The 43,945-nt window shown below is 62.5% G+C and carries 38 protein-coding genes and 1 pseudogene; 11 read left to right on the forward strand and 28 right to left on the reverse strand.

The window, feature by feature from the left end; genetic code table 11:
- Nucleotides 1-364 (forward strand): annotated as a pseudogene (locus tag A3AG_RS31255) (DDE-type integrase/transposase/recombinase); the annotation flags it as partial.
- Nucleotides 365-484: 120 nt separating this feature from the next.
- Here the strand turns inward: A3AG_RS31255 and A3AG_RS34470 are convergent.
- From A3AG_RS34470 to istB, 5 genes are all read right to left on the reverse strand, one after another.
- On the reverse strand, nt 485-1,105 hold the full coding sequence (locus A3AG_RS34470; RefSeq protein ID WP_240619779.1) for a tyrosine-type recombinase/integrase: 621 nt from the start codon (nt 1,103-1,105) through the stop codon (nt 485-487).
- Nucleotides 1,106-1,187: 82 nt separating this feature from the next.
- On the reverse strand, nt 1,188-1,493 hold the full coding sequence (locus A3AG_RS34475; RefSeq protein ID WP_116344303.1) for a site-specific integrase: 306 nt from the start codon (nt 1,491-1,493) through the stop codon (nt 1,188-1,190).
- Nucleotides 1,490-2,839: a tyrosine-type recombinase/integrase gene (locus A3AG_RS0102515; RefSeq protein WP_012354819.1), complete on the reverse strand. Its 1,350-nt coding sequence runs from the start codon at nt 2,837-2,839 to the stop codon at nt 1,490-1,492. The genes A3AG_RS34475 and A3AG_RS0102515 overlap by 4 nt, the downstream gene beginning before the upstream one ends.
- 15 nt (nt 2,840-2,854) lie before the next feature.
- The gene (locus tag A3AG_RS0102520; RefSeq protein ID WP_232348032.1) at nt 2,855-3,223 is read right to left on the reverse strand and encodes a tyrosine-type recombinase/integrase; all 369 of its coding nucleotides are present in this window, start codon (nt 3,221-3,223) and stop codon (nt 2,855-2,857) included.
- A gap of 64 nt (nt 3,224-3,287) precedes the next feature.
- Nucleotides 3,288-4,055: an IS21-like element helper ATPase IstB gene (gene istB, locus A3AG_RS0102525; RefSeq protein WP_012354821.1), complete on the reverse strand. Its 768-nt coding sequence runs from the start codon at nt 4,053-4,055 to the stop codon at nt 3,288-3,290.
- Nucleotides 4,056-4,520: 465 nt separating this feature from the next.
- On the opposite strand from istB, the gene A3AG_RS33100 reads away from it, so the two are divergent.
- Entirely contained in the window at nt 4,521-4,781 is a 261-nt protein-coding gene (locus tag A3AG_RS33100; protein ID WP_256461669.1) for a helix-turn-helix domain-containing protein, read from the forward strand.
- A gap of 32 nt (nt 4,782-4,813) precedes the next feature.
- Here the strand turns inward: A3AG_RS33100 and A3AG_RS33105 are convergent, their stop codons facing one another.
- From A3AG_RS33105 to A3AG_RS0102555, 5 genes are all read right to left on the reverse strand, one after another.
- Nucleotides 4,814-5,119 carry a GSU2403 family nucleotidyltransferase fold protein gene (locus tag A3AG_RS33105; protein ID WP_232348034.1) on the reverse strand — a complete coding sequence of 102 codons (306 nt, stop codon included), beginning with the start codon at nt 5,117-5,119 and terminating at the stop codon, nt 4,814-4,816.
- Nucleotides 5,120-5,477: 358 nt separating this feature from the next.
- On the reverse strand, nt 5,478-7,040 hold the full coding sequence (locus A3AG_RS0102540; RefSeq protein ID WP_012354823.1) for a Fic family protein: 1,563 nt from the start codon (nt 7,038-7,040) through the stop codon (nt 5,478-5,480).
- A gap of 264 nt (nt 7,041-7,304) precedes the next feature.
- Nucleotides 7,305-8,555: a tyrosine-type recombinase/integrase gene (locus A3AG_RS0102545; RefSeq protein WP_012354824.1), complete on the reverse strand. Its 1,251-nt coding sequence runs from the start codon at nt 8,553-8,555 to the stop codon at nt 7,305-7,307.
- Between the two features lie 100 nt (nt 8,556-8,655).
- Nucleotides 8,656-9,033, reverse strand: coding sequence for a type II toxin-antitoxin system VapC family toxin (locus A3AG_RS0102550; RefSeq protein WP_012354825.1), 378 nt, complete (start codon nt 9,031-9,033; stop codon nt 8,656-8,658).
- On the reverse strand, nt 9,033-9,269 hold the full coding sequence (locus A3AG_RS0102555; RefSeq protein WP_012354826.1) for a type II toxin-antitoxin system Phd/YefM family antitoxin: 237 nt from the start codon (nt 9,267-9,269) through the stop codon (nt 9,033-9,035). Before A3AG_RS0102555 ends, A3AG_RS0102550 begins: the two co-directional genes overlap by 1 nt.
- 185 nt (nt 9,270-9,454) lie before the next feature.
- On the opposite strand from A3AG_RS0102555, the gene A3AG_RS0102560 reads away from it, so the two are divergent.
- Entirely contained in the window at nt 9,455-10,522 is a 1,068-nt protein-coding gene (locus A3AG_RS0102560) for a DNA-binding protein (protein ID WP_012354827.1), read from the forward strand.
- A 302-nt stretch (nt 10,523-10,824) separates the two neighbouring features.
- On the opposite strand, the gene A3AG_RS0102565 is transcribed toward A3AG_RS0102560, so the two are convergent.
- From A3AG_RS0102565 to A3AG_RS0102585, 5 genes are all read right to left on the reverse strand, one after another.
- Nucleotides 10,825-11,547: an MgtC/SapB family protein gene (locus A3AG_RS0102565; protein ID WP_012354828.1), complete on the reverse strand. Its 723-nt coding sequence runs from the start codon at nt 11,545-11,547 to the stop codon at nt 10,825-10,827.
- A gap of 64 nt (nt 11,548-11,611) precedes the next feature.
- Entirely contained in the window at nt 11,612-12,910 is a 1,299-nt protein-coding gene (locus A3AG_RS0102570; protein WP_012354829.1) for an ABC transporter ATP-binding protein, read from the reverse strand.
- Nucleotides 12,911-12,923: 13 nt separating this feature from the next.
- Nucleotides 12,924-14,660 (reverse strand): ABC transporter permease, encoded by a 1,737-nt coding sequence (locus A3AG_RS0102575; RefSeq protein WP_012354830.1) that lies wholly within the window; start codon nt 14,658-14,660, stop codon nt 12,924-12,926.
- A gap of 206 nt (nt 14,661-14,866) precedes the next feature.
- On the reverse strand, nt 14,867-16,303 hold the full coding sequence (locus tag A3AG_RS0102580; RefSeq protein ID WP_081479558.1) for a carbohydrate porin: 1,437 nt from the start codon (nt 16,301-16,303) through the stop codon (nt 14,867-14,869).
- Nucleotides 16,304-16,852: 549 nt separating this feature from the next.
- Nucleotides 16,853-18,025 (reverse strand): tyrosine-type recombinase/integrase, encoded by a 1,173-nt coding sequence (locus tag A3AG_RS0102585; protein WP_012354833.1) that lies wholly within the window; start codon nt 18,023-18,025, stop codon nt 16,853-16,855.
- 164 nt (nt 18,026-18,189) lie between these two features.
- On the opposite strand from A3AG_RS0102585, the gene A3AG_RS0102590 reads away from it, so the two are divergent.
- The 4 genes from A3AG_RS0102590 to A3AG_RS0102605 all read left to right on the forward strand — a co-directional run bounded on the left by A3AG_RS0102590 (nt 18,190) and on the right by A3AG_RS0102605 (nt 23,200).
- Nucleotides 18,190-19,137 (forward strand): DNA-binding protein, encoded by a 948-nt coding sequence (locus A3AG_RS0102590; RefSeq protein ID WP_012354834.1) that lies wholly within the window; start codon nt 18,190-18,192, stop codon nt 19,135-19,137.
- Nucleotides 19,138-19,275: 138 nt separating this feature from the next.
- Nucleotides 19,276-19,710, forward strand: coding sequence for a hypothetical protein (locus A3AG_RS0102595; protein ID WP_012354835.1), 435 nt, complete (start codon nt 19,276-19,278; stop codon nt 19,708-19,710).
- Between the two features lie 51 nt (nt 19,711-19,761).
- Nucleotides 19,762-22,743, forward strand: coding sequence for a Tn3 family transposase (locus A3AG_RS0102600; protein WP_012354836.1), 2,982 nt, complete (start codon nt 19,762-19,764; stop codon nt 22,741-22,743).
- A gap of 229 nt (nt 22,744-22,972) precedes the next feature.
- Nucleotides 22,973-23,200, forward strand: coding sequence for a hypothetical protein (locus tag A3AG_RS0102605; protein WP_012354837.1), 228 nt, complete (start codon nt 22,973-22,975; stop codon nt 23,198-23,200).
- Between the two features lie 713 nt (nt 23,201-23,913).
- On the opposite strand, the gene A3AG_RS0102610 is transcribed toward A3AG_RS0102605, so the two are convergent.
- The 4 genes from A3AG_RS0102610 to czcI all read right to left on the reverse strand — a co-directional run bounded on the left by A3AG_RS0102610 (nt 23,914) and on the right by czcI (nt 30,377).
- Nucleotides 23,914-27,081 (reverse strand): efflux RND transporter permease subunit, encoded by a 3,168-nt coding sequence (locus A3AG_RS0102610; RefSeq protein ID WP_012354839.1) that lies wholly within the window; start codon nt 27,079-27,081, stop codon nt 23,914-23,916.
- 14 nt (nt 27,082-27,095) lie between these two features.
- Complete coding sequence (locus A3AG_RS0102615; protein ID WP_012354840.1) at nt 27,096-28,676, reverse strand: efflux RND transporter periplasmic adaptor subunit; 1,581 nt, start codon at nt 28,674-28,676, stop codon at nt 27,096-27,098.
- A gap of 15 nt (nt 28,677-28,691) precedes the next feature.
- Nucleotides 28,692-29,948, reverse strand: a complete 1,257-nt coding sequence (locus A3AG_RS0102620) for a TolC family protein (RefSeq protein ID WP_012354841.1) — start codon at nt 29,946-29,948, stop codon at nt 28,692-28,694.
- 72 nt (nt 29,949-30,020) lie between these two features.
- Nucleotides 30,021-30,377 (reverse strand): cation efflux protein, CzcI family, encoded by a 357-nt coding sequence (gene czcI, locus A3AG_RS34750; protein WP_012354842.1) that lies wholly within the window; start codon nt 30,375-30,377, stop codon nt 30,021-30,023.
- A 438-nt stretch (nt 30,378-30,815) separates the two neighbouring features.
- On the opposite strand from czcI, the gene A3AG_RS0102630 reads away from it, so the two are divergent.
- Complete coding sequence (locus A3AG_RS0102630) at nt 30,816-31,808, forward strand: cation diffusion facilitator family transporter (RefSeq protein ID WP_012354843.1); 993 nt, start codon at nt 30,816-30,818, stop codon at nt 31,806-31,808.
- Between the two features lie 223 nt (nt 31,809-32,031).
- On the opposite strand, the gene A3AG_RS0102635 is transcribed toward A3AG_RS0102630, so the two are convergent.
- From A3AG_RS0102635 to A3AG_RS0102670, 8 genes are read right to left on the reverse strand one after another with little or no spacing between them, the layout of a single operon-like run.
- Nucleotides 32,032-33,225 (reverse strand): MFS transporter, encoded by a 1,194-nt coding sequence (locus tag A3AG_RS0102635; protein ID WP_012354844.1) that lies wholly within the window; start codon nt 33,223-33,225, stop codon nt 32,032-32,034.
- A gap of 17 nt (nt 33,226-33,242) precedes the next feature.
- Nucleotides 33,243-34,007 carry an arsenical resistance protein ArsH gene (arsH, locus tag A3AG_RS0102640; protein ID WP_012354845.1) on the reverse strand — a complete coding sequence of 255 codons (765 nt, stop codon included), beginning with the start codon at nt 34,005-34,007 and terminating at the stop codon, nt 33,243-33,245.
- Entirely contained in the window at nt 34,004-34,426 is a 423-nt protein-coding gene (gene arsC / locus A3AG_RS0102645; protein ID WP_012354846.1) for an arsenate reductase (glutaredoxin), read from the reverse strand. Before arsC ends, arsH begins: the two co-directional genes overlap by 4 nt.
- 9 nt (nt 34,427-34,435) lie before the next feature.
- The gene (gene arsB, locus A3AG_RS0102650) at nt 34,436-35,512 is read right to left on the reverse strand and encodes an ACR3 family arsenite efflux transporter (protein WP_012354847.1); all 1,077 of its coding nucleotides are present in this window, start codon (nt 35,510-35,512) and stop codon (nt 34,436-34,438) included.
- Between the two features lie 2 nt (nt 35,513-35,514).
- Nucleotides 35,515-36,009, reverse strand: a complete 495-nt coding sequence (locus A3AG_RS0102655) for an arsenate reductase ArsC (RefSeq protein WP_012354848.1) — start codon at nt 36,007-36,009, stop codon at nt 35,515-35,517.
- Nucleotides 36,010-36,040: 31 nt separating this feature from the next.
- On the reverse strand, nt 36,041-36,535 hold the full coding sequence (locus A3AG_RS0102660; protein WP_012354849.1) for an arsenate reductase ArsC: 495 nt from the start codon (nt 36,533-36,535) through the stop codon (nt 36,041-36,043).
- Nucleotides 36,536-36,544: 9 nt separating this feature from the next.
- Entirely contained in the window at nt 36,545-37,027 is a 483-nt protein-coding gene (locus tag A3AG_RS0102665; RefSeq protein WP_012354850.1) for an ArsI/CadI family heavy metal resistance metalloenzyme, read from the reverse strand.
- Nucleotides 37,024-37,353 (reverse strand): ArsR/SmtB family transcription factor, encoded by a 330-nt coding sequence (locus A3AG_RS0102670; protein ID WP_012354851.1) that lies wholly within the window; start codon nt 37,351-37,353, stop codon nt 37,024-37,026. The genes A3AG_RS0102665 and A3AG_RS0102670 overlap by 4 nt, the downstream gene beginning before the upstream one ends.
- A 138-nt stretch (nt 37,354-37,491) precedes the next feature.
- On the opposite strand from A3AG_RS0102670, the gene A3AG_RS0102675 reads away from it, so the two are divergent.
- Complete coding sequence (locus A3AG_RS0102675) at nt 37,492-37,860, forward strand: DUF2188 domain-containing protein (protein WP_116311654.1); 369 nt, start codon at nt 37,492-37,494, stop codon at nt 37,858-37,860.
- Nucleotides 37,861-38,097: 237 nt separating this feature from the next.
- Complete coding sequence (locus A3AG_RS0102680) at nt 38,098-41,022, forward strand: Tn3 family transposase (RefSeq protein WP_012354506.1); 2,925 nt, start codon at nt 38,098-38,100, stop codon at nt 41,020-41,022.
- A gap of 32 nt (nt 41,023-41,054) precedes the next feature.
- Here the strand turns inward: A3AG_RS0102680 and A3AG_RS31265 are convergent, their stop codons facing one another.
- Nucleotides 41,055-42,257, reverse strand: coding sequence for a site-specific integrase (locus A3AG_RS31265; RefSeq protein ID WP_240619770.1), 1,203 nt, complete (start codon nt 42,255-42,257; stop codon nt 41,055-41,057).
- Between the two features lie 572 nt (nt 42,258-42,829).
- Here A3AG_RS31265 and A3AG_RS0102690 point away from each other — a divergent pair.
- Complete coding sequence (locus A3AG_RS0102690) at nt 42,830-43,822, forward strand: DNA-binding protein (protein WP_012354504.1); 993 nt, start codon at nt 42,830-42,832, stop codon at nt 43,820-43,822.
- The last annotated feature ends 123 nt before the right edge of the window (nt 43,823-43,945 follow it).

The raw sequence follows: 43,945 nt of genomic DNA on the forward strand, positions 1-43,945 counted from the left end.
GCCGCACCACGGCTATTTGCTGGAGCGCATCGAAGCGGCACGCCCGCGCTGGATTCCGGCGACCGTGCTGCTACGCGAGTTGCGCGAACGCGGCTACGACGGTGGCGTCAGCCAGCTCGAGGTGTTTCTGGCGCCGCATAAGNGCGCCGAGCCCGAGCCGCTGGTGCGCTTCGAGACGGCCCCTGGCAAGCAAATGCAGGCCGACTTCACAGTCATTCGGCGCGGGCGCGAGCCACTGCTGGCACTGGTGGCGACGCTGGGCTACAGCCGCGCGAGCTTCGTGCGTTTCACGGCCGGCGAGGACACCGCCACGCTATGCGCCTGTCTGGAAGAGGCGCTGGCTTTCTTCGGCGGCGTGCCTGAATAATCGGCAGCTGCCGATTACTCAGGTAATCAGCAGCAGCGAGAAATCCGAAGGAACTCGCCCCGTCCTTTGCTCCTCCATACCCAACAGCGACAGTTCCTTCAGATTTGGTAGGCCAGCTCAAAGCGATTCCAGCCAAGTGAGCAAGTCCTCGTTGCGGCGCCATGGTGGTGGCTTGTCGATCTTCGAATGCGGCTGCAGCCGCTGCAGGGCTTCGCGTTTGGTGTCCAAATTTGCTTGGGCGTAGTGATTGGTGGTGTCGAGGCTCGCGTGCCCCAACCAACTCCGGATCACGGTGACATCGACGCCAGCGGCGACCAGGTGGACCGCAGCCGCGTGCCGAAAAGTGTGCGGCGAGATCTTATTCGATGCCAACGTCGGCACAACCGCAGCGGCGCTACGCACGTACTGCGTGAGCTTGAAGCGGACTCCCGAGGGTCCCAGAGGCATGCCATATCGATTGACAAACAACCTTTCGTTGCTAGCGCACGGTTGCCGCTGCAGCAATGCCTTTAGCAACTCGACGATCTCTGGCCACAGCGGGCAGATGCGTTCCCTGCGGCCCTTCCCGAGCAGTCGCACGCAGTTCGGTGGGTCGAATCGGATGTCGGCAGGACAAAGATTGAGCACCTCTTGTATCCGCGCACCCGTGTTATAAAGGAGCCATAGCAGCACGTGATCACGTTGTCCTTCCAGCTGGGTGCGATCCGGCTGCGCCCGGATTGCCTCGATCTTGTGCATGTGGAGCTCCTGGCGCACCGGCATCGGCGCCTTCTTAGTCGGAATTCGCAGCACCTCGGAACACTGCTCGATGGCTGTGGGGTCACGCTCGGCGACGAAACTGAAGAAGCTGCGCAACGCAGCGAGACGACAGTTTGCGCGTGCCGATAGAGACCTTGCGCTCGCGCTCGCTGTGCTGCAAGAACGCAGCGACCTCGGTTGCGTTTAGCGCTTGCAGCGTGAGATCGGCGACACGACAACGTCGGCGCTCAGCGACAAAACGCAGGAACAGTCGCCAGGCGTCTCGGTAGGAACGTATCGTGTGGGCGGAGACGTTGCGCTGTTCTGCCAGCCGCTCATAGAAGAAGGTCCGCAGCAGTCGCGGGAAAGGATCGGTCGGCTTCATCATGATGCTCTCCCGGGGATGTGCACCTGATGCAGCACCAGATGTCGAAACCGCTCGCTGGCGAGCTGCAGCAGTTCCTGCGTCACGGTCAAGTAGACGAGCGTGGAGTTGATGTCCTTGTGGCCTAGGTAGGTTGCCAGGTACGGCAGCCGCGCCTGAGGATTGATTCCTTGGCGATACCAGGAAAGCATCCGATAGACGACGAAAACGTGCCGAAGATCATGGATTCGAGGCCCGCAGCGTCCCTGTTCGGGCTTGAGCCCGGCGCGTCTCAACACGGCCACCAGCAACTTCTCGATCATCACCCGCGAGTAGCGACCGGCAGCCTGCTGATGCCAGAACAAGCCGCTGTCGCCGTCCTGCGGTGCTCCGGCGCGTCGTCTCGCGTCGAGATACTCGCGCAGCGCTGCCACCACACTGTCAGACAGGGGCAGGCTTCTGGATTTGAAGAGCTTCGTCTCGCGAACTTCCAGCATGCCCGTGCTGAGGTCGAAGTTCCCAAGATCCAGCCGCGCGAGTTCACCAAGACGCAGTCCGGCGCAGCAGGCGAGTACGAGCATTGTGTACAGCGCAAGTGGCCGGAGCGGAGCGCGAGGAGATGGGAAGGCGCGCGCGGTGTCGAACAACAACTGCAGCTCTTGCGGGGTATAGATGTACGGACGCCGACGTTCCCATTCGATGCGGTGCTTCAGTCGACGATCCGGCGGCGGCAGTGCGACGCTCGGATCGACACGTCGCCATGCGCGCAACAGGGCGCGTCCCGCCTGTTGGCACTCCCAGGCGTGATTCAGCGTCCGGCCCTGTGCGGCCCACTGCTGCAACAGTACCGCCGGCGGTCGCCCGGGGAGTTCCGGGCGACCTTGCAGGAACCGGTCGAAACGCAGGAGCCAGCCCGACTGTGTCTCATAACGGTAGCCTACCGCGCGCATGAGCTCCACATGCTCGCGCAGCATCTCGCCGAGAAAGCTGGCGAACCGAGCCGGCGGGCGCAGAGACTCGAGCGCCTGCAGAGGTTCGGCTGCGAGCAGCGCACGCGCGATTGGCGTGCCGTATCGTTGACCATAGCAGGAGCGCAGCTCCGCCAGTGGGTTGTGCGAAATCATGCCCTCCGAGTGGAGATAATCTAGGAAGCGATCAACGATGCACGCCCGGTGCAGCACCATGTGGACAGGCGAGTGCCGCGCGCGCTCCAGCAGCCATCCCTGCATCGTAGAGGTGCTGACTGCGGCATCGCCACGTTGCCGCACGAAACGCTGGAACCCGCGCAAAACACAACGGTAGACCTTGGCCGTATCGCGACTGCGCAGCCCCAGGTGATGTACGTGACGCTCGATCGCGTCGCACTTCATCTTCGAGCCACGTATTCATTGCGCCCCGTCGGTCAGGAGTTCGCTGATCTCCAGGGAGACGTCGCGCAGTTCATCGACAGCGAGCTTCAGGTACGGCAACACGGAACTTGATGAGCGGTGCCCCAGCACGTCCTCAATCAGCTTGGGCGGCACCCCGCCGCGCAATAGGCTGATGGCACGCGCGTGCCGGAAGGCATGCGGTCCGCGCTTGCCATTGGTTTGCACGCCTGCAGCATCGAGCCGCCTGCGCAGTGAGGTGTACAGGCTTGAGCCGTTGGTGCGTATTCCGGTGAATGTGACCGACGATTCCGGCATCGTGACCACTGATTCCGTTTTATCGTGACCGCTGTGGCCCCGCAGTTTCCGGCTGATTGTGACCGGCAATTCCGGCGTCGTGACCGGTGATGGGTTGAGGGTGTTGCGCGGGGACGGATTCTACTCTGCCAAGCTAAGCAGTGTGGCTGCCGCTGGATGTCGTGCTCGTTTTTTGAGCAGACTTTCTGAGCGAATCGCCCGCCAGCGTGATGCGGTGAATACGGTGCATCAGACGATCGAGGATCGCATCGGCGATGGTGGAATCGCCGATCCAGCCATGCCAGTGCTCGACGGGTAGTTGGCTGGTAATGAGTAGCCCACGGCTGCTGCCGCGATCGTCAATGAGTTCAAGCAGGTCATTGCGCGTGACCGCGTCCAGCGGCGCCACCGCCCAGTCGTCCAGTACGATCAGGTCGGTTTTGGCCATCTGCAGCAGCCATTTGCCGAAGCCACCGCTGCCATGCAGAATACGTAACTCTTCTGCCAGCCTGGGCACGCGCAGATAAGCGACGGAATGCCCGCGGCGGCAGGCGTACTGCGCCAGCGCGCAGGCCAGCCAGGTCTTGCCGACGCCGGTCGGGCCACCGATCAGGACAGTATGTCCGGTTGTGATCCAGTCGGACAGCGCGAGACTGGTGACCTGTTTCCGATCAATGCCGCGGCCTGGACGGGCGTCAAGATCCTCGATGGTGGCGTGGGGGTACTTGAGGCGGGCACGCTGCAAGAGACGGGCAAGCTTGCGGTCATTGCGCCAGAGCAGTTCGCGGTCGATCAGCAGCGCCAGGCGTTCCTCGAAGGCGAGCGCGCTGGCGCCGGGCTGGGCAAGCTGTTCTTCCAGGGCGGCGGCAAAGCCGTCGAGCTTGAGTGAGCGCAGTTGCGCGAGCGTGGTGTGGGTCATCATGAGATTGGGTTCCGGTTGTGAGCGCCAGGCAAGCAAGATCGACTGTGGCGGCTGCCCAGCGGTGTGCGAGGGCCATTGAGGTGAATCGCGGGAGTTAGTGCTGCCTGGCAGACAGCGTTACTGGTAGTAGCTGGGGCCGCGCAGGTGTGCGTGGTCGGGACTGACCCACTCGGCAGGAGGGGCCGTGGTCAGCCTATCGCGACCGGTTTCGAGCACGTTCTTGTCATGACCCCAGGAAGCCGCGAAAAATCAAAAATGCAATTAACTACCAGACAGCTACCCACAACAGCATTGTCAGCTTCCAAGGCGAAGGCAACACCGAAGCGGTGCTCCTATTGCGCGTGGACGGCGATGGTAAAATTTCATTTTCGTGAAATTTTATTTCGCCCTATGCCGAGGCCTCTTCCTGATCCAACGCCACCATCACGCGCGACCATCCGCAGCATTGACTAACTTGGTGACCGGATACGGGCAACGCGGGCAGGGGAAGGTATGCCCATTGACCAGGCCGCCACTCATTGTGGCGTTTCCGTTGGCATGCTGTCCAAGCTGGAGAACGGCAAGGGCGTCAATCTGGCGCACGCGCTGCGCGTGATGGACGGACTGGGTTTGACGATGCTCGTCGTGCCGAGGGCGCATGCGGCGTTGCTCGAACAGGCAGCGGCTCATGCGGCCAAGATGGACAAAAATGCAGCCAGGGAGCGGAAAGCCGGGGTTGAAGAGTAGACAACAGCATGTGGCAGGCAACGCGCGGCTTGCTAAACACCCAGCCGGCGGTGGGCGAGCTCTTCCACGATCGATGCCTGGAGCCTGTCGCGAGATACCTTGAGCGGATCGCGCTCTGGGGTGGATGCCATCCAGCGCTCGAAGTCGACGAATGCGGCTGGACTGATCGTCGTCATCCGCGCCATTCTTCCGGTCACGGAAACGATGGGCGCAGAGAATGGAGGCGACCCCAACAGGACATTTGGGCGTCGCACCTGGATTGCCCAGAGGTCATCTTCATAATCTCGCAGAGCATGCCGCCGCGAACTTCTGTGGCCTTGCGGCGCGCGGATTACCACGCTTCGAACATCGTCTTCGCGTCAAGTTACTGGCGCAGCGCATTTTTATCCAACTCGATCCGACGATCCAAGGGGTTTCAGTATAAAAGTGCAATATGCAAATTTCATACTGAAACCCATGCATCATGCAGGCCTTGAGCATCCACCGCAGGGGGCAACTGAGTCGCGCGATGGTGTCATTGCGGATGAGACATTGCAGCCACGCTGCAGGCAGGTTCCTGCTGCAACCTTCATTGAACCCGCGTGGCGGTGCACGCCTTCGGGCTGGTTGATATCCCGGCGCATCCTCTTCGCTGTGCAGGGAGCCGTTCGTCGTGGAGATCGACGAATGCCCAAAGTTATCCCGCACGTAACGCAGTCATCTTGAGGATCCGCTATCGAAAGTCTTGAAAGCAGTCTTCAGACTATCAACCAGATCTGCCACGATCTGGTCATTCTCGAGAATGGGGAACTCCTTTCGGAGCTTGTTGGAGACTGCACCCTGATTGTCCCTGATCGAGCGGATGATCCGATCGATATCGGCATCAGGACCGTCGATGATGTCCTTCACCATCCGCCGAGCGGTTGTCCACTCCTGCAGAATCCCCGCCTCTGTCCTCATCTCCTGCCGGATGGTTTTGTCGATGATGTCGGCCATATATTCGACCTGCACAGTTAGGTCGGGGTAACGCCATGCCGGTAGTGCAGCGTCATATCCGGCAAACTCAAAGTTCGATTGAATGCCATCCGGATACAACGTGCGGGAGGGCGCAAATTCGCAAAGGTTGCCGTACCTGCGCATTAATGGTTTCGAGAAGCATTCAAGGATATGGTCGTAGCGTGCGATGTTCTGCGGTTTCTCCGTGATGACAGCCGAGATCGGCAGGATGAAGGGTCGCGGCACGGCACCATCTCGTCGCAGGACGTCGTTAATGATGAACCGGTGGATACGGCCATTTCCGTCGGCCAGCGGGTGGATGAAAACGAATGCGAACGCGGCCGCGCCGGCCCGAATTACCGAGGATTGCCCGGCGGTGCGCTCCAGAAAGACCTCAAGTCCGTGCAGCAGGTCCCGCAGCCTATCCCAATGCGGAGCGACATAGTGGACGATCTGTTCAAACCGATGCGTTTCGCCAACGAACACCGGCGAGGCCCGCAGCCCGAAACGGGAAATAGTGCTGCGCTCGCTAACGATTTCTCGCTGCAGCTCGGCTAGCGTATCCGGGGACAGTAGCGCGGGGTATTCACCGATCCGCCGTTCCATGACTGCCGCAAATCGGCGAATTCGGTCCAGTTGGTCCTGCTCGTGCTCGATCGCAAACGACGACTTGGATTCCTTGATCGTCAGCCAGACGGCGCTGCGCATCAGGACATTGTCCCCGAACTCGGCATTCAGCTCGTCGAGCCGGGCGGCGCAGTCGTAGTCCTGTGCCGCCTTGACTTCGGGTGTCCGTCGAATCAGGGGGCAGAAATCTCGATTGCCGGGAAGGTTGTCGCGCACGCGCCAACGTTGATTTCGAGTGGGTATCGTCGCGGCAAAGTAAGCCTCAGAGTCAATCGCGTCGACGTAGTTGCCCCCGGTCACGGCCCCGACGCCGGCGATCTGGCGGCCGGTTAGCCATTCATACAGAAATCCAACTCGTCTGGCATACTGGCCGGTGCGCTCGCTGTTCAGCCAGGCAGCCAACTCTCCCTGGGGAAGTACATCAAAGAGCCGTGCCAGGAACTCGAGATGGACTCCTTCCTGTCGGATCGCATAAGTCAGGTGGGCCTGCAGCGTTGGCTCCTGGCGAGAACCGGCGGGATAGATCTCCAGCGTCTTACCCTCGGTGACCACGGAACGCCGAGCGGCGCCAATCTCGCTGGTAATCTGAAATTCCTGTACCGGGGTTATCTGATAGTGCTCTGCGAGCCACTTGTACCCTATCCATTCCGTGCTCAACGTGAACTCCGTCGTTTAATTTGGCCTGCGGATGTTTAAAAATTCCGCTATTTCTTGATTATCGTTTAAACGACACTTCGTTGTTGACGTCGAACGCTTTTGGAAACGCATGCTTGGCGGAAGCAAGCGCTTTCGCTTGAGCAAGCGGCGGCGCATGCGGTCAAGATTCTGGTGTGAAAAGGGCAGGCCGCGATCGGGTCGGGTGTCAATCTCAGTTGCCCGCACGATCGACGCAAAGAGCCATTCGCCGGGCGGGGGGGCGCCTTAGGTCTTGCTGGTCCAGCCGATGCGATGCCGCACTTGCGTGGCCTCGTGCCGCGCATCGTCCTCGCTGTGCAGGTAGCCGCTGGTCGTCGAGATCGACGCATGCCCGAAGTTGTCCCGCACGTAACGCAGATCCACCTGCCGGTCGGTCATGTGGGAGCCGGCGGTGTGGCGCAGCCAGTGCGCCGAGGCGCTGGCCAGGACATCGGCCTGCGCCGCCCATTCGGGTCCGCGCGCGCGCAGGCTCGCTGCCGCCAGGCCGAACACTTCCTTCAGGATCAGGTGCAGCGCGCTGCGTGACAGGCCTCGTTCACGGTTCTCCTGACCGATGACCGGCAGCAGCAAGGGGCGGGTCTCCCCAGGCTGCGGCGTCGGCGCCAGTCCGTGGGCGCGGCGGTAGCGCGCCAGTTCAGCAATCAGCTCGTCGGTGGCCGGCACCAGCCGGGTCTTGTTGCCCTTGCCGGTCACTTCCAGCCACCAGCGCTCGATGCCCTGGGTGTCGCGCCGGCAGAAGAACGCCCCCATTGTCGTGCCGGTGACCTCCGCCGCGCGCAAACCCCCCAGGTAGAGCACGGTCAGCAGCCAGCGACAGCGCGCCGCATGCAGGCGTTCGCGCTCGGTGGCGGTGTCGGCGGTCCCCGGCATCGCCTCGATGGTGGCCTTGACCACGTCCCACAGTTCGTGACTGAGGTAGCGCTTGATGCGCGGGCGGGTCGGCGCGCGCCGCCGGCGCGCGAGCGCCAGCGGATTGCCGGCGAGGTAGCTGGCCTCGGTCAGCCAGGCGAACAGCGCGTTCAGGATCACCAGTGCCTGACGAATGCTGCGGGGCGCCAGCGGTCCGGCAAACGGCCGCCAGTCCGGATGACTGCGCGCGAGTTTTTTGCTGCCGGCCAGCACCCAGCGCGCGGCCGGTTGCGGGTCGGCGAGGAAGCGCTCATACGCGAGCAGGTCCTCGTGCGTCAGCGACGACAGTGGCTTGCCCAATTGCAGTACCGACCACAGGATCAAGCGCTCGACCTCGCGCCGGTAGGCGGTCAGCGTCGCCGCGCTGTCGGCATAGCGCGCGAGCCAGGCGGTGACGGCGGCGAGATCGTCGCCCGCGGCAATGCCGGTGGCGCGGTCCGGGGCGCGGTTGCTGCCGGCAGCGCCAGACAGTGCCGGAGGCAGGCGCAGGCGTTCCAGCGGGATGGGAAGCGCGGTGGGGAGCGGGGCGGCCGGGCCGTCCGAAGGTGGGAGCGGAAGCAATTCCATGAGTAGGCGCCGAATTTTCAAGAATCGGCGGAGCTGGGGGAGCGGTCAAATCGGGCCGCCCTCGGCTGCTATGCTGCCACTGCCGAAGTTTCTGTGGACCCTAAACCCGGATGACGAGGTCGGAATACTTCCAGACGTGTTCGTCTGCCGAGAGCAGTCGCAATGGTTCGGTGATCGCCTGAGCGACCAGCAGCCGATCAAACGGATCGCGATGGTGGTTTGGCAGATGACGCACTGCGGCTGCATGCGTGTTCGTCACCGGAAGTTCGCGAAAGCCTGCGGCGGGTATTTCAGCGATGAGTTCGTCGACATCGACTTCGATCTTGTCGAGGCCCGCCTTGATGGAGATTTCCCAGAGGCTGGCCGCACTGATGAAGACCTCCTCGGCCTCCAGGATCATTCGCTGCGCGCTCTGGCTCAACTTCGGGTCATTCGTCACCGCCCAGAGGAACACATGGGTATCGAGCAGGATGCGCATTACCGTCCTTCGAAGGCGGCCAGCAAGTCATCGGGGAGCGGCGCGTCGAAGTCATCCGCCGTGCGGATCTTGCCCAGCAGCCCGCCGAGGCGCCGTGGGGGCTTTGGCTTGGCGAACGGCACGATCCGGACCACCGGCTTGCCCGCCTTCGCAATCACGACCTCGTCGCCTGCCGCCACCTCTTCGATGAGCCGCGAAAGGTGGGTTTTGGCCTCATGAATGTTCACGGTCTGCATAGTGTTCTCCTGCAAGAGAAACTTAGTCTAGCTTAGTCTGTTCAGATCCGCAAGGTTACGTAGATGCCAGATCCTCCGCGCATTCGCTAGACATAAGCGGATTTATGTCTAAACTTTGTCGATTGAAATTACATCTATAACGTATTACGTAGTAATATATATAAATTCAACGACGCTTTTTGCCGATGGCCGCCGCCGACCTCGATCTGACCGACACCGCCTTGCAGGCTGACCTGACCGAACTACGCAGCCGTTTTCCCGAAACCCGCGCGCTGTACCGCGAGGTCTGCGGCCTGCTGTTCTTCCGTTACGGTGTCACGCCCACCGCCAACAAGCTCTACAGCTTGGTCCGCAAGGGCAGCATGGGCACGCCCGCCGAGGTGCTGCAGGCGTTCTGGCAGGAACTGCGCGGGCGCACGCGCGTGACCATCGACCATCCGGACCTGCCGGACCCCCTCAAGCAGATCGCCGCCGAGGCGGTGCAGACCATCTGGCAGTCGGCCAACGAGGCCGCCACGGCGGAACTCGCCACGCTGCGTGCCGAAGCGCGTGACGCAGCGAATGCCGCGGAATCGGAACGCGATGCCGCGCGCGCCGAGACCGCGGTCGCGCGCGAAGACGCGCTGGCGCTCTCGGCGCAGCTGGGCGAGGCGCGCCAGGCGCACGACGCCGTGCAGGCCGAACTGGCGGCCGAGCGCCAGGCGCACGCCGCGACGCGGGCGCGTTGGGAAGCGGGGCGGGGGGAACTGGAGGCGGCGGGGCGCCAGCTGGCGGAACTGCGCACCCAATTCTCGACGGAGCTGGAGCGGGCGCGCGAGGCGGTGACGCTCGCGCAGGAACGCGCCGAAGCCAGCGAGCGGCGCAGCTTGCGCGAACTGGACCAGGAGCGCACCGCGCGCCAGAAGAGCGAGCGCACGGCCGAAGACCTGCGCGGCGAACTGGCGGTGGCACGCAGCGAGGCGCGCGATGCGGCGGTGGCGCAGGCGGAGGGCCGCACGAAGCTGGAAGCACAGGCCGCGGCGCTGGCCGAGCGGCTCGCGGCCACCGAGCAGGCGCAGCGCCGGGCGGAGCGGGCCGAAGCGGAAGCCGCGCTCGCGCGCCAGTTGCTGGCCACCTTGCGCGTCGCGCCGCGCGAACGCGAAGGGGGCCGGCGGCGCAAGGCAGCCAGTTCGGCGGCGACCGTGCCGGAAGAACAAGGCGACGGTCAGGAGGGTCGGCCGGAATTCGCGAAATTTTCGCCAAATATGGCTTAACACATTGATCTAAAAGAGGAATTCGGTTCCATGCGCGCTCCTCGAACGCTGCATCGCTAAATCAAGCGCCACGGGAACCGCATGCTGATCGTCTCAAATCGGTCCGTCTCGACCGATATAGGGATGTCGCCAACCGTGGCTTGAATGACCGCTGGTCGCTCATCGCCGGACACCCAGCGAACTGAGGCCGATGCCCGTAAATCGGAGGCCATTGCGGACATGACTGATCCAGTCGACCGCTCTAACTTCAGAAAAAAGGACTCTGTGATGGCTTTCGCCGACACAGGGCTTACCGCAGCAAATCACTCAGTGGTGCTGGGGCTCCAGAAAGCCTGGCTGACAGCACTGGACGCTGCCAGTCTCGCAACAACGTGATCGAGCTTCTCCCCGTCGACTGAGGTCGCCATCAGCACGGCTTCGATCTCCACGTCGTCGGTACCAAAGGCGTGAACCACCAAGTCGCGGGTGGGATGATTGCTGTCCTCCAGGGCCTCATCCAACAAGCGCATTGCCTCTTTCTGGCGCTCCCGCGGAGCGATGACATAGACGGTATTAGTGACCTCCACGGCGGGCGTATCGATGGGCTGACGGTTGATACGGTCGACCACGGGGCGCAGCAGCGTATTTGCAGCCAGCACGAATAGACACCCGACTGTAGCCTCCGGAAGCAGGTCCGCGCCGGCACACGCACCTATGGCTGCCGAGCCCCACAAGGTGGCAGCGGTATTGAGGCCGCGCACATTCCCTTCTTCTCGCATGATCACGCCCGCGCCAAGGAAGCCGATTCCCGAGACCACGTAGGCGACGACACGCACGGCACCATCGTGCCCGGCCAGCCGGTTGGCCATATCTACAAAAATGGCAGCGCCGACAGCCACCAGCACATTGGTGCGTAGGCCGGCGGTACGTTGGCGGTACTGTCGTTCGTAACCGATTATCGCACCCAGCACGAATGCCGCGGCCACGCTGATACTGGTATCGAGCAGGGAATCCAGATTGATGTTTTGGATGGCTTCAATGGTCATGTTTCGAACTGGTCAGAGTCGGGCTCAGAGTGGGCAGCCTCAGCTTGAGGACAGCCAAATTGCATTAGCTTTCAAGCGAAAACCGCTCCGTATGGTCATCGCACGAGAAGATCTCAGCATAACGTCCCCATTCAATGATCGCCTCCAGCGTCTGCTTAGCCAGCTCATCGCTCAGAAAATCCTCTAACTTTTGCTCGAACCGGACGCGCGGGGCTTGCTGATCCTTTCGCTCAGCCAACACAGTTCGGATATAGCCGGCCATTGGTACGCGCCGCACCAGGTGTTCGGCGAACAGGGCTTTACGCTCCTGTGTACCATGCTCATTGAAGAGCAAGCCCGCTACGGTCAGGACAATATCGCCCTCGCGCAGCTCGGCGAAGCCGAGGTGCCCGAGGATCTCGGCGACGGGGAAGAGATCGTCCACTTCCAGGTGCATCGTGGCTGCGATTTCTGGCAGGTCAGCTTGGCCCCGATAGGGCTCAGCGGCTACCGTCTCGATCAGGCCCGCCATCAGATTGGTTGAAACCGGCTGCAAAGGGCTGCCGATGTCCAGGCCGTTTCTTGGCGCGGCACCCTTTGTCGGGCGGGCCGTCATCTTGGCGTAGATCTCGTCGACCAGTTCGCGGAATGCCGGCTCGAGGCGGTCACGCCGATGCTTGAAGGGTACTTGAAACTCAGCAACGACAGATCCCGGGTTGGACGAAAGCAGCAGAATGCGGTCGCACATGAACACCGCCTCCTCGATGTTGTGGGTCACGATCAGCATCGACTTGATCGGCAACATGCGCTCGGTCCACAGATCGAGCAGATCGGTACGCAAGGTCTCTGCTGTCAGCACGTCGAGCGCCGAGAATGGCTCATCCATCAGCAACAAGGTCGGATTGACAACGAGGGCCCGGGCAAAGCCGACACGCTGGCGCATACCGCCCGATAATTCGCGGGGGAACGCGTTCTCGAAGCCATCCAGGCCAATCAGGTCGATGGCTGCAAGCGCGCGCTCACGCCGCTCCGCCGGCGGCACGCCAAGCGCTTCCAGGCCGGCTTCAACATTGTCGAGGACGGTGAGCCACGGAAATAGCGCAAAGGTCTGGAAGACCATAGCGACACCTTCTGCTGGGCCTTTGATCGGTGAGCCGCAGTAGTCAAGCTGGCCGGACGTGGGCGAAATCAGGCCGGCAATCATGCGCAGCAATGTGGACTTGCCCGAGCCGGACCGACCAAGCAGGCCGACGATTTCGCCTTCGCGCAGTTTTAGGTTCACGCCGTCCAGCACCAGTCGCTTGCCCTGATCGCGGCCGTAGCCGTGGCTCAGGTCGCGAACGGTCAGGATGTTCTGGGTAGGGGTCAGGATTTCGTTTTGCATTATGTTTGCCCTCTCAGTTCATGCGCAGCTTGCTTTCGGCGATGGCGTACAGCGGACGCCACAGAAAACGGTTGAAACAGACCACCATGATCGACATGACAGCGATACCAAGGACGATTTTGGGATAGTCTCCAGCGGCGGTGGACTGGGCGATATAGGCGCCAAGGCCATGCGCCGACAGGCTGGTTGAGCCCCATGACACGGCCTCGGACACAATGCTCGCGTTCCACGCGCCGCCCGACGCGGTGATGGCGCCAGTCACGTAGTAGGGAAAAATCCCGGGCAGCATGATCTGCCTCCACCACTGCCAGCCACGAATGCGGAAGTTCGTGGCCGCTTCGCGGAAGTCGTTCGGAAATGCGGTGGCCCCGGCGATGACATTGAAGAGGATGTACCACTGCACTCCCAAAACGATCAGCGGACTCAGCCAGATGTCTGGGTTTAGATGGAAATGGACAATGCCGAACACAAATACCGGGAACAGCAGGTTGGCCGGGAAGGCGGCCAGGAACTGCGCCAGTGGCTGGATTTTTTCGGCAAGCCGGGGCCGCAGCCCAATCATGACCCCAACCGGCACCCAGATCAGGGAGGTGAGGACGATCAACACCAGCACGCGCAACAGTGTCAGCAGCCCCAGCCCAATGACTTTCACAACTTCGTCCAATCCGGCTTCAGTGTGCACATAGCTGACCGTCCGCCACAGCAGATAACCGGCAAGCACTGCCACAAGAAGGCTCCAGACCACGTCAACGACGCGGGCCAGGCCAGCCCGCTGGGGGCCTGAGGCCGCGGGCAGTTGCACCGCGAAGCGGGCCCGCGCCAGCTTGCGCAGCAGGCGGCCGAAGGTACGCAGCAAACTCTGGATCAAGTGGGTACGATGCACCAGGTTCAACACCCAGGACTGCGGCGCGGTTTGCGCGCTCGTGCTTTCCAGTCGGAAGCGATCTGCCCAGGCCACCATCGGACGAAACAGAAACTGGTCGTACAGGACGATCACTGCGATCATGGCCAGGATGACCCAACCCACCGCTGCCATATTGCTGTCGGCAATGGCCGTGGCCAGGAAGGCGCCGACCCCAGGCAGGGTGATTGACTTGTCGCCGACCGTAATGGCTTCCGAGGCGACAACAAAGAACCAGCCGCCCGACATGCTCATCATCATGTTCCAGATCAGCCCCGGCATGGCAAACGGCACCTCCAGCTTCCAGAATTTCTGCCAGGGCGTTAGGCGCATGCTGTTCGACACTTCGATCAAGTCAGGCGGTAGCGTGCGCAATGACTGGTAGAAGCTGAATGTCATGTTCCAAGCCTGGCTGGTGAAAATCGCAAAGATGGCCGCCAACTCGGCGCCAAGCATGCGGCCCGGAAAGAGCGCAAGGAAAAAGACCACGGTGAAGGAGATATAGCCTAGCACCGGCACCGACTGCAGGATGTCGAGCATGGGGACCAGTACCTTCTCCGCCCGGCGGCTCTTGGCTGCCAGCGTGCCATACGTGAAGGTGAACAGCAGCGACGCCGCCAGCGCGGCCAGCATACGCAGCGTGGTCCGCAGGGCGTACTCGGGCAGCATGGCAGGATCTAGCGAAATTGCCTCGGCGCTGGGTCCGGCAAGCGGTGCCAGTGTTTCACGGATGCCTGACGCGGCCACTACCAGCAGGCCGATAATCAGTGGTAGGGCAATGAAATCCCAGCGGTTCGGCAGCAGACGCCGAGCCGTACCTGGGAGTTGCGGCATGAATTCGTTTGCCATGGGGCTTCCTTGGCCGACAGCATGGTTAAACGGAAGCCCACGAAGCGTGTGCTGGCAGCTTGGTCAGAACAGGTTCGCGAGCCATTGGATTCACTACCCTGGCCGGGTCGCCAGCGGCTACGGGTAGTTGGCAGGCGCAGCACAGCGACTAGAGGCGTCATCCATAATGGCTCCTCCTGTTCACTGGGATACTATCGCTCTGCGCCTCAGAACTCGGCGTGGAACCGGACGCCATAGAATGTTGCCGGCCCCCGGTCCCGGTTGTAGCCCGGGTTGCGGATGTATTGAAAATTCGGACTGACGCTGAAGTACTTCAACAACGCCAGGCTGTAATAGATCTCGAGCACTTGTTCCGGTCCATAGCGCAATGCGCCATCGCCGAGGAACGCTCCCAGACCGCCGGCGGCCAGGTAGTCCCGGTGCGGTGATCGCAGCATGTTGACGGCCATCGCCACCCCGAGTTCGTCATTGGGCCGTCCCCAGGACGTGCCTTTGAGCGTGCCGCCGCCGGCAATTTGCTTGCCGATCTCGGTAAAGGCGTAGGTTTCCGTCTTGTCGTCCGACATATTGGCGCGGAAGAACACGCCCAGCGAATCATTGACCTCCTGCAGCAACGTAATGCCCACGCCCACCTTGGCATGTTCCGCGCGCACGTCGGCAACATCGGGCGTCACGTTGTTGGCCTGCCCGAATGCGATGGCATCGCTGAACTTGCCCATCTTCGCTTTATTGCGCCAGAGCAGCAGGCGCGCCGCTCCGGGACGGCCAGCGAGGGTATAGCGCTTTTCAAGCTCCAGGATGTCGCCGTAGTGCTCAAACATCCGTGTGTCGAGCTTCAGTCCGTTGGATTCGAGCGGTTGCAGGAAATGACCAAAGCGCGCCGACCAGCCATCGCCCACGTACTCTAGCGACACGCCCCAGTTGTAGCCGCGCGCATCGGCGGGATAGTCGAACGAGCCATGTGTCAGCGATGACCAGTTCATGAACTGGGTGCGCGGGTCGGAGCCGTAGGGGTTCAGGTCGAAGACGTCGAGCACGCCGAAGTTGCCAGCGGTCAGCACGACGCGCTGTTTGTCGACGGTTCGCGCAAACTGGTTGAAGTCGGCATCAAGCTTCTCCTCGCCACCACCCAGGCCCCAGGTCTGGCGCACGAAGGCGCGGGCCCGGTAGAACGTAGGATTGGTGCCCGACGATTTGGCCAGTTCCCCGTTGGTCAGGCCTCCGAGACCATGCAGGCCAGAGAAGGGCACACCCTGCGAGACTTCAGGATTGAAGTGAAACTCTGCCCCTTGCCATAGGCGCAGGCCCAGGTCGAGCGTGCTGGTGAACGAATAACTCTTGGCCCGTTCCGTGCCGAGGCTGTGCTCGCCGGAATAGGCCGCGCCAAACGAAGGCTTGCGCTGCCAGATGTAGGTGGCTTGCCCGTGGAAGGCAAAACGGTCCTCCATCGGATCTGCCGTCGCATTGCCGGGGGCAGCGCCGGAAGCCGGCTGGCTTTCACCGGCGTTCTGGGCATGCGCCGGTGCGAGACCAATGGCTAGGAGCACCACGGTCAGCGCCGCGAGCGTGCGGGCCGACCAACGAGTGCCCTTCAAAAGGGTGAGGGCGGAGAAGGCAAACTGAAAACAGGTAATGAACGACATGAGACCTCCCTCACGCGCTTCTATGGCGCGTGTAGGCTCGGGGCGACTACCCGAGAGGGCCAAAGAGTGAGCGCAAACGTCACCCGCATCTGCCTACTCGGTAGATCGCTAACAAGAAAAATCGGGAGGTGGCCACACAGGAGAATCTGCATGGTTGCCACTACCCGCCGGTAACGGCTAGGCAGTGGCGAGATGTCGCCTTGACTGACTAGCCGTTCAGTGATCGGCGTGGCGCCGACTAGAACAACAGTCCATGGGGAGAACCCTTAGTGATGACCGGGCGCAGCATACCAAAATGTTTCATGGGACCGCAATGGATTTTCGGAGGCCCATAGAGGCGACTGCGGTGTTTCTGCGACACGTGGTTTTCGTCGGCGGAACCGTCAAAATGCGCCTCACCCGGCGGCGGACCAAATCAGTCACTGACTCTCTCGATGCCGGCGCCTACGCGACGCCAGCGGAAACCCCGGCTAGGCCTTGGCTAGGCCGATCCATTCGAGGCCGATGGAAAGGGCCGAGCGCCTCACAAATGACAGGGGCGATCAGCGCCTACTGTGGCAAAGCGGGCGTGGTGGATGGTTGACACTGTTGCTCGCCCACGGTGTGCGCATGCCGCCGATCGTCCTCGGCGTGCAGGTAGATGCCAGTCGTCTCAATCGAGGCATGCCGCAGGTTCTTCTGGATAAAACGGATATCGGTGCCGGCGTCGGCCTGGTGCGAAGCCGCAGAATGGCGCAGCCAGTGCGTCGAGGCACGCGTCAGCGTCACCGCGCCGGCCGGATCGCTCGCCTCCAACACGGCGGCCGCCCGCCGGAACACCTCCTTCGCGATCAGATAGACCGCCGTCGGCGTGAGGTGCCGCTGCGCGTCGCCGGCGACGCTCAGAATGGCCGGGCTCAGCTCACCGGGCGCGGGCATCGGCGGCAGGCCGTGGAACGCGCGATAGCGAGCAAACTCGGCCATCAACGCGTCGCTCACTGGTACCTCGCCCTCGGCGCCACCCTTGCCGACAACGTACAGCCACCAGCGCCCCCGCCGCTGGACGAAGTCGGCTGCCCTCGCGCGGGCGGCTTCGCTCGCGCGCAGCGCTGTATGGTAGAGAAAGCGCATCACCCAGCGGCTGCGCTCGTAATGCTGGCACTCGCGCGGCGTGCCCTGCGGCCAGCCCTCCATCGACGCGAGCACCACCTGCCACAGCGCATGATCGAGATAACGCTCGACGCGTCGAGCGCGCGAGCCACGCGTTGAGCGGCTGCGGCGCAGGGCAAGCGGATTGCCCGCGAGGTAGCCGGCCGCGACAAGGTAGTCGAGCAGTCCGGAAAGGATGCCGAGCGCCTGACGGCGGCTGCGCTCGGACAGCGGCCCATCGAAAAGCCGCCGCGCGCCGCCGCGGCGCGGCAGGGCCGGGTCGGTCCAGTCGGCCGTCGGCGCGGCCAGAAACTGCTCATAAAGCAGGAAATCCTCGCGCGTGAGGCTCGACATCGGCTTGCCCAGCGTGCGTGTTGCCCAGACGAGCAGCCGCACCACTTCCTTTCGGTAGCTGCGCAGGGTGTGCGGCGAACTGGCGTACTCGGCAAGCCACAAGCGTACGGCCTCAAGGTCGGTATCGGCCGTGACCTGCCGGTTGGCGGCGCGCGCCCGGTTAGTGCCGTCACGGCCGTCCAGTGCAGAGGGCAATACGATCGGCAGGACTGATTCGTGTGCTGGAGCGGGCAAGTTCATGGACTGACACGATTTTGCGGCGGGGTTCCGCATCGTACACCTACGAAGCTTACGATTATGCGCGTTATCGTAAATTTCTGGCGCTTGTGATTACGTATATAACGTAATACGATCATATGCATTATTCAGAATCCAGAAATTCCACCTCTCAGCCGCTTCCGCCCATGAGCCGTATCAGCGATACCCGTCTACGCACCCGTGAAGCAGCCGCGCGCCTGGTTGCCGCGGGCCGACACCCGCATGAGCTCACCGTCGACCTGATCTACGCCGAGATTCGCCAGGGCAGCCGCACCACCATCAATGACGAGCTGAAGCTGTGGAAGGACGAGCAGGCGCGCAACGACGCGCTCTCTGCCGCATTGCCGCCAGCCGTCGCCAACGCCATGCTGTCTGTCTGGGCGTTGGCCGTCGCGCAGGGAGAACAGGTCTTTGCGCAGCGCAGCGGGGAGTTTGAGGCCGAAGCGGCCGCCGCAACCACGCGCGCCGAATCGCTGCAGGTCGCCAATGCGGGATTGCAGGCGGAAGTACAAACGCTTCGCACTCAGGTTGACGACCTGCAGGCGCGGCTCGCCACCGCGCTTGCCGATCACGCCAGGGGCCAGACCCAGCTGGACGCAGCCATCCGCCAGGCCGAAGCAGCCGTGGCTGAGCGCGATGCCGTGCGCGCGCAATCGGACCAGGCCCTGCACGAAGCGCAGTCCACCCATGCCCGCGAACTGGAAGCTGTGCGGGCTGCCCGCGCCGAACACGAGGCCGCCCTGCGGGCGGAGGTCGACCAGGCCACCGCCCGGCTCGAAGGCGTGCAGAAGCTCGTCATGCTGCAGACCGACGAAGCGCGCGAAGCCCAGCGTCGCGCGGAAGCGGCCGTTTCGAAGACCCGGCAACGAAACGAGCAACTTGTGGCCGACGGGCAGCGTCTCTCCGCCGACGCTGCTGAACAGCGGCGGCTGGCCGAACGGCATGAAAAACAGCTCGCCGGTGTCATGGAAGAAACGCGCGAACTGCGGCGCGAGCGCGATTCCCTGACCCAGCAGGTAGCCCTGTTGCAGGGCCAGCTCAAGGGCCGCGACGAATCCGCGCCAGCGCGTACAGCCAGACGTCGCGCCAGTTGAGCCAAACAGCGAACAACGGCTTTCGGAGTACCGCGGAGTGCCTCAGCGCCCGCGCTACAATCGGGCCTTCGGTCCTCGCCTGGCGGCGCTGGACCGATGCAGTGCCATGAGCAACCGCCCGACAGGAAACCGAGCCTCATGAACACGAACGAACCGCAAACACCGGCCTGGCAGCCGATCGCTGCGCTGCCGGTCATTCTTGATCTCGCCGGCGCGCAGATTGAAGAGGTACAGGCTACCTTCGACGCTCTGACCCGGTGCCGGTCGCGACCCCATGTGCTTGACGACGCCACCCTGGCCCGGACGCGCCAGGTCTACGGCGAGCAACGGGATTTTCTGCCGATCCAGCGCGAGCAGGTTACACGGTGGCGATCCGGGCCGCTCACACCGCAGGAGCGCGAAGAACTTGCTCATCTGAGCGCGCGGATCGAGCGGCTGGCGGCGCTGCTCGACGATATTCTCGCGCTGACAGACGAGCTGTCGCACGGCACGATCGACCGGATCCTGGGCATGAGCGATGCGGACCTTGCCGCTGCGGTGTTATCGGGCTCGCTCAGATTGCCGCAACGCTGACACGCGGAAAATGCTGCAACGGTACCGGCTGGCTCGATTCGCGCGGCACCTATGAACCAGATTTCCGAAACCGCGTACCCGTTACTGCCAGCGGAGATTGCGGCAGACGAGTTGCGGGCAGTCTTCACGCCCAGCGCCGCCGAAATCCGCTTCGTGTACGGCCAGTTCCGGCAGGCGCCAACACGCGTGCTGATTCTGACGCAGCTCAAACTGCTCCAGCGTCTGGGATACATGCCGCCAATGTCAGACGTGCCGCCCGAAATCGTCGACCATATTTGCTCGGTGCTCAAGGTCCGATCGCCGCCCCGCGCAACGATCAAGCGCTATGACAGGTCGGGCAGCAAGTCTCGGCACCAGAAGGTACTGCGCGAATTTGTCGGCATCCGCGTTGTTGACGCGCTGACCCATGAATGGCTTGCTGTCGTGGCGGACATCGCCGCGCGCACGAAGGCAGAGTTGCCGGACATCGTCAACGTGCTGCTTGAGGAACTCATCAGGCAGCGCTACGAACTGCCGCCGCTGGCCACACTCTCGCGCATTGCTGCTTCCGCCCGCAGCCGGCTTCACGAGGCCATCTACCAGGCCTACTCGGAGGCGCTGGACGAGCCGCTCAGAGCCCGCCTCGACGCTCTCTTCATCAACCGGGCGGGACGCACGCCCTGGGACGAACTGAAGCGGGAACCAAAACGGCCAAGGCCGCGCGAGGTGGCAAGCTTCCTCAAGCACATCCAGGCCATAACCGAGTTGGCCGACGGCTTGCCGCCCCCGCCGGACATTCTTTCAGTCCCCAAGCGCATGCAGCTCGTCCTGGAAGCACGAGCCCTCGACATCCATGAGATGCGCGTGCTCAAGCCGGCGAAGCGCTACACGCTTGCCGTGCTGTTCATCCTCGCGCAGCTGCAGAAGGCACTTGATGACGTCGCGGAAATCTTCATCAAGACGGTCCGCAACCTGGAAGGCACGGCGGATCTGCGCATGAAACAGTATCGGCTCGCACACGCTGACGAACTCGAATCGCTTGTCAGTCAGTTTCGCGATGTGCTCCACATCCTGCAAGACGATGAGGCTCCAGCCGCCGAGCGCATCGCGCGCATGAGGGCATCCCTCAATGACGATCCCAGCAGTGCCCTGAACCGATGCAACGAGCACATCGCATATACCGGCAATCACGCCATCCCGTTTTTGCTGGCCCCATACAGGAATCTGCGGTCGCTGCTGTTCCAATTCCTCGACATCCTGTCGCTGCGCTCTAGCTCGCAGGACGATACCCTGCTCGACGCGCTCGCTTGGATCCAGCCATACCGGGCGTCACGTCGCGAATACCTGCTGCTGGGCGACGCGGACCTCGCCGAGCTGCCGCTCGACTGGATCCCGGAAAAGTGGGAGAAATTTGTCTTCCCGGACGGGCGGTCCGCTCGACTGCTGCACCGGAAATATTTCGAGTTGTGCGTGTTCAGCCAGCTCAGACGTGAACTGAACTCCGGCGACGTTTATGTCGAGCACAGCGACCAGTATGACGATCCCCGTGAACACCAGATATCGTGGGAGGAGTTCCGCGAGGAACTGCCGCGCTATGCCGAATTCGTCGACTTCCCGGTCGATGGCCGGGCCTTCGTCCAGCAACTGAAGGACAAACTCAGCGCATTGGCAGACGAGGTCGACGCTACCTTTCCGGAGAACGACTACGTCGAGATTGGCGACCAGGGTCTGATTCTCCACAAGCTCGAGAAGAAGCCCGACCCGCCAAACAAGATGTTGATCGACCAGGCCATCACGGCGTCGATGCGGCCGGTGAGCATCCTTGACATCCTGACCGAAACCGAACAGTGGCTCGATTTACACCGACTGTTTGGCCCATTATCCGGCTTCGAGGCAAAGATCGACGAGCCGCGCAAACGCTTCATCACAACGCTGTTCTGCTATGGGTGTAACCTCGGACCGGCACAGACCGCGCGCTCGGTAAAGAACCTCAGCCGCAAGCAGCTTGCCTGGCTGAATCTGCGCCACGTGACCGAGGAGCGCCTGGACAAGGCCATCGTCAGGGTCATCAACGCATACAACCAGTTTGCGCTGCCGAAGTTCTGGGGCTCCGGCAGCCGGGTTTCGGCCGACGGCACGAAATGGAATCTCTATGAGCAGAATCTGCTATCCGAATATCACATCCGGTACGGCGGCTATGGCGGTATCGGCTACTACCACGTGTCGGACAAGTACATCGCGCTGTTCAGCCACTTCATCCCGTGCGGCGTGCATGAAGCCGTCTACATCCTCGACGGGCTGATCAAGAATACCTCCGATGTGCAGCCGGACACGGTTCACGGCGATACGCAGGCGCAGAGCGCGCCGGTCTTCGCACTCGCACACCTGCTCGGCATCAAGCTGATGCCCCGCATTCGCGACATCAAGGAGCTGCGCTTCTACAAGGCGGACCGGCGCCGTCGCTACAGGAACATCGAGCCACTGTTCCGCGGCAACGTCGACTGGGCCCTGATCGAAAGGCATTTTCCGGACATGCTGCGCGTTGCCATCTCGATCAAGGCCGGCCGTATGACGCCATCGACGATCCTGCGCCGCCTCGGCTCCGAGAGTGTCAAGAACAAGCTGTATTTCGCGTTCCGCGAGCTCGGCCGGGTGATCCGCACCCTGTTCCTGCTGCGCTATATCAACGACCCGGAAATGCGCCGGACGATCCATGCCGCGACGAACAAGAGCGAGCAGTTCAACGATTTCGCGAAATGGCTGATGTCCGGCGGCGACGTCATCGCGGAAAACGTCCGGCACGAGCAGCGCAAAGTCATCAAGTACAACCAACTCGTCGCGAACATGGTCATCCTCTACAACGTGCAGTGGATGTCGCGCAAACTGAAGGAGCTGCAAGTGAAGGGCCATCCCGTCGACGCCGAGGTGCTCCAGGCGCTGTCGCCTTACCGGAAGGACCACATCAACCGGCTCGGGTCCTATTTGGTGGATCTCCAGCGGAAGGTGCCGCCGCTCGATACGTCGATCGATTTCGTTTTCGGATCGGCGGCGTAGTGGGAGGTTGGCAAGAATGCCCGCGACTTCCGCGAGCGCGGCGCGCCATCGTCGTGCGAGACAGCGCCATCGACGCATGTCGAAGGCTTACCCGTCGTGACCCGCTCCTGCAAGCGGGCAACTGACGCAGACTCTTGGAAAACCACCGACCTGAACACCGTGACGAATCGGCTCGACCTCTTCGAACACAGCCGCGACGTCATGCTACGCAATGACGTGCTGGCGGCGCTTGAGCAACGCGACCACCGGCGGACGTGAGGCGCCGCTTCGGCTGACCTCGGAATATCCGATCGACGCGCTCGCGCCGACCATCGAGATACTGGTCGACATGCCCTCGCTCATGCTCGACATGCTGAGCCTGGAACGCGAAGGCCGGCAGCATGAACTCCTCGAACGACGAAAGACCTTCCGCGACCTGCACCCGGGGCTCTTCAGTGCCTACATCCGTATGCGATAGCGGCAGTCACGCCAAGTGTTGCCCACACAACCGTGGCTGGCTCGACGCAGAGACATTTTTTCTTTACGGATCAGATAGTTAAGCCAACTTTGGCGAAAATTTCACGAATCCCGGCCGACCCTCGTATACCATCACCATCCTCGTGGTCACTGAACCCCCACGGTCGTTCATTGCTGCCCGTCGGACCAAATCAAACCACGTTTAGCCGTGTGGCATCCCCAGTCGGAAGCGGTCCCGGGCACCGACTTCCGGTCAATGCATGTGTGTCTGCGTCAACCACGACGCCTTGGACCGCTCTGACCTTTGGGCCGTGCTTTTGACTTTTTCTTTGACTTTGTCATCGGCCCATGACGCCAACGAAGAAAGGCGGCAAAGGCGCCGAATAGCAATAGCAGCCCGACCGTCAAGACACCGATGGTGACCGCTACCTCATTGGAAACGTGATTGTGGTTCATGGGACGCTATTCCCCTTGCGAAGCGGCAAAACGCACAGGTCGACCCTCAATCCAAGACGCTTCCGAGGGCCATTTCGCGAAGCAACTCGCCTTTTGATCCGTATAACGCTTTAAATCAAAAGGCGATCGGCGTCACCATTGCTCCGTGCCCGCCTCAGCGCACCCCGGTGAACCCGTGGTGGTGGAAGGTTGGGCGCGCGTGACAGAATATTCTGAAGCCGGGCCCGGATGCCGGAACCCGGCTTAGTCACGGCCAGATCAGGCCGGCTGTCTGCCAGGCACTTCGACCACGGCCGCCTCCTCTTCATCGCGGCGATGGACATAGCGATAGAGGGCCGGCAGGACCAGCAGGGTCAGTGCCGTGGAAGACAGGATGCCGCCGATCACCACGGTGGCCAGCGGCCGCTGCACCTCCGCCCCCGTTCCCGTCGCGATTGCCATGGGCACGAAGCCCAGCGAAGCTACCAGCGCCGTCATCAGCACCGGGCGCAGGCGCGTGATGGCACCGACCCGCACCGCCTCGTCCAGCTCCCGGCCTTCCTCGCGCAGCGTGCGGATGAAGGAGAGCATCACCAGGCCATTGAGCACCGCCACGCCGGACAGGGCGATGAAGCCCACTGCCGCCGAGATAGATAGCGGAATCCCGCGCAGCCATAGCGACAGGATGCCGCCGGTCAGCGCGAACGGAATGCCCGTGAAGACGAGCAGGCCGTCCTTGAGATTGCCGAACATCGTAAACAGCAGCAGGAAGACCAGCAGCAGCGCGACCGGCACCACGACCTTCAGCCGCGACGTGGCGGACTGAAGTTGCTCGAAGGTGCCACCCCACGTGGTCCAGTAGCCGGCAGGGATCTGCACCTGCGATGCGATCTTGTCTTCCGCCTCGGCGACGAAAGAGCCGATATCACGTCCGCGTACGTTGGCGCTGATCACCACACGCCGCTTGCCGTTCTCGCGACTGATCTGGTTCGGACCCGGTGCCATGTCAAAGCTTGCCAGCTCGCCGAGTGGCACGTAAGAAGTGGCCTGCGAGGCGACCTCCTTGGGCAACGGCACCGGCAGGCGCTTGAGTGCCTCGATGTCCTGCCGCACCTCGTCTGGCAGCCGGACCAGGATATCGAAGCGGCGGTCCCCTTCGAACAGCAGTCCGGCTTCCCGGCCGCCGATGGCGGTGGAGATCGTCTCCTGCACTTCCGACAGGCTGATGCCATAGCGCGATACCTTCTGGCGGTCGATGTTGATGGTCAGCATCGGCAGGCCGGTAGTCTGCTCCACCTTGACCGATTCGGCGCCGGCCACGCCCTGCAGGGCCTTGGCGATGCCGGCTGCGGCCTTGTTCAACTGGTCCATGTCGTCGCCGAACAGCTTGACGGCCACGTCGCTGCGCACGCCGGAAAGCAGCTCGTTGAATCGCATCTGGATCGGCTGGGTGAACTCATAGTTGTTGCCCGGCACCTTGCTCACGATCTCCTGGATGGCGGCGAGCACCTCGGCCTGGCTGCGGCGCGGGCTCGGCCACTGGTCGGCCGGCTTGAGCATGACAAAGGTATCCGCGACGTTGGGCGGCATGGGATCGGTGGCAATCTCGGCCGTGCCGATCTTGGCGAAGACGCGCTCCACCTCGGGTACCTTCCGGATGTGCTTTTCCAGCTCGCCCTGCATTGCAACCGCCTGGCTCAGGCTGGTGCCGGGGATGCGCAGGGCATGCACGGCGATATCGCCCTCGTTGAGGTTCGGGATGAACTCCGTGCCAAGCCGGCTGGCCACGGCTACGGAGAACAGGACCAGGACCGCGGCGAAGACGGCGACGATCGACGTATTGCGCAGCGCGGCGTCCAGGGCCGGCTCATATTTCTTCCTGGCCCACGCCATCAGCCGGTTCTCCTTCTCGGAGATCCGGTCGCCCATGAAGAGCGCCACGGCCGCGGGAATGAAGGTGACCGACAGGATCATCGCTCCCAACAATGCCAGCACCACCGTGAAGGCCATCGGGTGGAACATCTTGCCTTCCACGCCGCTGAGCGCAAAGATGGGCAGGTACACGATCATGATGATCAGCTGACCGAAGATCAGGGCCCGGCGGGCTTCCTTCGATGCATTGAACACTTCGTGGAAACGTTCGGTCCGGGTCAGCGGCCTGCCATGCAGGGACTGGGCATGCGCCAGGCGCCGCACGCAGTTCTCGACGATGACGACGGCGCCGTCGACGATGATGCCGAAATCGAGCGCGCCCAGGCTCATCAGGTTGGCACTGACCTTGTAGCTCACCATGCCGGTAAAGGTGAACAGCATGGACAGCGGGATGACCAGGGCCGTGATGACGGCCGCCCGCATATTGCCGAGGAAGAGGAACAGCACCGCAATCACCAGGATGGCGCCTTCCAGCAGGTTCTTCTTCACCGTGGCAATGGCCTTGTCCACCAGCGTGGTCCGGTCGTACACCGGTACTGCCTTGACGCCGGCCGGCAGGGTCTTGTTGATCGCGGCGATCTTCTTGTCGACGGCCTGGGAGACCGCGCGGCTGTTCTCGCCGATCAGCATGAAGACCGTGCCCAACACCACTTCCTGGCCGTTCTCGGTCGCCGCACCGGTGCGTAGTTCCTTGCCGATGGCGACATCGGCCACATCCCGGATGCGAATCGGGATGCCTTTATTGGCACCGATGACCACATCACCGATATCCTCGATCGAGCGGACCTGGCCCGGCGCGCGCACCAGGTACTGCTCGCCGCGGCGCTCGATGTAGCCGGCGCCGACATTCATGTTGTTCTTGTCGAGCGCCGCCACCAGCTCGGCCAGGGACAGGCCGTAGCTCGACAACCGCTCCAGGCTGGGTGCTACCACGTACTCCTTGGCGTATCCACCGATGGTGTTGATCTCGGTGACGCCCGGCACGGTGCGCAGCTGCGGCTTGATGACCCAGTCCTGGATCTCGCGCAGGTCGGTAGGCGTATAGGGCTTGCCATCCGGTTTTTTTGCGCCCTCGGTGGCTTCGACCGTCCACATGTAGATCTCGCCGAGGCCGGTGGAAATCGGGCCCATCGTCGGTGTCAGGCCGACCGGCAGGGATTCGCGCGCTTCCTGGATGCGCTGGTTGACCAGCTGCCGCGCAAAGTAGATATCGGTGCCATCCTTGAAGATGACGGTGACCTGGGACAGGCCATAGCGCGACAGCGAGCGGGTCTGTTCCAGCCCGGGCAAGCCCGCCATCGCGGTCTCGATCGGGAAGGTGATGCGCTGCTCCGCCTCGAGCGGCGAATAACCGGGCGCGGCCGTGTTGACCTGTACCTGGACGTTGGTGATATCGGGTACGGCATCGATCGGCAGGCGGGTGTAGTTGTACACGCCCAGCGCGGCCATGCCGAGCACGACCAGCAGCACCAGCCAGCGCTGCTCAATGGCAAAGCGAATGATACGTTCGAACATGCTGGTCTCCGGTATCAGTGCGCGTGTTCCGCGCCCGCCTTGCCGAGTTCGGCCTTGAGCAGGAACGAGTTGGTCGCGGCGTACTTCATGCCGGCGCGCATGCCCTCTCGGATCTCGGTCCGTTTGCCGTCCGAGTGCCCGAGCTTGACCGGTTGCGGCAAGAATCCGCCCGGCACCGCCACGAACACGACGGGCTCATCGCGCACCGTCTGGATCGCTTCCGTAGTCACGGTCACCGGTGCTTCGGCGACGCCAGCCGTCAGCGAAACGGTTACGAACAGGCCGGGACGCCAGCCCATCTTGGGATTGTTCAGGGTCACGCGCGCGCGCGCCGTGCGGGTCTGCTCGCCCAGCAAGGCGCCGACATAGGAAACCTTGCCTTGCGCCTTCTCCTCGAAGGCCGTCGAAGAGATCGTCACCTGTTCGCCAACGCGGACATTGCCAAGGTCCTTGGGGGAGATGACAAACTCGGCCCACACCGTGCTCAGGTCCGAGATGGTGAAAACATTGGCGTCTTCCTTCACGGCCTCGCCCAACGCCAGATGCTTTTCCACGATCACGCCGTCGAACGGCGCGCGCAGCTCGAACCGGTTCAGGCCCTTGGACGCAGCCGAAGCGCCGATGGCACTCAGCTTCTGGCCGGCGTTACGCACCGCGATCTCCGCTTCCTGCAGCGCGGTCCTGGCCTGCAGGTAGTCCTGCTCGGCGGAAATCCGCTCTTCCCAGAGCTTCTTCTCACGCTGGTAGGTGGTCTTGGCCAGTGCAAGACGCTGCTGGGCCGCGAGCAGTTCGCTGCGCTGCTCGGAGAGCTGCGTGCTCGCGATCACGGCCAGCACTTCGCCCTTCTTCACGGTCTGGCCCAGGGATGCCGGCACGGCCTCGGCCACGCCCGCCAGGCGCGGCACCACGTGGGCGGTGCGGTCCTCGTTGAAGCGGATCTCGCCCGGGAACTGCAGGGTCGAGGCAATCTGCGCCGGGCCGGCTGCCTGGATCGCGACGTTCGATGACTTGAGCTGGCTCTCGCTCAGGCGAACGACATCCTCGTCCTTGTTGAGTGCGACGGTCAGCTGAGCACCAGCGGCGCGTACCACGATATCGGCCTGGAAGACATGGGGCTCGCCGATGGCGGTGGTACTTTCCAGATAGCCGTCCTTGGCGACGAACGCCAACGCTTCGGTCTCGCCCGTGGGACGCTTGAGTGTGCCCGTCGCCGCAAGGTCTTTTGCAGCGATAGCCTTGTCCTTGCGCGTGCCCCACAGCCGGAGGCGAGCGTCGTCGCCATCTTCGGCGAGGAGGGTTTCAATGGTCAGGTCCTTCTCGGTCTGCAACTGGCCGCCGTGAGGCCCCTTCGGGCCGGCTTCATGATGCTCTTCGTCGGCATGGCCCTCGGCGTGGTCGTGTCCTGCCTCCTTGCCGCCGTCGTGGTGTTCCGCGTCCGCGTGGCCCTTGGCCTCCGCATGGTCGCCATGGCTGTGCCCATGTTCGTCCGCGCCACTGCCGGACTGGCCGCTCGTCAACAGTACGCCTCCGGTTGCCAGCGCACCAATGACGACGATTGCCGCGATGATGGACTTTTGCTTGGTAGTAATTGACATGCTGCGGTAGTCCCTTTAGCGACCGAGGATGCGGTCAATGTTCGTGGCGGCCTCGTAGGTGCGGGCCAGTACGCCGAGATAACGGATGCGGGCCTGGAACAGGGTGCGTTGGGCGTCCAGTACGTCCAGGAAGTTGAACTTGCCGGCTTCGAATCCCTTGGTGGCCGCGTCGTACGCCTGCTGGGCCCCGGGCAACACGGTCGTCTTCAGCGCCTGGGCGGAAGCCCGTGACACCGACAGCTGGTTTGAAGCCTGTTGCAGGGCGTTGTTCAGGCGGATCTGGCTGGCAAGGTACTCGTCCTGCGCCTTGTCGGCGCGGCGGATGGCCTCGTAGAGATTGCCCTGGTTCCGGTCAAACAGCGGCAACGGGATGGCGACGCCAAGTACGGCCATGTTCCGGTTGGCTTCGTTGTCACGCTTGGCGCCGACACTGAGCGTCAGGTCCGGGTATTGGCGGCTGCGCTCGACCCCGACCAGTGCCTGTCGTCGGTCCAGTTCCAGCCGGTTTGCCAGCAGGGCCGGCGACCTTTCGAGTTCCGCGCGCAGCAAGTCCGGCGCCGGTCGCGTCGGCAGGGCATCGAGGTCACCGACCGCCTCCGTGAATTGCGGGCTGGCGTTCCCCCACAAGGTGGCAAGCGCCTGCCGTGCCGTCTGCAGTTCCGCGGTGGCCTCGGCGACTTCCAGTTCGGCGTTGGCCTGTTCGACACGCGCCTTGGTCTCATCGACTGGCGAGATCTTGCCCGCGGCCACACGCCGGGCAGCGGCCTGGGCACCCTTGGCGGCGATGTCCGCCGAGCCGGTCGCGAGCTTGACCCGCTCCTGCGCAATCAGGACACCGAAGAAGGCCGCGATGACCGATGCGCGCAGGTCGGCGCGGAGACTGCTCAACTGCGCCTGGGCGACGTCCCGCCCGCGTTCGGCGGCCGCAATTCGGGCCGAGCGCTTGCCGCCGAGTTCTAGCGGAATGTTGACCTGTCCGGTCGTGGTGCGCGTCGCCTTGCGCGTGTCTTCCATGACCGCGGCGATTTCCGGGTTGGGAATCACCCGCGACTGCATGATCGCGCCTTCGTTTGCGTCGACCTCCTTGGCCGCCGCGGACAGTGAGAAGTTGCCAGCTGCCGCCAGGGCGAGGGCGGTCTCGAGCGTCAGCGGCCCAGCGTCATCGCGCTGCGCTGCAACGGCACCGGTGGTGGCAGGCAGGGCCTGGCCGAGGGTAAGAGTAGGGCTGAGCGCGCATGCCGCCAGCCCGAGCTGCAGGAAAAGTCTTCGCATCGAATTGCACCACGGAAAGTACCAGGGGAATTCGGCGAGACGAGGATCGTCAGGAAGAGATCGTCTCGCCGGTCAGGCGAGACGGGGCCATTGGGGGCGGTCCGGCGCCCTGGCGTTGTGCGAGGTGAAATGCGCCTGCACGACGACTGGCGCCATTTCGACACGCTGCAGGGATTCCAGGCCAGGATTGGCGGCCCAGGCGAACGGCACGGATGCCATGTGGCAGACGCCACAGTCACTATGTATACCCGTTTTGTTCTGCTTTTCGACCTGTTCAAGGTCCGACTGGCCCTGGTGCTGATGCTCGTGGTGCCCGAAGTGCCAGATGCCCGGCACCGTTGCCTCATGCTGGCAATACGCTGCCGCACCGGCCCAGGCAAACTGGAACGGCAAGACAAGCATGAGGAAGATCAGGAACAACCGGCGCATCGGGGGAGCGGGCTTGGAGACGACGCAAGTTTACCCGAAAACCGCCCCGTCGCTTGTGACGACTTCATTACGTGTGTGTCAGAAAATGACGGCGCACGCCGCTCTGCAGGAGGCAGCCTGCCCTGCGCTCCGCCCCTTGGCAACTGGATCGCCCGTAAGCAAGAATGGGAAAACTTACCGGTGCTGGTCTAGTCGGGGCCGCCGATTCTGTCCACGAATGGCCTACCGCAGCGCCCACAAGGTAGGTGCGGTTCTTGCGTCCTGTTGAAAGGGAATCTGCTTTTCGATGGATCATTATCGCTAGTGGCAACCCGGCCAAGATCCGACCTCGGAATACCCTCGCCCTGCGAGTGGCTCGCGCAAAGACGGCAGGTGATTATGCAGTATGCCGGGTCCGTGATTTTGAAAACAACCGGTGAACGCGCAGAGGAGTGCAGGATGGGCACGGGGCACAATCATAGTCACGCGACGCGCAACGAGCGCGCCTTAAAGGTGGCGCTCGGTCTGACGTCGGCGTTTCTATTGACGGAACTCATCGGGGGCGTACTGACCCAGAGCCTGGCACTCATTTCAGACGCTGCCCACATGTTCACTGATGCAGCGGCGCTCGCAATCGGGCTGGCTGCGATTCAGATCGCCAAGCGTCCGGCGGATGCGCGAAGGACCTTTGGATACTATCGCTTCGAAATTCTGGCTGCAGCATTTAACGCCGTCATGCTGCTTGGCGTAGCACTGTACATTTTGTATGAAGCGTATCGCCGCCTGAGCGATCCTCCGGAAGTGCAATCTTTGGGGATGCTTGCGATTGCCACGGTAGGTCTCGTGATCAATCTAATCAGTATGCGCATGCTTTCTGCCGGAAAGGAGCAGAGTCTGAATATCAAGGGCGCCTACCTTGAGGTTTGGAGCGACTTGCTTGGTTCCCTCGGCGTCATTGCCGGCGCTCTGATTATTTGGCTGACCGGATGGGGATGGGTCGATTCGGCGGTCGCAGTGCTCATCGGACTCTGGGTGCTGCCAAGGACCTGGGTGCTCTTGAAATCGAGTCTCAACATTCTATTGGAAGGGGTTCCGGAAGATATCGAACTCGATGAAGTAAAACAAGTGCTGCTTTCAGTTCAAGGGGTGCACAGCCTTCACGATCTGCATATCTGGGCGCTATCGAGCGGGAAAATCAGTCTAACCGTCCACCTGGTGATTCCACCCGAAACTGATGTGGAACGCAAGATTCTACCTACCGTACGCGAGCTCCTTGCCGAGCGATTCGACATCACCCATATCGCGATCCAATGCGAGCCGACACCCTGTCCTCAGGCGGAAGCCTCGTTCCATTTGGTGGCCGCATCGGACGAGCACGCTGATGCCTCAATCAACAGTAATCACAGTGACCTTGGGCGCCCGCGGGCGGGACAAGCGCATCGAGAACTTTAGCGCCATGGCGGATGCCGTGATCGCGACTTGCGTCCTATGCGACACTCGGTGCTTATTTGGTTTTTGCAAATCTTCAGTAATCGCTTCCATCACCCGCGCAGGCTCGCCCGCCGACGCAAACAGCGGCGCGCTTGCATTTGGGAGAGTGGGCGTCCGCTCTGGCCGGTGCGAAGCCCTGCGAGGCTTTCCCGTTCAGTCGTCGCGCCGAGCAGTCCTGCCAAGTTCAAACCACTTTGGCGACGGACTGCTCCACTTGCTGAATTGCCATGAGAACGACGATGGCTCCTACACCGAGTGCCGACGACAGCCAAAGTGCCTTGGCGTCGAACGCATCAAGGCAAATGCCGAACAGCCATGGCGCCAATGCCTGGGCGACGCGCGCGGGGACCATCAATACACCTTGGCGGTGCCCGTAGCCGCTGGGTCCGAAGATGACCAAAGGCAGTGTTCCTTTAGCGATGGTCAGGATACCGTTGCCAGCGCCATGCAATACGCCGAACAATGCGGCCGCGGGTGCGCCTACGAGTCCAAAGGCCAACGCACCGATAGGGTGTAATGCTGCCGCTATGCGCGCGGAGAGCAAGGGATGGATCTTTCTCAGAAGCCCGAACTCAAGGATTCTTGCCCCGACCTGCGCAGGACCGATCAAGGCACCGACCATCACGGCCGTTGCCACAGTCGCGCCCCCGGCCTGCAGGAGGCGTGGCAAGTGTGCAGCCATCGCGGTGCTGATGAACCAGGTCGCCGCGAACACGAAAGCCAACGCATACGAAGCGAACCGCTGCTTGTCGCGCTCTGCCACGCTTGAAGGATCGCGCTTCGCCGGCACAACCTTATCTTGCTTCGCATCTTCGGAGACAAGTCTCTGCGGCGTGCTGGCATTCAGCAACAAGCCGAGTGTCAGGTGTAATCCCGCCCACGCAAGACATGCCCCGCGCCATCCGATGTGGGCTTCCATGAAGGTCGACAAGGGCCAACCGACCGTACTGGCAAGGCCTGCAATCAGCGTAATACCGGTGATGGCGCCCCGAGAGCGGTTGCCGTATAGGACCACAAGCGTGGCGAATGCGGCTTCATATAGCCCTGCGCCCATCCCCACACCCAGGACCAGCCAGGCAACAAAAAGGCCCATTGCGCCCTGTGCGAAGCCGAGCCCAGTCAGGCCGAGCGCAAACACAATGCTGGTGGCAACCAGCACAGAGCGGCCGCCCGACCGATCGATCATTCTGCCTGCATACGATCCAATTACTGCCGACACGATAAGCGCGGCGCCAAATGCTGCAAACACCGTCGAGGTGGAGACGCCGAGATCCGTCGCCATTGGCGTCGCCAGCATGGCCGGCAGGTAGTAGGTGGATCCCCACGCGAGTGTCTGGGCGATTCCCAGCCTCGCAATCACGCCGGTGCTCGGCTCCATAGCCATTCCTTGGCTTGTTACTCGACTTCGCCGCTGTCGGTATCGCTGACCTGAGCCTCCTGCTCCTGACTCATCGCGGCCGCAACGAGCGTCGTGGCAGTCGCCGGCGCCGCCTCCTTGCGCTCGCTGTAGCGGTCTGTCAGGTAGTCGCTGCGATCGCGCACGAGCAGCGTGAACTTGTATAGCTCCTCCATGACGTCGACCACGCGGTCATAGTAGGAGGATGACCTCATGCGGCCGTTCGCGTCGAACTCCTGGTACGCCTTGGCGACCGACGACTGGTTGGGGATCGTCACCATGCGCATCCAGCGCCCCAGCACGCGCAGAGCATTGACGGCATTGAAAGATTGCGAGCCACCGCAAACCTGCATCACAGCAAGCGTGCGTCCCTGGGTCGGGCGAATCCCGCCCATCTCCAGTGGCAGCCAGTCGATCTGGTTCTTGAAGATCGCGGTCAGCGTGCCATGCCGCTCGGGACTGCACCACACCTGGCCTTCGGACCACTCCGAGAGCTTGCGCAGTTCGGCCACCTTGGGATGGTCGGCAGGGACGCTGTCGCAGATCGGCAGGCCATGCGGGTCAAACACGCGAGTCTGCGCACCGAAGTGCTGCAGGATCCGTTCGGCTTCCTTAACGAGCAGGCGACTGTACGAGGTCTCGCGCAGTGAGCCGTAGAGCAACAGGATGCGCGGTGGGTGGGCATTGACGTGTGCCGGCTCCAGTTTGTGCAGGTCCGGGGTGTCGAGCACAGCCGGGAGGATGTTGGGCAGATCACTTGTCATGGCACCCTCCGTCCTTGCTCGTCGATCACGACCTCGCCATCTTCCTTGGTGAATGCGGCTTGTTGTGGCGAGGGCAGGATGTCGAGTACGACTTCCGAGGGCCGGCACAGCCGCACGCCCAGCTCGGTGATAACAAAGGGCCGGTTGATCAGGATCGGCTGGGCAAGCATCGCATCGAGCAACTGGTCATCCGTCAGCGCCGGATCGGACAGGCCCAGTTCGGCGTAGGGCGTGCCTTTCTCGCGGATGGCCTGGCGCACCGTGAGGCCGGCAAGCCGGATCATCTGCTGCAGCGTCTGCCGGTCCGGCGGCGTATTCAGATATTCGATGACATTCGGCTCGACGCCCGCATTGCGAATCATGGCCAGCGCATTGCGTGACGTACCGCACGCAGGGTTGTGATAGATCGTTACCGACATGCCAACTCCTTAATGTGCCTTCGCCTCATACCAGTGCTGGGACCGGTTGACGATGCTGACGACCAGCAGCATGACCGGCACCTCGATGAGCACCCCTACGACCGTGGCCAGCGCCGCTCCCGACTGGAAGCCAAAGAGGCTGATCGCGGTGGCGACCGCGAGTTCGAAGAAATTGCTGGCGCCGATCAGGCTGGACGGACCCGCCACGCAATGGGCCACGCCAAACTTGCGGTTCAGCAGGTAGGCCAGCCCCGAGTTGAAGAAGACCTGGATCAGGATCGGCACCGCGAGCAGCGCGATCACCAGCGGCTGGTCGATAATGGCCTTGTCCTGGAATGCAAACAAGAGAATCAGCGTAAGAAGCAGCGCGGTGATGGAGTAGGGCCCCAGTCGCTGCACGACACGCTGGAAGTAGGCAACGCCGTGGCCCAGCAACATCTTGCGCAGCAGTTGCGAGATGATGACCGGCACGACGATGTACAGGGCCACCGACGTGAGCAGGGTGTGCCAAGGGACAGTGATCGACGACAGGCCCAGCAGCAGCGCCACCACCGGCGCGAAGGCAACGACCATGATGGCGTCGTTCAGGGCGACCTGGGACAGCGTGAAGTACGGATCGCCCTTGCAAAGCTGGCTCCAGACAAAGACCATGGCCGTGCATGGCGCGGCGGCCAGAAGTATGAGGCCGGCCACATAGCTGTCCAGCTGGTCGGCAGGCAACAGCGGCGCGAAAAGGTGGCGCACAAAGATCCAACCGAGCAGCGCCATGGAGAACGGCTTGACCGCCCAGTTGATGAACAGCGTCACGCCGATGCCTCGCCAGTGCGATTTCACCTGGCCCAGTGCGCCAAAGTCAATCTTGATCAGCATGGGGATGATCATCACCCAGATCAGGATGCCCACTGGCAGATTGACCTGTGCGTATTCCATCCGTCCGATCGCCTGGAAGACATCCGGCAGCATTTGCCCCAGTGCGATACCAGCGACAATGCACAGCGCGACCCAGACGGTCAGATAGCGCTCGAAAAAGCTGATGGCAGGTTTGGCAGCGGGCTGGCTGGTGGCTGCTACGTTTTGGCTACTCATGTTCAGTTCCCCGCCAGACGCTGCAGCGTCCCCTGCAACTCGGCGTTGCTCATGTCCTCGATCGGGAGCAGCAGCAGTTGCAGCATCCGGTAGGCGATCGCCTGCCGGGTCAGCTCGAATGCCTGGCGCTTCTTCTCATCGCCGCCTTCCGCATTGGACGGGTCAGGGTAGCCCCAGTGCACCTTCACCGGGCTACCCGGCCAGTACGGACATTCTTCCTCGGCCGCGCTGTCGCACACCGTGATGACAACGCGCATCTGCGGCGCATCGGGGTTGACGAATTCATCCCAGCTCTTGCTGCGGAAATCGCCGACCTCGACGCCGGCGTTTGCCAGCACCTCGATCGCGAACGGGTTGATACGTCCGCTCGGGGAGCTTCCGGCGCTGTAGGCACGCACATCCCGACCGAACTGCCTGGCCAGGTGATTGAGCATGCCTTCGCTCAGAACGCTACGGGCGGAGTTGTGGGTACAGAGGATCAGTACGTTGGTCGTCATGGGGGCAAAAACTAGTTCTATTGGGAGCGCTTCAGCGCGTGCCGATGTCCCGGATGGCCTTCTGAAGCGCGATGGCGTCAAGCTTCGGCAGGGGCAGGGACAGGAACAGTTCAATACGACGCTTGAGCGAAATGACTGCGTCGTTGATGGCCTGCTGCTTCTGGGCGTCGGTGCCCTCGCAGGCGGCCGGGTCGGGGACGCCCCAATGTGCTGTCATGGGCTGGCCAGGCCAGATCGGGCAGACTTCTCCCGCGGCCTTGTCGCAGACCGTGAAGACGAAATCGAGTGTTGGTGCGCCGTCTCGGGAGAACTCATCCCAGCTCTTGCTGCGAAACCCGTTGGTCTCCATGCCGTGGCGCGCCAGCGCTGCCAGTGCGAGGGGATTGACGACACCCGTGGGGTGACTACCAGCCGAGTAGGCGCAAAAGCGCCCCTGGCCCAAATGATTCATCAGACCTTCTGACAGAATCGAGCGGGCCGAATTGCCAGTGCAGATGAAGAGGACGTGGTAGGTTTTTTCGCTCATGACGCGCCCTCAGCAGCAAGACGGCGTGGCATTGACGGCGATGCCGATCGGCTTCCCCTTCGGAGCACGCGGCGCGCAACAGGCCGATTCCTGACCGTCCGCATCGGGCTTTCGGGATTCTGCGTACACGGGCACATCGCCGAGGGTGTGGAAGTGCTCCCACGCGATGCCCTGCGGGTCCGTCAGCCAGTACTTGTCGCTACGCGCATAGCAGCACGTGGTTTCGCCTTCGTCTTGCATCGCCATGTCCGCGGCTTGGGCCCGCTGCTTCAGCTCCGCGAGTTCTGCGGCGTCGTCAGTCTGGAAGCCCAGGTGGTCAACCCCGGTTTCTGCGCCGCGCGCCGAGATGGCAAAATTCACACGGGGGTCTTCAAGCATCCATTTCGCGTAGTCGTCCTTCACCACCGACGGTTCGGCCGCGAAGAGCGCTGAATAGTAGCGAATGCTCGCAGACAGGTCTGCGACGCTGACATGTACGTGGAAGCGTTTCATGATCGGGACTCGACGGAACAGGTGGACACAGGGGAGCACGGATTGCCGCTGCAGCAGTTCTCCGTGAGGTAACCCAGCAAGGCGTTCATGGTTTCGAAATGAGCCATGTAGATGATCGAGCGGCCGGCCTGCTGGCTGGACAGCAAGCCAGCGCGGTGCAGTTCCTTCAGGTGGAACGACAACGATGACGCCGGCATTTCCATCAGTTCGGCAATCCGGCCAGCCGGCAGCCCGGCGGGCCCGGCTTGCACGAGCATCCGGAAGACAGACAGGCGTATCGGATGCGCGAGCGCGGCAAGCGATTCAAGGGCGTGATTGGTTTCCATCATTCGAATATAGTCGAATGATGGAAACCAATCAAGTGAAGTTTATGTGATGCGTTGCCTCGAATCTATGTGTCCATTAGGCAGTATGCGACCGAGGACACGTCCCGCCAGATCGGTCTCCGCCATGGCGCTGGGTGTATGAATCCACAATCACTCATGCGCGCGCGCTGTCCGAACTCAGGAGCCTATTCCTATGTGCGGATGCACTCATTGTTAGTCGCCGCAGCACAGGCACTGTTCGTCCATCGGTCTACAACTGAAGAAAAAGCGCAGGAGGGCGAGATCATGTCCACACGTGATATTCACGTATTCCACGAAATTGCCGGCTGGGCGCTATACGTTGAAGGCCAACGCGACGCGATTAGCCACTATACAACCCAGCAGAAGGCCGTTGCCGCCGGGACGGCCAAAGCGCAACGTGAACACGTTGATATTTTCGTCCACCCATGCCATGAGAGAAGAGGCACGTGGATTCGCCACATCCACGATTTGCGCGATACCGATTAGTGATCCGGCGGGTGGGGCCGACCACCGGAAGGCTGACGTGCTTCCTCGGTGGGAATTTCCGATCCCGCAGTTCGGGGTAGTCGTCCTTTTTGTGCAAAATCTTACGGTTTCCCCGCAAAGCCTTTCTTTATAAGGCGCTCCGGGCAAAGCAGACAGCTGCCTGCTGCCCTCAAGTGACTTCGGGAGTACCATGTCCGCCCGCGATTTCGGATCGTGTCACCTGGATGGGGGCGGAAGATGCCGGGCTTGGAATTTCGCTATGTGGGAAAAGACAGTTTGCCTTCTCGATTGTCGGAATTCGATGTCGAGTACTATTTCGCGCTGACCGACAGCGACGTTGCCGCAATCAACCAGAAATTTCGGCGTGCCGGCCGTGCCGGAGCCGCCATCCAGCTGGCATTTCTGCGGGCAAGTGGCCGTACCCTTGACCAACTGAACACACTCCCCCGTCAGCTCTTGCGCTACGTGGGCGAAAAGCTGGGGTTACCAACTCCGACGATCGCCTCGCTGCGCACCATCTATCAGCGATATCCGACGCTGTATGAACACCAGGTCTGGGCCTGCCAATACCTCGGCTTGACACGAATCGATGACGATCACTGGAGAGGCCTCGGAGCTTGGATGCGGCAAGATGCCGCCGAATCGCTTTCCCTTGAGGAGTTGATCCAGCACGCCCACTACTGGCTGTATGAGCGACGGATTCTGATTCCTTCGACACGAGCGCTGCTGAGCCTGGCTCGCTCAATTTGGGCGGGCATCGAGCGAGATTTGCTGCTGTCGATTGAGGCGGTCGTCCCCCTGGCGCAGATAGCAGGAGCCGAAGCTGCCGTGTTCGCCCAACATGCAACAGCGGGAACGACCGTGCTGGAATGGCTCAAGACCCCGCCAGCACGGCACAGCCCCTCAACCATGAATGAGACGCTGGCCAAGATCCGCTTCCTGAAGAGCCTCGGCGCGCATACTTGGGCGTTTGATGCCATTCCGATCGAGAAGCAGCGCGCCTGTGGCCAGCGTATCCAGGCTCGCCGTCCCGCCAAAGTCCGCGAACTGAAGACCTCCACGCGTACGATTGAGCTGGTGTTTTTCCTGCGTGTGACCTTGCTGGAGCTGACGGACGCGATGCTCTACCAAACCGGACGGCGCGTCTCCGACCTAGTTCGGCAGGCCTACAACAAGACCACGACGAAGCAAGCGCGCTCGGCGAGCGAATACCGGCAGCAAATGGTCGAGATCAAGGCCCTGGTTGACGATACCCGCCGCTCGGCCGAAGAACGGCTGGCCGACATCGGCAAGCTGCTTGAAGGCCTATCGGCCAAACCGCCGGCAAGCCACGCCGCCAGCGTGCGCGAAACGCTCACGGAAGACCACCACCGTATCCGCAACCTCGTGACTTCCTTGCGGGAGTTGGAATTTGCCAGCAACAGCACCGATCCGGCCCTGCGGCAGCTTGAGTTCATCGGTAGTCTGCACGACCAAGGCGCGACGGAATTGCCGCCCGATTGCAATGTGTCGGTGGGCGCGAGCTGGCGTGACCTGGTCGACGGCGAAGACCGTAAGCGCGCGTTGCGCGCGATGGAAGCCTGCGCGATCACGGGCCTGCGTAAGGGGCTGCGCCGCGGCACCGTGTGGATCAGCCATAGCCTGTCGTTTCGGGAACGCGATCAACTGCTGATCCCGCCCGCTCAGTGGGATTCTGAGCGCGACCGGTATCTGTCCACGCTTGACTTGCCGAACCAGGCGGACACCTACCTCAATCCCCTCATGGATCACCTGAAGGCAGGCCTCGCGGCACTGGACGAGGCCCGTGCGGCAGGCCACGTCACGATCGACACGAACGGCGTGCTGCATCTGTCGCCGCTCGAAGCGGCGGAAAGCGATGGCATCCCCACGCGCACCCGTGATCTGCTCTTCAAGGACATCGGCAGCGCGCAGTTTGCCGACATGATCCTCGAGATGGATGCCCGTACCAATTTCAGCGAAGTGCTGCTGGCACGCAACGGGGACGCGCACGAACTGATCACGCTCTACGCCGCGCTGCTCGCCCATGGCACCGAGCTCGACGCCAAGGGTGTCGCCGCCATGATTCCGAAGCTCGATCCGGCGCACGTCTCCACCGCGATGCGCGCGCTTGAGATGCCCGGGCGGCTGCGCCGAGCGAACGAACGGGTAGTGGAATTCCAGCGCACGCACCCGATCACCGAGTTATGGGGGACCGGTCAACAGGCGTCCAGCGATTCGATGAGCCTGGACACCTCGCGACACTTGTTCTATGCCCGCGCCGATCCTCGACGTCGCACTCATGCCGTCGGGATCTATACGCACGTGCTGGACCAGCACGGAATCGTCTATAACCAGCCCATGGTGCTCAACGAACGCCAGGCCGGCGTGGCCATTGAAGGGGTCATGCGCCACAATGAGACCCGCAGCGACGGCGGGCTGCTCCGGCTCGCGGTCGATACCCATGGATACACGAGCGTTGGGATGGCGGTGTCCAAATTGCTCGGCTTTGATCTATGCCCATGGCTGCGCAATCTGTCGGAGCGCAAGCTGTATTTGCCGCGCGGTCTGCAGGTAACGGATGGACTGTCGGCCGCCGTCTCGCCCGAGATCTCGCTCAAGGCAATCCGCGACGGCTGGGATGGCTTGCTGCGCCTAATCGCCTCCATCCACTCGGGCCGGGTGAGTGCAATCGTCGCGCTGCAGCGGTTCGGCAGCGCCGCCCAAGGCGACCCTATTCATCGGGCAGCTGATCATCTGGGCAAGATGCTGCGCACACTCTTCTTGTGCGATTTTTTCAGCAACATCGAGTTTCGTCGGGAGCTGCGCACGCTGCTCAACCGGGGGGAGTCGGTGCACCAGCTCCAGCGTGCCATTTACTCGAGCAAGGTACACCATGATCGCGGGCGCCGTCAGGACGAAATGATCGCGATTTCCGGATCGCTGACGCTGCTGACGAATCTGGTGATTGCCTGGAACACCCAGCGCATGCAAACGACGGCCGATGCTTGGCGCCGCAAGGGGCAACGGATTGAAGATGACTGGCTGCGCCGCATGGGGCCCGCACATTTCGCGCATGTGAATTTCCGGGGCATCATGAGCTTTCCGATCCACCTGTATCAAGACAGCCTGCTTGAGGTGGCACCGCAGCGGCGTGCGGTGTAGCAAGAAGAACGGACCCTCCGGAGCCAGACTGATCAGCTCCAGTGAGTATCGGTCAGCGGATCGTGCAACGTCACCTCAATGAAGCAATTGCAGAGGTCCGCGTTTTCGTGCATGTCCGCGAGCAGCACCTCGATGGCTTTCTCCAGCTCCGGCCCTGCGGTGAACGGCATGACGATTTCATAGCGGGGGCGGCGCTGCTCGAAGACGCGCATCTGGTACTGGGACAGGCAGAACTGCTCGATCCAGCGGCGCGCCTTCGACTTGCCGCGCACGAATTTGCTGTTGCGCTCGATGTATAGGTCAACCGTCAACCGCGTTTCAGGCACGGGCTTGGGCGGAACCGTGGGACGTCGCTCGGGCGGCGGCGCCGACGGTAGGGTGGCTGGTGGCGGTGCCAGCGCTGCTTCGATACGGTGCTGCGCGAATGGGTCTGCCGCGTCGATGTAGCGCATGGCCGAGCGGACATCCTTCCAGCCGACGTATTCCATCAGCATCTTGAGGTCCCACTGGTTCGCGTTTGCCCAGGTGGCAAAGCCGCGCCGCAGCGAGTGGCTGCTGTAGCGGTCCGCCTGCAGCAGCCCCGCATCCTGGAACAGCTTGCGCAGCAAGGGCACGACGCTGCTGGCTTGCAGCCCCGCTTCGGCGATCCGTCCCCAGCGATCGATCCGCCGAAACACAGGGCCCGCTGCCAAGCCTGACGCGGCCAACCAAGCCACATAGGCAGCCACCGGGCAGAGGCGCGACAAGGCAGGCGCCTTGTGCGTCGTGCCGGCGTGGTTGCGGTCCGTCTTGGTGTGCGGCAGGAAGATCGTCATGCCCCGGCCGGGCTCGACGGTGATGTGCTCGATCTGCAGCCGGCTCAATTCGTCCGACCGGAAGCCCCGCCAGAAGCCAATCAGCACCAGGGCCTTGTTGCGCGCCAGGACCTGGAGGTGGTGGTCATTGCCTGTCATCGAGGCCGCAGCAATTTGGGCGTCGAGCCACACCACCAGTTGCTCGAACTGAGCGAGCTGCAGCGGCTTGGCGCGCCGCTCTTGTGCGGGGTGCAATGCCTGGATGCCCTTGAGCACCTTCCGCACGTGTGGCGCCCGGTTCGGATCTGGGAAGCCTTGCGAGACGTGCCATTGTGCGATTGCAGCCAGGCGCTGACGCAGGGTGTTGATAGATAGCGTCTGCGCGTGCTCGGCCAGGTAACGCGCGATGCTGTCGGCGCTAGCCGCAGAAAACCACCCCATTCGACCTCGAAATGACGAATGGCTGCCTGGTAGCTTCGCCGCGTGTTGTCGCGGGTGGCGGCTTCCAGGTATCGGTCGACGTCGTGCATGGCCAAGGGGAGCAAATAGCGATGGTGCGGATGCGTATTGTCGCGCTTGTCTGGCCTCCATGACCATTTCGGAATCCTCTTGTGCGTTTCGCCACCTCGAATCGCTCCACGTCCGGGGCTATTCGTGAGGAGCTGCAGGGCGCTCTGCGCCGCCCAGCTGCCTGAACTTCTCCGTGATCGGGTCCGTATGGCGCCGTAGATCGCGAGCAGGTGTGCGGGCGCACGATCTTGCCGGTAAGGGGCATTCGTCAAGAGTTGCCCAGGTGCAACAACGCCCGGGCCGGTCGAGACCGCGGAAGGTTGCCCAGAGGCTGTGAGCCATTTCGTACTAGCGGGCCGGTTGGAGAGCCTCTCGCCAGGGCCTCACACGTGATAATCTGCCATTATCACCTGTCAAAAATCGACGAGAATCCGCTTGCTTGACGGCTCCATTTGGTATGTATATACATAGTACGTAATACGGTATCAAATTATAGGAGCACCATGGCCCGTGCCGGTCTAAGCCGTCTGGATGTCAAACGCGCCCGCGATTCGTTGATGGCCCAGGGGCAGCATCCGTCGATCGATGCAATACGTATCGCGCTGGGCAATACCGGCTCGAAAACGACGATTCACCGCTATCTCAAGGAACTGGAAGAAGAGGAAGGCGGGGCGCTCCAGCGGGCCGGCTCGACCTCCGATGCCATCCTGGATCTGGTAGGCAGGCTGGCGGCACGGCTGCACGAAGAAGCGCAGGCAGTGGTCGACCAGCAGGTCGCGGCCGCCACCGCACAGCGGCAGCAGGTCCGAGCGGAAGCCGACAAGCTGTCCGCTGATCTCGTCGCACTTCGCGCCGAACTGGCGCAGGCGCATGCCACCGTTGCCGAAGTGCGGGCCGCGCACAGCGACACGCAGACGGCGCTGCAGCAGCGGGCCCTGGAGGCCGAACGGCTGGCGCAGCAGGTCCAGGATCTCACCGAACGGCTGGCCGAACACGAAGGCTTCCGGCGCTCGCTGGAGGAGAAGCTGCAGCACGCACACCAAGCACTGGAACACTTCCGCAACGCCAGCAAAGAGCAGCGCGATCAGGAGGCACGCCGGCACGAGCAGCAGGTCCAACAACTGCAGGCAGAAACCCGGCAAGCCAATCAGGCGCTGATCGTCAAGCAGGGGGAGATCACGCAACTGAACAAGGACGGCGCACGGCTGGTCGCGGAGATTGCCGCCTCGGCCAAACGCAGCCGCGGCCTGGAGACGCAGGCGGAACAGGCACATGCCGGGCTGAACCAAGCTCGCGTCGATCAAGCCCGTGCGGAAGCCGAACGCGATGCCCTGCGCTCCGCGGTCCAGCAGCAAGCGGACGAGCTAACCGCCGAGCGTGCCGCGCGCGAGCGCCTGGCCGGCGAGTTGGCCAAGGTCACCGGACGGCTCGACGCCCAGCAGCAGTTGCTGGCCGACTATCGGACACAGCTCGGCGTGGCTGGTCCGGCAGCTTGAATGCGTAAGGTTTTGCACAAAAAGGATGGCTCTTGCGAAATCGGCGGATTTTCAACCCATTGATTCACAAGGAAAATCTGGAGGAAACCGTAAGATTTTGCACGAAAAGGACGACTACCCCGT

The sequence above is a fragment of the Cupriavidus neocaledonicus genome, assembly GCF_000372525.1.
GTDB lineage: Bacteria > Pseudomonadota > Gammaproteobacteria > Burkholderiales > Burkholderiaceae > Cupriavidus > Cupriavidus neocaledonicus.

Bases quoted from the DNA above. Each gene is read 5' to 3' on its own strand.
- A3AG_RS0102615 (WP_012354840.1), bottom strand. From the start codon at position 28,676: ATGTCAATTACTACCAAGCAAAAGTCCATCATCGCGGCAATCGTCGTC.
- A3AG_RS0102590 (WP_012354834.1), top strand. From the start codon at position 18,190: ATGAGCCGTATCAGCGATACCCGTCTACGCACCCGTGAAGCAGCCGCG.
- A3AG_RS0102595 (WP_012354835.1), top strand. From the start codon at position 19,276: ATGAACACGAACGAACCGCAAACACCGGCCTGGCAGCCGATCGCTGCG.
- A3AG_RS0102545 (WP_012354824.1), bottom strand. From the start codon at position 8,555: ATGGAATTGCTTCCGCTCCCACCTTCGGACGGCCCGGCCGCCCCGCTC.
- A3AG_RS0102635 (WP_012354844.1), bottom strand. From the start codon at position 33,225: ATGGAGCCGAGCACCGGCGTGATTGCGAGGCTGGGAATCGCCCAGACA.
- A3AG_RS0102585 (WP_012354833.1), bottom strand. From the start codon at position 18,025: ATGAACTTGCCCGCTCCAGCACACGAATCAGTCCTGCCGATCGTATTG.
- A3AG_RS0102680 (WP_012354506.1), top strand. From the start codon at position 38,098: ATGCCGGGCTTGGAATTTCGCTATGTGGGAAAAGACAGTTTGCCTTCT.
- A3AG_RS0102575 (WP_012354830.1), bottom strand. From the start codon at position 14,660: ATGGCAAACGAATTCATGCCGCAACTCCCAGGTACGGCTCGGCGTCTG.
- A3AG_RS0102555 (WP_012354826.1), bottom strand. From the start codon at position 9,269: ATGCAGACCGTGAACATTCATGAGGCCAAAACCCACCTTTCGCGGCTC.
- A3AG_RS0102515 (WP_012354819.1), bottom strand. From the start codon at position 2,839: ATGAAGTGCGACGCGATCGAGCGTCACGTACATCACCTGGGGCTGCGC.
- arsB (WP_012354847.1), bottom strand. From the start codon at position 35,512: ATGAGTAGCCAAAACGTAGCAGCCACCAGCCAGCCCGCTGCCAAACCT.
- arsH (WP_012354845.1), bottom strand. From the start codon at position 34,007: ATGACAAGTGATCTGCCCAACATCCTCCCGGCTGTGCTCGACACCCCG.
- A3AG_RS0102570 (WP_012354829.1), bottom strand. From the start codon at position 12,910: ATGCAAAACGAAATCCTGACCCCTACCCAGAACATCCTGACCGTTCGC.
- A3AG_RS34470 (WP_240619779.1), bottom strand. From the start codon at position 1,105: ATGCACAAGATCGAGGCAATCCGGGCGCAGCCGGATCGCACCCAGCTG.
- A3AG_RS0102660 (WP_012354849.1), bottom strand. From the start codon at position 36,535: ATGAGCGAAAAAACCTACCACGTCCTCTTCATCTGCACTGGCAATTCG.
- A3AG_RS0102665 (WP_012354850.1), bottom strand. From the start codon at position 37,027: ATGAAACGCTTCCACGTACATGTCAGCGTCGCAGACCTGTCTGCGAGC.
- A3AG_RS0102675 (WP_116311654.1), top strand. From the start codon at position 37,492: ATGAATCCACAATCACTCATGCGCGCGCGCTGTCCGAACTCAGGAGCC.
- A3AG_RS0102690 (WP_012354504.1), top strand. From the start codon at position 42,830: ATGGCCCGTGCCGGTCTAAGCCGTCTGGATGTCAAACGCGCCCGCGAT.
- A3AG_RS31265 (WP_240619770.1), bottom strand. From the start codon at position 42,257: ATGGGGTGGTTTTCTGCGGCTAGCGCCGACAGCATCGCGCGTTACCTG.
- A3AG_RS0102630 (WP_012354843.1), top strand. From the start codon at position 30,816: ATGGGCACGGGGCACAATCATAGTCACGCGACGCGCAACGAGCGCGCC.
- czcI (WP_012354842.1), bottom strand. From the start codon at position 30,377: ATGCGCCGGTTGTTCCTGATCTTCCTCATGCTTGTCTTGCCGTTCCAG.
- A3AG_RS0102600 (WP_012354836.1), top strand. From the start codon at position 19,762: ATGAACCAGATTTCCGAAACCGCGTACCCGTTACTGCCAGCGGAGATT.
- A3AG_RS0102580 (WP_081479558.1), bottom strand. From the start codon at position 16,303: ATGTCGTTCATTACCTGTTTTCAGTTTGCCTTCTCCGCCCTCACCCTT.
- A3AG_RS0102610 (WP_012354839.1), bottom strand. From the start codon at position 27,081: ATGTTCGAACGTATCATTCGCTTTGCCATTGAGCAGCGCTGGCTGGTG.
- A3AG_RS0102670 (WP_012354851.1), bottom strand. From the start codon at position 37,353: ATGGAAACCAATCACGCCCTTGAATCGCTTGCCGCGCTCGCGCATCCG.
- A3AG_RS0102560 (WP_012354827.1), top strand. From the start codon at position 9,455: ATGGCCGCCGCCGACCTCGATCTGACCGACACCGCCTTGCAGGCTGAC.
- A3AG_RS0102550 (WP_012354825.1), bottom strand. From the start codon at position 9,033: ATGCGCATCCTGCTCGATACCCATGTGTTCCTCTGGGCGGTGACGAAT.
- A3AG_RS0102655 (WP_012354848.1), bottom strand. From the start codon at position 36,009: ATGACGACCAACGTACTGATCCTCTGTACCCACAACTCCGCCCGTAGC.
- istB (WP_012354821.1), bottom strand. From the start codon at position 4,055: ATGATGACCCACACCACGCTCGCGCAACTGCGCTCACTCAAGCTCGAC.
- arsC (WP_012354846.1), bottom strand. From the start codon at position 34,426: ATGTCGGTAACGATCTATCACAACCCTGCGTGCGGTACGTCACGCAAT.
- A3AG_RS0102565 (WP_012354828.1), bottom strand. From the start codon at position 11,547: ATGACCATTGAAGCCATCCAAAACATCAATCTGGATTCCCTGCTCGAT.
- A3AG_RS34475 (WP_116344303.1), bottom strand. From the start codon at position 1,493: ATGATGAAGCCGACCGATCCTTTCCCGCGACTGCTGCGGACCTTCTTC.
- A3AG_RS0102620 (WP_012354841.1), bottom strand. From the start codon at position 29,948: ATGCGAAGACTTTTCCTGCAGCTCGGGCTGGCGGCATGCGCGCTCAGC.